The 57,671-nt window shown below is 33.1% G+C and carries 57 protein-coding genes (1 of these 57 only partly in view); 40 read left to right on the forward strand and 17 right to left on the reverse strand.

Annotation, left to right across the window (positions count from 1 at the left end; all coding sequences use genetic code 11):
* The 4 genes in view from ribD to ACFSR1_RS03820 are tightly spaced (at most 14 nt apart) and all read left to right on the forward strand, a layout consistent with a single transcriptional unit that may run on beyond the window.
* Positions 1-898, forward strand: partial view of a bifunctional diaminohydroxyphosphoribosylaminopyrimidine deaminase/5-amino-6-(5-phosphoribosylamino)uracil reductase RibD gene (ribD, locus tag ACFSR1_RS03805; protein ID WP_378289802.1) — the 3' portion only. It extends 146 nt beyond the left edge of the window; the window shows 898 of its 1,044 coding nt (coding positions 147-1,044); its start codon lies off the left edge, out of view; the stop codon is at positions 896-898.
* On the forward strand, positions 891-1,499 hold the full coding sequence (locus ACFSR1_RS03810) for an HAD family hydrolase (RefSeq protein ID WP_378289804.1): 609 nt from the start codon (positions 891-893) through the stop codon (positions 1,497-1,499). Before ribD ends, ACFSR1_RS03810 begins: the two co-directional genes overlap by 8 nt.
* Positions 1,496-2,365 carry an EamA family transporter gene (locus tag ACFSR1_RS03815; protein ID WP_378289806.1) on the forward strand — a complete coding sequence of 290 codons (870 nt, stop codon included), beginning with the start codon at positions 1,496-1,498 and terminating at the stop codon, positions 2,363-2,365. The genes ACFSR1_RS03810 and ACFSR1_RS03815 overlap by 4 nt, the downstream gene beginning before the upstream one ends.
* Positions 2,366-2,379: 14 nt before the next feature.
* Positions 2,380-2,994, forward strand: coding sequence for an IMPACT family protein (locus ACFSR1_RS03820; protein ID WP_378289808.1), 615 nt, complete (start codon positions 2,380-2,382; stop codon positions 2,992-2,994).
* Here the strand turns inward: ACFSR1_RS03820 and ACFSR1_RS03825 are convergent.
* Positions 2,983-3,396, reverse strand: a complete 414-nt coding sequence (locus ACFSR1_RS03825) for an acyl-CoA thioesterase (protein WP_378289810.1) — start codon at positions 3,394-3,396, stop codon at positions 2,983-2,985. The genes ACFSR1_RS03820 and ACFSR1_RS03825 overlap by 12 nt on opposite strands.
* 192 nt (positions 3,397-3,588) lie before the next feature.
* On the opposite strand from ACFSR1_RS03825, the gene dnaA reads away from it, so the two are divergent.
* The 3 genes from dnaA to ACFSR1_RS03840 all read left to right on the forward strand — a co-directional run bounded on the left by dnaA (position 3,589) and on the right by ACFSR1_RS03840 (position 6,415).
* On the forward strand, positions 3,589-5,016 hold the full coding sequence (gene dnaA / locus ACFSR1_RS03830; RefSeq protein ID WP_280936656.1) for a chromosomal replication initiator protein DnaA: 1,428 nt from the start codon (positions 3,589-3,591) through the stop codon (positions 5,014-5,016).
* 30 nt (positions 5,017-5,046) lie between these two features.
* Entirely contained in the window at positions 5,047-5,481 is a 435-nt protein-coding gene (locus ACFSR1_RS03835) for a low molecular weight protein-tyrosine-phosphatase (RefSeq protein WP_378289812.1), read from the forward strand.
* Between the two features lie 202 nt (positions 5,482-5,683).
* Entirely contained in the window at positions 5,684-6,415 is a 732-nt protein-coding gene (locus ACFSR1_RS03840) for an SAM-dependent methyltransferase (protein ID WP_378289814.1), read from the forward strand.
* Between the two features lie 11 nt (positions 6,416-6,426).
* Here ACFSR1_RS03840 and ACFSR1_RS03845 read toward each other — a convergent pair whose 3' ends face one another.
* The 4 genes from ACFSR1_RS03845 to dapF all read right to left on the reverse strand — a co-directional run bounded on the left by ACFSR1_RS03845 (position 6,427) and on the right by dapF (position 9,763).
* A complete protein-coding gene (locus tag ACFSR1_RS03845) occupies positions 6,427-7,071 on the reverse strand; it encodes a peptidoglycan-binding protein LysM (RefSeq protein ID WP_378289816.1) in 645 nt (214 codons plus the stop codon).
* 352 nt (positions 7,072-7,423) lie between these two features.
* Positions 7,424-8,467: an endolytic transglycosylase MltG gene (gene mltG, locus ACFSR1_RS03850; protein WP_378289818.1), complete on the reverse strand. Its 1,044-nt coding sequence runs from the start codon at positions 8,465-8,467 to the stop codon at positions 7,424-7,426.
* A complete protein-coding gene (locus ACFSR1_RS03855) occupies positions 8,457-8,984 on the reverse strand; it encodes a GNAT family N-acetyltransferase (RefSeq protein WP_378289820.1) in 528 nt (175 codons plus the stop codon). The genes mltG and ACFSR1_RS03855 overlap by 11 nt, the downstream gene beginning before the upstream one ends.
* A complete protein-coding gene (gene dapF, locus ACFSR1_RS03860) occupies positions 8,978-9,763 on the reverse strand; it encodes a diaminopimelate epimerase (RefSeq protein WP_378289822.1) in 786 nt (261 codons plus the stop codon). Before dapF ends, ACFSR1_RS03855 begins: the two co-directional genes overlap by 7 nt.
* 166 nt (positions 9,764-9,929) lie before the next feature.
* Between dapF and ACFSR1_RS03865 the strand changes: the two genes are divergently transcribed.
* The 4 genes from ACFSR1_RS03865 (at position 9,930) to trmD (ending at position 14,718) form a co-directional block, all read left to right on the forward strand.
* A complete protein-coding gene (locus ACFSR1_RS03865; RefSeq protein WP_378289824.1) occupies positions 9,930-11,348 on the forward strand; it encodes a trypsin-like peptidase domain-containing protein in 1,419 nt (472 codons plus the stop codon).
* 135 nt (positions 11,349-11,483) lie between these two features.
* On the forward strand, positions 11,484-12,932 hold the full coding sequence (locus ACFSR1_RS03870; RefSeq protein WP_378289825.1) for a glyceraldehyde-3-phosphate dehydrogenase: 1,449 nt from the start codon (positions 11,484-11,486) through the stop codon (positions 12,930-12,932).
* Positions 12,933-13,343: 411 nt separating this feature from the next.
* Positions 13,344-13,973, forward strand: a complete 630-nt coding sequence (locus ACFSR1_RS03875; RefSeq protein WP_378289827.1) for a tRNA (guanine-N1)-methyltransferase — start codon at positions 13,344-13,346, stop codon at positions 13,971-13,973.
* Between the two features lie 61 nt (positions 13,974-14,034).
* A complete protein-coding gene (trmD, locus tag ACFSR1_RS03880) occupies positions 14,035-14,718 on the forward strand; it encodes a tRNA (guanosine(37)-N1)-methyltransferase TrmD (RefSeq protein ID WP_378289829.1) in 684 nt (227 codons plus the stop codon).
* Between the two features lie 64 nt (positions 14,719-14,782).
* On the opposite strand, the gene ACFSR1_RS03885 is transcribed toward trmD, so the two are convergent.
* Together ACFSR1_RS03885 and ACFSR1_RS03890 are read right to left on the reverse strand one after the other, a co-directional pair.
* Entirely contained in the window at positions 14,783-15,247 is a 465-nt protein-coding gene (locus ACFSR1_RS03885; protein ID WP_378289831.1) for a GNAT family N-acetyltransferase, read from the reverse strand.
* Between the two features lie 11 nt (positions 15,248-15,258).
* Entirely contained in the window at positions 15,259-16,146 is an 888-nt protein-coding gene (locus tag ACFSR1_RS03890; protein ID WP_378289833.1) for a LysR family transcriptional regulator, read from the reverse strand.
* A 133-nt stretch (positions 16,147-16,279) separates the two neighbouring features.
* Here ACFSR1_RS03890 and ACFSR1_RS03895 point away from each other — a divergent pair, with 133 nt between their 5' ends.
* From ACFSR1_RS03895 to ACFSR1_RS03965, 15 genes are all read left to right on the forward strand, one after another.
* Positions 16,280-16,585, forward strand: coding sequence for an NIPSNAP family protein (locus ACFSR1_RS03895; protein WP_378289835.1), 306 nt, complete (start codon positions 16,280-16,282; stop codon positions 16,583-16,585).
* Positions 16,586-16,599: 14 nt separating this feature from the next.
* Positions 16,600-16,992: a rhodanese-like domain-containing protein gene (locus ACFSR1_RS03900; RefSeq protein ID WP_378289837.1), complete on the forward strand. Its 393-nt coding sequence runs from the start codon at positions 16,600-16,602 to the stop codon at positions 16,990-16,992.
* 16 nt (positions 16,993-17,008) lie between these two features.
* Complete coding sequence (locus ACFSR1_RS03905) at positions 17,009-17,344, forward strand: n-acetylglutamate synthase (RefSeq protein ID WP_378289839.1); 336 nt, start codon at positions 17,009-17,011, stop codon at positions 17,342-17,344.
* A gap of 8 nt (positions 17,345-17,352) precedes the next feature.
* Positions 17,353-18,477, forward strand: coding sequence for a trans-sulfuration enzyme family protein (locus ACFSR1_RS03910; RefSeq protein ID WP_378289841.1), 1,125 nt, complete (start codon positions 17,353-17,355; stop codon positions 18,475-18,477).
* Position 18,478: 1 nt separating this feature from the next.
* Positions 18,479-19,912 carry a pyridoxal phosphate-dependent decarboxylase family protein gene (locus ACFSR1_RS03915; RefSeq protein WP_378289843.1) on the forward strand — a complete coding sequence of 478 codons (1,434 nt, stop codon included), beginning with the start codon at positions 18,479-18,481 and terminating at the stop codon, positions 19,910-19,912.
* A 161-nt stretch (positions 19,913-20,073) separates the two neighbouring features.
* Entirely contained in the window at positions 20,074-21,624 is a 1,551-nt protein-coding gene (locus ACFSR1_RS03920) for an amidohydrolase family protein (protein WP_378289845.1), read from the forward strand.
* Positions 21,621-22,037: a GNAT family N-acetyltransferase gene (locus tag ACFSR1_RS03925; protein WP_378289847.1), complete on the forward strand. Its 417-nt coding sequence runs from the start codon at positions 21,621-21,623 to the stop codon at positions 22,035-22,037. Before ACFSR1_RS03920 ends, ACFSR1_RS03925 begins: the two co-directional genes overlap by 4 nt.
* Positions 22,038-22,081: 44 nt before the next feature.
* Complete coding sequence (locus ACFSR1_RS03930) at positions 22,082-22,927, forward strand: GNAT family N-acetyltransferase (protein ID WP_378289849.1); 846 nt, start codon at positions 22,082-22,084, stop codon at positions 22,925-22,927.
* 412 nt (positions 22,928-23,339) lie between these two features.
* Positions 23,340-23,690: a 50S ribosomal protein L19 gene (gene rplS, locus ACFSR1_RS03935; protein ID WP_378289851.1), complete on the forward strand. Its 351-nt coding sequence runs from the start codon at positions 23,340-23,342 to the stop codon at positions 23,688-23,690.
* A gap of 963 nt (positions 23,691-24,653) precedes the next feature.
* A complete protein-coding gene (locus tag ACFSR1_RS03940) occupies positions 24,654-26,882 on the forward strand; it encodes an NADP-dependent isocitrate dehydrogenase (protein ID WP_378289853.1) in 2,229 nt (742 codons plus the stop codon).
* A 218-nt stretch (positions 26,883-27,100) separates the two neighbouring features.
* Complete coding sequence (locus tag ACFSR1_RS03945) at positions 27,101-27,277, forward strand: hypothetical protein (RefSeq protein ID WP_378289854.1); 177 nt, start codon at positions 27,101-27,103, stop codon at positions 27,275-27,277.
* Between the two features lie 147 nt (positions 27,278-27,424).
* Positions 27,425-29,818 (forward strand): TonB-dependent receptor, encoded by a 2,394-nt coding sequence (locus ACFSR1_RS03950; RefSeq protein ID WP_378289856.1) that lies wholly within the window; start codon positions 27,425-27,427, stop codon positions 29,816-29,818.
* 4 nt (positions 29,819-29,822) lie between these two features.
* Positions 29,823-30,641, forward strand: a complete 819-nt coding sequence (locus ACFSR1_RS03955) for a DUF4249 family protein (RefSeq protein WP_378289858.1) — start codon at positions 29,823-29,825, stop codon at positions 30,639-30,641.
* 25 nt (positions 30,642-30,666) lie between these two features.
* On the forward strand, positions 30,667-31,479 hold the full coding sequence (gene murQ / locus ACFSR1_RS03960; protein WP_378289860.1) for an N-acetylmuramic acid 6-phosphate etherase: 813 nt from the start codon (positions 30,667-30,669) through the stop codon (positions 31,477-31,479).
* Entirely contained in the window at positions 31,469-31,702 is a 234-nt protein-coding gene (locus ACFSR1_RS03965; protein ID WP_378289862.1) for a DUF6095 family protein, read from the forward strand. The genes murQ and ACFSR1_RS03965 overlap by 11 nt, the downstream gene beginning before the upstream one ends.
* Positions 31,703-31,775: 73 nt before the next feature.
* Here the strand turns inward: ACFSR1_RS03965 and ACFSR1_RS03970 are convergent, their stop codons facing one another.
* The 4 genes from ACFSR1_RS03970 to ACFSR1_RS03985 all read right to left on the reverse strand — a co-directional run bounded on the left by ACFSR1_RS03970 (position 31,776) and on the right by ACFSR1_RS03985 (position 34,787).
* Complete coding sequence (locus ACFSR1_RS03970; protein ID WP_378289864.1) at positions 31,776-32,366, reverse strand: hypothetical protein; 591 nt, start codon at positions 32,364-32,366, stop codon at positions 31,776-31,778.
* A 333-nt stretch (positions 32,367-32,699) separates the two neighbouring features.
* Positions 32,700-33,020, reverse strand: a complete 321-nt coding sequence (locus ACFSR1_RS03975) for a hypothetical protein (RefSeq protein WP_378289866.1) — start codon at positions 33,018-33,020, stop codon at positions 32,700-32,702.
* 187 nt (positions 33,021-33,207) lie between these two features.
* Positions 33,208-34,254 carry a DUF6340 family protein gene (locus ACFSR1_RS03980; protein ID WP_378289868.1) on the reverse strand — a complete coding sequence of 349 codons (1,047 nt, stop codon included), beginning with the start codon at positions 34,252-34,254 and terminating at the stop codon, positions 33,208-33,210.
* Positions 34,255-34,367: 113 nt separating this feature from the next.
* Complete coding sequence (locus ACFSR1_RS03985) at positions 34,368-34,787, reverse strand: hypothetical protein (RefSeq protein WP_378289869.1); 420 nt, start codon at positions 34,785-34,787, stop codon at positions 34,368-34,370.
* A gap of 350 nt (positions 34,788-35,137) precedes the next feature.
* Here ACFSR1_RS03985 and ACFSR1_RS03990 point away from each other — a divergent pair, with 350 nt between their 5' ends.
* The 6 genes from ACFSR1_RS03990 to ACFSR1_RS04015 all read left to right on the forward strand — a co-directional run bounded on the left by ACFSR1_RS03990 (position 35,138) and on the right by ACFSR1_RS04015 (position 44,615).
* Positions 35,138-37,003 (forward strand): type VI secretion system Vgr family protein, encoded by a 1,866-nt coding sequence (locus ACFSR1_RS03990; protein WP_378289871.1) that lies wholly within the window; start codon positions 35,138-35,140, stop codon positions 37,001-37,003.
* Between the two features lie 6 nt (positions 37,004-37,009).
* A complete protein-coding gene (locus ACFSR1_RS03995; RefSeq protein ID WP_378289873.1) occupies positions 37,010-37,861 on the forward strand; it encodes a hypothetical protein in 852 nt (283 codons plus the stop codon).
* A gap of 5 nt (positions 37,862-37,866) precedes the next feature.
* Positions 37,867-42,699: a DUF6531 domain-containing protein gene (locus ACFSR1_RS04000; RefSeq protein ID WP_378289875.1), complete on the forward strand. Its 4,833-nt coding sequence runs from the start codon at positions 37,867-37,869 to the stop codon at positions 42,697-42,699.
* A gap of 12 nt (positions 42,700-42,711) precedes the next feature.
* Positions 42,712-43,185, forward strand: a complete 474-nt coding sequence (locus tag ACFSR1_RS04005; protein ID WP_378289877.1) for a DUF4274 domain-containing protein — start codon at positions 42,712-42,714, stop codon at positions 43,183-43,185.
* Positions 43,186-43,349: 164 nt separating this feature from the next.
* Positions 43,350-44,219 (forward strand): hypothetical protein, encoded by an 870-nt coding sequence (locus ACFSR1_RS04010; protein WP_378289879.1) that lies wholly within the window; start codon positions 43,350-43,352, stop codon positions 44,217-44,219.
* 213 nt (positions 44,220-44,432) lie between these two features.
* Positions 44,433-44,615, forward strand: coding sequence for a hypothetical protein (locus ACFSR1_RS04015; RefSeq protein ID WP_378289880.1), 183 nt, complete (start codon positions 44,433-44,435; stop codon positions 44,613-44,615).
* A 367-nt stretch (positions 44,616-44,982) separates the two neighbouring features.
* On the opposite strand, the gene ACFSR1_RS04020 is transcribed toward ACFSR1_RS04015, so the two are convergent.
* Positions 44,983-46,449 (reverse strand): leucine-rich repeat domain-containing protein, encoded by a 1,467-nt coding sequence (locus tag ACFSR1_RS04020; protein WP_378289882.1) that lies wholly within the window; start codon positions 46,447-46,449, stop codon positions 44,983-44,985.
* Positions 46,450-46,803: 354 nt separating this feature from the next.
* Here ACFSR1_RS04020 and ACFSR1_RS04025 point away from each other — a divergent pair, with 354 nt between their 5' ends.
* Both ACFSR1_RS04025 and ACFSR1_RS04030 read left to right on the forward strand, forming a co-directional pair.
* Positions 46,804-47,376: a conjugal transfer protein TraO gene (locus ACFSR1_RS04025; protein WP_378289884.1), complete on the forward strand. Its 573-nt coding sequence runs from the start codon at positions 46,804-46,806 to the stop codon at positions 47,374-47,376.
* A gap of 81 nt (positions 47,377-47,457) precedes the next feature.
* Positions 47,458-48,492 carry a hypothetical protein gene (locus ACFSR1_RS04030; RefSeq protein ID WP_378289886.1) on the forward strand — a complete coding sequence of 345 codons (1,035 nt, stop codon included), beginning with the start codon at positions 47,458-47,460 and terminating at the stop codon, positions 48,490-48,492.
* An 85-nt stretch (positions 48,493-48,577) separates the two neighbouring features.
* On the opposite strand, the gene ACFSR1_RS04035 is transcribed toward ACFSR1_RS04030, so the two are convergent.
* On the reverse strand, positions 48,578-49,183 hold the full coding sequence (locus ACFSR1_RS04035) for a LytR/AlgR family response regulator transcription factor (protein ID WP_378289888.1): 606 nt from the start codon (positions 49,181-49,183) through the stop codon (positions 48,578-48,580).
* Positions 49,184-49,396: 213 nt separating this feature from the next.
* Here ACFSR1_RS04035 and ACFSR1_RS04040 point away from each other — a divergent pair, with 213 nt between their 5' ends.
* The 5 genes from ACFSR1_RS04040 to ACFSR1_RS04060 all read left to right on the forward strand — a co-directional run bounded on the left by ACFSR1_RS04040 (position 49,397) and on the right by ACFSR1_RS04060 (position 52,412).
* Positions 49,397-51,070: a helix-turn-helix domain-containing protein gene (locus ACFSR1_RS04040; RefSeq protein WP_378289889.1), complete on the forward strand. Its 1,674-nt coding sequence runs from the start codon at positions 49,397-49,399 to the stop codon at positions 51,068-51,070.
* Positions 51,071-51,401: 331 nt separating this feature from the next.
* A complete protein-coding gene (locus ACFSR1_RS04045; protein WP_378289891.1) occupies positions 51,402-51,605 on the forward strand; it encodes a hypothetical protein in 204 nt (67 codons plus the stop codon).
* 82 nt (positions 51,606-51,687) lie between these two features.
* Positions 51,688-51,882 carry a hypothetical protein gene (locus tag ACFSR1_RS04050; protein ID WP_378289893.1) on the forward strand — a complete coding sequence of 65 codons (195 nt, stop codon included), beginning with the start codon at positions 51,688-51,690 and terminating at the stop codon, positions 51,880-51,882.
* A 44-nt stretch (positions 51,883-51,926) separates the two neighbouring features.
* Complete coding sequence (locus ACFSR1_RS04055; RefSeq protein WP_378289894.1) at positions 51,927-52,142, forward strand: hypothetical protein; 216 nt, start codon at positions 51,927-51,929, stop codon at positions 52,140-52,142.
* Positions 52,143-52,196: 54 nt separating this feature from the next.
* Positions 52,197-52,412 (forward strand): hypothetical protein, encoded by a 216-nt coding sequence (locus ACFSR1_RS04060; RefSeq protein ID WP_378289896.1) that lies wholly within the window; start codon positions 52,197-52,199, stop codon positions 52,410-52,412.
* A 5-nt stretch (positions 52,413-52,417) separates the two neighbouring features.
* Here the strand turns inward: ACFSR1_RS04060 and ACFSR1_RS04065 are convergent, their stop codons facing one another.
* The 4 genes from ACFSR1_RS04065 to ACFSR1_RS04080 form a co-directional block, all read right to left on the reverse strand.
* The gene (locus ACFSR1_RS04065) at positions 52,418-53,131 is read right to left on the reverse strand and encodes a LytR/AlgR family response regulator transcription factor (RefSeq protein ID WP_378289898.1); all 714 of its coding nucleotides are present in this window, start codon (positions 53,129-53,131) and stop codon (positions 52,418-52,420) included.
* A 14-nt stretch (positions 53,132-53,145) separates the two neighbouring features.
* On the reverse strand, positions 53,146-55,374 hold the full coding sequence (locus tag ACFSR1_RS04070) for a tetratricopeptide repeat-containing sensor histidine kinase (protein WP_378289900.1): 2,229 nt from the start codon (positions 55,372-55,374) through the stop codon (positions 53,146-53,148).
* 26 nt (positions 55,375-55,400) lie between these two features.
* Complete coding sequence (locus tag ACFSR1_RS04075) at positions 55,401-55,838, reverse strand: RrF2 family transcriptional regulator (protein ID WP_378289902.1); 438 nt, start codon at positions 55,836-55,838, stop codon at positions 55,401-55,403.
* A 218-nt stretch (positions 55,839-56,056) separates the two neighbouring features.
* Complete coding sequence (locus ACFSR1_RS04080; RefSeq protein WP_378289904.1) at positions 56,057-56,566, reverse strand: DinB family protein; 510 nt, start codon at positions 56,564-56,566, stop codon at positions 56,057-56,059.
* Positions 56,567-56,854: 288 nt separating this feature from the next.
* Here ACFSR1_RS04080 and ACFSR1_RS04085 point away from each other — a divergent pair, with 288 nt between their 5' ends.
* Complete coding sequence (locus ACFSR1_RS04085; protein WP_378289906.1) at positions 56,855-57,670, forward strand: hypothetical protein; 816 nt, start codon at positions 56,855-56,857, stop codon at positions 57,668-57,670.
* The last annotated feature ends 1 nt before the right edge of the window (position 57,671 follow it).

Raw genomic sequence — 57,671 nt, forward strand, 5'->3', positions numbered from 1 at the left:
TAATCACGCAGAAGTAAACGCCATCAATGCTGTCAAAGATAAATCACTACTAAAAGAAGCCACCCTATATGTTACTTTAGAGCCCTGTTCTCATTTTGGAAAAACACCTCCTTGTAGTGATCTTATCATAAAACACAACATACCAAATGTGGTTATAGGCACAATAGACACCCATAGTAAAGTTGCAGGAAAAGGTATCGAAAAACTTAAAAGTGCAGGATGTAAAGTCACCGTAGGTGTTTTGGAAAACGAATGCCAAAAACACCACAGACGATTCTTTACTTTTCATAATAAAAAAAGGCCTTATGTCATTTTAAAATGGGCTCAAACATTGGATGGATTTATCGCTCCTGAGAAAACCAGAGAAAGAGCACCCGTATGGATTACAAATCCATATTCCAGACAATTAGTTCATAAATGGCGTGCCGAAGAGCAAGCAATTTTGGTCGGAAATAAAACCGTTATAGCAGACAATCCAAAACTTACCATCAGAAATTGGTATGGTGACAATCCGATTAGAATTATCATAGATTTATCTAATAAAACCCCTAAAGGTTCTGCAATTTTGGATGAAGCTGCAAAAACGATAGTTATTACAACGAATGCCAATGGAAAGCAAAATAGCAATACTTTACGATACGAAACTATGAATTCAAAAACACATATAGTTGAAGAGGTATGTAATATTCTTTTTAAACATGAAATCCAATCTGTAATTATTGAAGGCGGCAGCTATACAATTCAATCTTTTATCGATGCTAATCTTTGGGATGAAGCACGTGTATTTATTGGCTCGAACAATTTCAAGAGTGGAGTTAAAGCCCCAATATTAAATGCGAATCTTATTTCTGAAGAAAAAATTATGGAAGATACGTTAAGAATATACAAGAATGATTAGAACTATTATTTTTGATTTTGGAGATGTATTCATCAACCTTGATAAACGAGCTACCCTAAAAGAACTCTCTAAACTTGGTATAGATTCATTAGACAAAGATTCAGAAATCATTAACGAATCTTATGAAACTGGAGAAATTAGCACTTTGGAGTTTATAAATTATTATCGAAAGCTATTACCAAACACTTCTGAAAAACAATTAATAGATGCCTGGAATGCTATTCTTAAGGATTTTCCGAAGCATCGCTTAGAATTCATTCAAAAATTAGCGAGTAGCAACACATACCAACTAATTTTATTAAGTAATACTAATGAATTACATATCAATTGGATTAAGGAGCATATCTCATTTTATTCGGATTTCAAATCCTGTTTCGATGCGTTTTATCTTTCACATGAAATCCACCTCAGAAAACCTAATGAAGATATTTTCCAATTTGTCTTGCAAACCCACAATTTAAAACCTTCAGAGACGCTTTTTATTGATGATACCACAGCCAATACCAATACTGCAAAAAAATTAGGTATCCATATCTGGAACAACAATCCAATAACTGAAGATATTACCGACTTATTTACCATAAAATCGAATTTATTTTGATATACCTGTTATTAAGCATATTAGCCTCAAGTTGGATCTTAATTACTTTCAAGTTATTTGCCAAATACAATGTCGATACTAAGCAAGCCATAATCTTTAATTATGTAGTTGCAGCTATTTCTGGTTTCGTTGCGTATACCGAACCTCTAGAAATTTCGGATATTACGAAGTTTAACTGGTTTTACGGTACAATAGTCTTAGGTTTTATCTTTATACTCATTTTTAATCTAATGGCAATCACTACACAAAAAAATGGTATATCGGTAGCGGCAGTGGCTACCAAAATGAGTGTTGCCATCCCCGTTGTGTTTGGAATCATTGTATACAAAGAAAGTACGGGATCTTTAAAAATGGTAGGCATCTTTATGGCTTTAATAGCTGTATATATGACTTCTATAAAAACCGCTGGGGGAATTTCAATAAAAAAAGAAAATTTGATTTATCCATTATTGGTGTTTATAGGAAGTGGAATTATTGACACAAGTCTAAAATTCATGGAAACCAATTATGTTGCAAAAATGGATATTCCGATTTTTTCTGCTACAATTTTTGGCTTTGCCGCTGTTTTTGGGATATTTACATTAGTTTACACAGCCATCAAAGGAGCATTGAGAATTACAATTAAAAATATTATTGCAGGAATTTGTCTTGGAATTCCTAATTATTTCTCTATTTACTTTTTAATTCAGGCATTGAGAAATGATCACTTGGATAGCTCTACGGTGTTTATCATAAATAACGTTGCCATATTATTAGTTTCCACCTTTGCAAGTATTCTTTTTTTTAAAGAAAAACTGATTCTAAAAAACTGGATAGGAATTATACTGGCGATAATAAGTATCTTACTGGTTACTTTTTCTATTTAATAACAAAAAAAAAATTGAACATAATAGATACATACAACACTATTGATCAACCGGGCAAAGAAGTCCTATTTAAAGATAAAAACAGTAAGTTTTTTGGGTATACTTTTCCCATTACTTCAGAAGAAGGAGTAAAAGAGATTATTGATTCCTTAAAAAAACAGCATCATTCCGCCAGGCATTGGTGCTATGCCTGGCAGCTGGGAACAGAAAATATAAGGTATCGCAGTAATGATGATGGTGAACCCTCTAATTCTGCCGGTCAGCCCATTTATGGACAGATCCAATCTTTTCAGGTAACAAATATCCTTGTAGTGGTCGTTCGCTATTTTGGTGGAGTTAAGCTTGGTGTTGGAGGATTAATTAATGCGTATAAGACAACAGCACAATTAGCGCTGGAATCTTCTAACATCACAGAAAAAACCATTGATATCAATTTTTGCATCACTTTTCAATATAAAAACATGAATAAAGTGATGCGAATCATTAAAGAGAAACAATTAACGATTGTAGATCAAAAATTAGAATTAGACTGTAAATTATTCATTTCTGCAAGAAAAAAGATAGCCAATGAAATAAATAATCTTTTCTCTGCGTTGTACGAAGTAGACATTAAACGATTAGAGAATTAATTCTTTTTCTATTATTTCTAATAAATATGTTGGACATAAAATCGGTTTTCTTGTTTTAGTATCAACAAACACTAAGGTTGTTGAAGCAATTGTTAATAAATCCTGATTTTGATTATATATTTTGTAGTCAAAAACGATTCTTGCTGTAGGAATTTTCTTAAGCAAAGTTTTAACAGTTAATTCATCGTCAAAGAAAGCAGATTTCTTAAATTTAAAATCTATTGTAAACACAGGAAGCATAACACCGCTTTCCTCCATAGATTTATAAGAAACACCTAATCGTGACAACCAGTCAATTCGGGCTAACTCCAAATATTGCGCATAATTGCCGTGATGTACGACTCCCATTTGATCGGTTTCAGAATATCTAACTTTTAACGAAGTTTCAGAAGTAATTGACATGTATTGGACTATAAAAAAGATAAAGAATGCAAAATTACATTTAATAAAGTATGCGAAAAAAATAATTAAAATTCAACCCCAAAATCGTTTTTTTTTTACATTTTTTGTTCACATATTTGTCAAGCAAAAAAAGAAGGAACTTTTTCAACAATTTTCCGTTAATAACCATAAAAAAGTAATCTAACCACTCTAATGAATATAACTGCGCAATCAGTTTGGGATAATTGCCTGTCTTTTATAGAAGATAACATTACCCCTCAAGCTTTTAAAACCTGGTTTGAACCTATTAAAGCTGTAAAGCTTACAGATAGCGCTTTAAGTATTCAAGTACCTAGTAAATTTTTCTACGAATGGCTAGAAGAACATTATGTTAACCTTCTAAAAGTATCTTTAACCAGAGAGTTAGGCGAAACTGCTAAGTTGGTTTATATCATTAAGATGGAAAATACATATGGTAATAAAAAACCATTTACCGAGAAAATACCAAGTTCTAACAGAACCGCAGTTAGTTCTCAGGAAGTTGATGTACCTATCAAAAGTAAAAATCCTGAACTTAAAAATCCATTTGTAATTCCAGGGATTAGAAATGTAAAAATAGAATCTCAGCTAAATCCGAGTTATAATTTTGAAAACTTCTTAGAAGGAGATTCTAATAGATTAGCTCGATCTGCAGGGATGGCTGTCGCTAATAAACCAGGAGGAACTTCTTTTAATCCATTACTAATATTTGGTGGTGTAGGATTAGGAAAAACCCATCTTGCACACGCTATTGGTGTTAATATAAAAGATAATTACCCAGAGAAAACGGTATTATATATTTCTGCCGAAAAATTTACTCAGCAATACATAGAATCGGTAAAAAAGAATAACAGAAACGACTTTATACATTTCTATCAAATTATTGATGTATTGATAGTTGATGATATTCAGTTACTATCCGGAAAAGCTGGAACGCAAGATGTTTTCTTCCACATATTTAACCATTTACATCAAAACGGAAAACAAGTAATCCTTACCAGTGATAAGGCCCCTGTAGATATGCAGGATATAGAACAACGATTACTTTCTCGTTTTAAATGGGGATTGTCTGCAGAATTACATCAACCGGACTTTGAAACCAGAATATCTATCATAAAAAACAAACTATATCGTGATGGCGTAGAAATGCCAGAAGACATTGTAGAGTTTTTAGCAAACAACATCAAAACGAATATTCGTGAATTAGAAGGTGCTATTATTTCGTTAATCGCACACTCTTCTTTCAACAAAAAAGACATTACAATTGATCTTGCTAAAGCAATTGTAGATAATTACGTTAAAAACACAAAACGAGAAGTATCTATTGACTATATCCAAAAAGTAGTTAGTGATTATTTCCAAATGGATGTAGAAACTCTTCAATCCAAAACTCGTAAACGCCATATTGTACAAGCACGTCAATTGGCCATGTTTTTTGCAAAGAAATTAACCAAAGCTTCATTGGCAAGCATTGGCACCCAAATAGGAAAAAGAGATCACGCAACTGTACTTCATGCTTGCAAAACTGTAGACAACCTATCCTCTACCGACAAACAATTTAGAAAGTATGTAGAAGATCTAGGAAAAAAACTTACCCTCTAATTCTTAATTTAGATGAAAATTAAAATTTTAATGGTTTGCCTCGGAAATATCTGCAGGTCACCATTAGCAGAAGGTATTTTAATGTCTAAGCTTGACTCTAAGAAGTTTCAAGTAGATTCTTGTGGAACTAGTAGCTACCATATAGGTGAAAAACCAGACAGGAGATCTATAGAAACAGCTAAAAAATATGGAATAGATATCTCTAACCAAAGAGCTGCTCAGTTTAAAATAAGTGATTTTGATACTTATGATTTTATTTATCCCATGGATAAAGCTAATTACTATGATATCATCAAGCTTGCTCGTAGCGAAAAAGAAAAAGAAAAAGTACGTCTTATTTTAAACGAACTATACCCTAATCAAGACTTAGATGTTCCAGATCCTTATTATGGTGGAGAACAAGGTTTTGAAGATGTTTATGAAATGCTTAATAAAGCCTGTGACCACTTAGTACAAAAGCTATAAATAGAGATTCCCCATAAAAAACAAAGTTTTTGTATATTTAGTAACAATTAACCTTGCTTAAATATAATACCCCGTGAAAAGAACTTTAATTTTTTACTCTTACTTATCAAATCATATAGATAAGCAATCAGAAACTAAAATCAATAAGATTATAACATCAAATCCTAATAGACTTAACCCTAAACCAGTTATCAAGTAAACTATGGAATCCAAACCCCTAGATCCAAAAGGAAAACTATATCTAATACCAACCAGATTGGGCGATGATGTACCTCTGGAAGTATTACCCATATCTATAAAAAAAGTTTTGGAGCAGGTAAATCATTATATAGTCGAAAATGAAAAACCTGCAAGAAGATTTATAAAAAAAGTAAGTCCAAGCAAATCTCAACGCTCACTTATTATCCATTCTGTTAATAAATACACCGATGCTTCAGAAATACCCAATTACCTAGCTCCATGTCTTAATGGAGAATCTATAGGACTGCTTTCTGATGCGGGATGTCCGGGAATTGCAGATCCGGGTGCCGAAGTAGTTCGATTAGCTCACGAAAAAGGAATCCAGGTAACACCTCTTGTAGGGCCGTCATCCATATTTCTTGCCATGATGAGTAGTGGAATGAATGGGCAGAATTTTTGTTTTAATGGGTATCTTCCTATCGATAAAGGAGAGAGGAAATCTACAATAAAATCCTTAGAAAAAAACTCTTTAGAGAAAAATCAGGCACAGATCTTTATTGAAACTCCTTACAGAAATGACAAAATGCTTGCGGATCTTACTTCTATTTTAAACCCTTCTACACGTTTATGCGTCGCTAGTGATATTACCCTAACTACAGAGTACATTGCTACTAAGACAATAGAAGAATGGAAAAACGAAGAAATTGAACTACACAAAAAACCAACAATCTTTATTATTCAACGCGATTATTGAAGTAAAGAAAATTAGAATTGAGCTTTTGCTTTTCTATTAGGTTTTACAAATGAAGTATCGAACCCAGCAAATCGTTTCATGTAGTATCTAACAGTTGTACCAAAAGCATCTGCAAATCCATCTACTCCACCACTACGTAAATATTTTTTAACTGCACCTGGTCCGGCAAGATGAGCAGCAGCCAATACACCTGATTCGGTAACAACAACACCGTTCATACGCTTTCCAACAAACCATTTAAGATCTCTTCTCAAAATCCATTTATTTCTGGAAAGATTAGCGTAAAAAGCTTTTTCTTGCAATTCGGGACTATTAAGAAACTTATTTCTGTTCTTTATTCCGATCATTGCCAAAGTACTCATACCAAATTGATATTTTCCTAAATACCCAAACTGATTTACAACTCCATAATCCCCTCTTGATTCCTTAAAAGCAACAGCTTCTTTAAATCCAACGTAAGATTTACCAAGTTCTGGATAGATAAAATAATCAGGAAGATCGTCTTCTATCTCATTAAAGTTAGGAGCGATGTAATAAAGATCTAAACCTTCAGTACTATACGAGCTTAAATCTGTGCGCTTTTTTGGTGTAAAACTTACTAACAAGATCCCCCCGATTGTAAGAATTACAAAAAGTCCAATTATCCTTTTTATCATATTAAAAATTTCTAAGTAGACATCAAAAAGACGTTCCCCACTACTTAAATTTTTGCGGTGCAAATATACAACTTTATTTTGAAGTAATAATAACCATATGTTAAATTAATTATAATGCTGAAAAACAGACACTTACATAAAAATAAACGTTAAAAAATCATAAAAACAGGCATAAAAAGTATTAAAACGTGTAGTTGAACGTCAAATCAATGGTTTTAGTCGATAAAAAATAAAGAGAGCAAGTGTAGCGTAATTCACAAAGTTTCAAACGATTTTGTTAATAAATTAATGACATTTTCACAAATAGTTAGAAAAACTAACCATTTTTTTCCTACAAAATTCAAAGTAATTACTATCGTTTTACTCCTTGTTTATTAATCCAATTTACGTACTGTTTTTTGTTCCTGTTATGTTGGGCCATCGTTTTGGCAAATTTGTGATACCCAAAGTTCTCTACATTAGCCACAAAGAAATAGTAATCGTGCTTTTCATAATTAAGAACCGCATCGATAGATGAAATATCGGGCATGGTTATAGGCCCAGGAGGTAAGCTATTATACTTATAAGTATTGTAGGGACTATCAAGCTCAAGATCCTTATATAAAACTCTCTTTATTACCACATCCCAATCATTTCTATGTTTTTTGATTGCAAAAATAACTGTTGGATCGGCATCTAACTTCCATCCGTTTTTATATCGATTCATATATACTCCAGCAACTCTAGGGCGCTCATCCACCTTTGCCGTCTCTTTTTGGACGATAGAAGCAACCGTAGTAACTTGTACAGGAGTTAAGCCAATACTCTTTGCTTTTTCTTTTCTATTATCGCTCCAGAAACGTTTATATTCTTTTAACATGCGTGCTCTAAATTGTTCTGCAGATGTATTCCAGAAAAACTCGTACTTATTAGGAACATACATTGCCAAAGCATTGTCAATCGTAAAACCATTTTCATTAATAAAAGATTCCTCCTTAAATGCCTGTATTAATGACAAACTGTCCGCTTCTATTTGTTGAGCAATCCTACCTGCAAGATTCTCTAATCTTTCTTGATTATTAAAACTGAGTTGAATTGGTGTATTTTTACTTCTCAAAAGGTCAACAAGCTCATTATTATTTAAACCCTTTTTAAGGATATACCTCCCAGCTTTTACCTTATTTGTATACCCTTTCTTATTAGCTATTTTATCAAAGTTTGACGGATTTTTTAATAAAGGATGTATAATCTTTCTTAATTCTGGGTATGTGGTTCCCGAAGGTATATAAACTGTAGCAGTCTCTGTTTCAAAATTTGTATTTGGAGAAAAAACTGCTTGATATACATAATAAGCAAACAATCCTCCCGCAATTAAACCTATCAAGGCTATAATCAATAAAATTCTTTTAATGTACATAGATAAGTTGATATAATAGTTCGTCCTTGTATTTACCGTCTACAAGATTCCATTCTTTTTTTATTCCTATTTTTTTAAACCCTTCTTTTTCAAATAATTTAATACTAGCTGTATTATCGAATGCTATATTAGCATACAATTGATGTAAGCGAAGATGTGTTCTACCATAATTTTTAACAAGAGATAATGCTTCTTTTCCATACCCTTTACCTCGATGTTCTTTTTCTGCAATGAGAATCCCCACTCCTACTCTATTATGGGTTGGGTTAAAATCAAACAAATCTATAAGTCCCAATGTGGCATCATCATAGGAACAGATTACAAGACGTAATTGTTTAACATCATAAATATCCTGATGTGCATTCTCTAGATATTGCTTAATCAAAAATCTTGAATATGGTGTTTGTGTAGTGCTCATTTCCCAGATTCTTTCATCATTTTCTATCAGATAAATAAAATCTAAGTCTTCGGGCTCCAGAGCACGCAAATAAATATGTTCACCTTTAAGAGTTAACATATAATTTCACCTTTAAACACTTGTTCTGCAGGCCCAATAAGGAATATATCTTCATATCCGTTTTTGGTTTCCTTAAAAGTGACCCTTAATTCACCTCCTGGAGTTTTTATGCTAACTTCCTCTTTATTGGTCATTTTTGTAGTGTACATGGATAATGCCACTGCGGTGACACCTGTTCCACATGATAGAGTTTCATCTTCAACACCTCTTTCATATGTACGAACTGCAAATAAACCTTCACCTTTTTTCTCGACAAAATTAACATTGCTTCCTGTTTCGAAATACGGCGCTCCATTTCTAATTTTCCTTCCGATATTTGTCACATCATAATGAATCAAATCATCAACCATAGTTACATGATGTGGAGAACCTGTATCCAAAAACAGATGCGAATCATACTTTTCTATCTCTGAAACATTCTGCATTTGTAAATAAACAAGACCATCTTTAATTTCGGCTTTATGCTTGCCGTCAATCGCCGTAAAGGTCGCTTTATCTCTAATAACTCCCAGAAACGCCGCAAAAGCCACAAGACATCTTCCTCCGTTACCACACATAGAACTTTCATTTCCATCTGAATTGAAATACACCATCGTAAAATCATCCTCTTCGTTTTGAGGGAGCTCTAATAACATTAAACCGTCTGCACCAATACCGAATTTCCTGTCACAAAGTCTTGCAAATAATTTGGTATTATTTTTGGATAACACTGCCTGTCTATTATCAATGATCACAAAATCATTACCGGTACCTTGGTATTTGTAAAAAGTAAGATTCATTGTTTTTTTCAATTATCGAAGAGCAAAGGTACAAAGAAAGTTATCATGTTGTCGTTGTTAATGGTGCGTTAAATATCAAAAAAAAACATACTATAATTGTAATTTTAGTAGTTGTAAAGAGTCTATAATATAGTACTAGTCAAATTAAACGAAAAAAGAAAAGAAGATGAAAAGATTTTTGAGCTTATTGGTTGTCGCTATTTTAGCAGGTGCAATGACATTAGGAATGTATAAGGCATTTTTAGAACCTGATGCTGTTGTTATCACCAAAAATGAATCAACACCACAAACAAGTATAATTCCGGCGGCATATAGCACTACGAATTTAAACACTGTAAATACCAATACCGATTTTACTATTGCAGCAGAAAAAACTGTAAATGCTGTAGTACACGTGAAACAGTACGGAATCACAAAGACTCCCAGAAATTTAATGGAATATTTTAGAAATGGAGGGACTACGGAAAGAAGAATTCAAGGTGCTGGATCTGGTGTAATTATAACAGAAGATGGTTATATCGTAACTAATAATCATGTAATAGATGGCGCCACAGATTTAGAAGTCACCTTAAATAATAATAAATCGTACAAAGCAGAGGTGGTAGGAACTGCTCCGCAATCAGACATAGCATTGATTAAAATAGAAACTGATGAAAAACTAACCTACATACCTTTTGGTGACTCTAATACTGCCAAAATAGGAGAATGGGTGTTGGCTGTAGGTAATCCTTTTAACTTAACTTCTACGGTAACAGCGGGAATCATTAGTGCTAAATCAAGAGATTTGAATGAATATGATGGAAATGTACAATCCTTTATACAAACAGATGCAGCTATCAATCCAGGAAACAGCGGTGGAGCTTTGGTAAATATCAACGGAGAGCTGATAGGAATTAATACTGCAATCACTTCGCAGACTGGCAGCTACGTTGGATATGCCTTTGCAGTACCATCAAACAACGCCCGTAAAATAGTAGAAGATATTCTAGAATTCGGTGACGTACAAAAAGGTATACTAGGTATTAGAGGAGGAACCATTAATCCAAAGGCGATGCAGGAATATGGAATATCAGTATCTCAAGGTGTCTTGATTGCAAGTGTAGAAGAAGATAGTGGAGCAAAAAAAGCAGGACTAAAAGAAGGGGATGTAATAAGAGAAATAGATGGATTACCAATACGTAAATTTGCTGATTTAACAGGTTATGTAAATAGCAAAAGTCCAAATGACATAATTAATGTAAAAATCTTACGAAAGGAAAGAGAGTTGAATCTACCAGTTACATTATCTAAATATATCATACAGCGATATAATATAGAGGATGTAGGTGTAGAAGTAGCAAATCCAGCTAAGGAAGTATTAAAGAAGTTTAACTTAGACCACGGTGTTGTTATCAGCAAAGCCTTAAGTCCTAGAATGCAACGCTACAATCTAGAAGGACTTATTATAAGTGAAATTGACGGAAAAAAAGTAAAGAATGTTTTACAGGTAAAACAAATTATAGAAAGTAAATATCCAGAAGAAGATATTACTATCAGTTTAATAGATAGAGATGGAGAAAAGCGTGAATTTGTTTTCCAAAATTAGACATAAAACCCTATAAAATCAATGATCCCATTGCTCACAAAAAGCAATGGGATTTTTTTATTGAAAAAACTTTACGAAAACGTTTGAAATTCATACTTTTGCGCGAAATTTCAAGATTGTAAAACACAACACATTATGAGTTCTAACGAAGTTTATGAGAAAGAACTTGCCTTTCAGGCAGACAGACGCCGTGCTACGGTGGCATTTATTAAAACTGTAAGTGATTTATGGTATGATAATTCTATAGAATTAGTACTGTTTCGTAACCAGTTAATTGATAAAAATGTAAGTGAAATTCTAAATTTACACGAGTACGCCGGTGAATTTGTTCAAAAACCAATTTCAATTTTTGACTCTGTAGAAATTGCACAAGCCATTAAATTAATGGATTTACCTCCTGCCAAATTGGACATTGGTAAACTTACCTATGAGTATCACCTTGCCGGTAATGAATTTGATTCGGCAACTAGTTTTGTAATGAACAAACTAAAGGATGCTAAGAAGTTTAAGAACATTTCTCCTAAGGATGTTGTTCTTTATGGTTTTGGACGTATTGGTCGTTTAGTAGCTAGAGAGCTCATGACTATTACCGGAAAAGGAAGTCAATTAAGATTAAGAGCTATTGTAACCAGAGGATCTATCACAGAGGAAATTTTAGAAAAAAGAGCTTCATTATTAAGAAACGATTCTGTTCACGGAGAATTTGCCGGTTTGGTAGAAACTGATATTGCAAACAGTTCTCTAATCATAAACGGAACTACAGTAAAAATAATTAGCGCCAATAATCCTGAAGATATCGATTATACTTCTTACGGAATCCATAGCGCCTTACTAATCGATAACACAGGTGCATTTAGAGACAAGGAAGCATTAAGTAGACATTTAATTGCCAAAGGAATTGATAAAGTCTTGCTTACTGCGCCAGGAAAAGGAGTTCCTAACATAGTTCATGGTGTCAATCACAAAGAACATGATCCCGATAAAGTAAATATCTTTTCTGCAGCATCCTGTACTACCAATGCAATTACTCCAATTTTACAAGCTGTAGATGAAAGCTTTGGAGTTAAAAATGGTCACCTAGAAACTATACACGCATATACTAACGATCAGAATTTAGTTGATAACATGCACAGCAAATACAGAAGAGGTCGCGCTGCTGCTTTAAATATGGTGATAACCGAAACAGGAGCAGGAAAAGCCGTTTCTAAGGCATTACCAAGTTTCGAAGGAAAATTAACCTCGAACGCTATTAGAGTACCAGTACCTAATGGATCTTTAGCTATTCTAAATCTAAATTTAGATAAAAAAGCTTCTAAAGAAAGTATGAATGCTATTATTAAAAAATATGCTTTAGAAGGAAATCTTGTTGAGCAAATCAAGTATTCTCTTGACAACGAATTAGTTTCAAGTGATATTGTTGGTTCATCAGCACCATCTATATATGATAGTAATGCAACAATTGTAGACAGTAAAGGTAACAATGCTGTTCTTTACGTTTGGTATGATAATGAATATGGATATAGCCATCAGGTAATCAGATTATCCAAGTATATAGCTAAAGTAAGACGTTATACTTACTATTAGAGAAAACTCATGTTTTTGATATTTTTAAAAAGTCGTTATAGTAAAATAACGACTTTTTTTAATTTCACTATTTGCAAAACATCCGAATACGCAGTTTACAAAATTTAGAATTTAAAAAAATGGATTAATCGAAAACATAACAAAAAGATATACAAATATTTATAGCAAACGGGCTCCTCTTCCTCTTTTAATTTCAAAATGTAGAGAACACCCATTACATCTTAACTTCATTAAATCTTTTAAATTACTCACAATATCGTATCTTTATTATCGTTAAAATTAATTAAAGACTAACGTAAAACAAGAACGAAACATTTTGATAAATGAGTAACTTCATTAAGCAAGTATAACGAAGTTTGTTTCATTTAATCCTAAGGTTTTAATCAACCATTAAAAAATTAAAATTCACACATGAAATTATCAAAGTACCTATTAGTTTTAATAGCTCTATTCCCCTTCTTTGAAACCATCCAGGCTCAGGCTCAGGCACAAGAACAGAATCTTACAGCAGAACAAGCGTTACAACAAGAAAATATTGAAACGCAATTTGATGTAGTGATTAAGAAATCCGGAAGATATCAAGAATACAAGGTTGTTAAACGTGTTTGGTTGGATAAGCTGAAAAGAAACACGATAGATTCTATTAAAACACTAGAATCTAAATTAAATAGTTCTAACCAAAAAATTACGGAACAACTTACTTCTATATCAAATTTGGAGGGATCATTAGCTAAAACAAATGAAGACCTTTCTGCCGTTACTGAAGAAAAAGACAATATGACTTTTTTAGGAATGTCCTTTACCAAGGGTAGCTACAAAACGATGATGTGGACGATTGTTGGAGCACTTCTAGCATTATTGGCTTTCTTTGTTTTTAAGTTCAAAAACAGTAATTCTGTCACTATTCAGGCCAAAAAAGCTTTAGCAGAAACAGAAGCCGAGTTTGAAGATCATAGACGCAGAGCGTTAGAAAGAGAGCAAAAAGTAATGCGTAAGCTTCAGGATGAAATCAATAAACAACGCAAAACCGGAGCTAAGTAATACCAATTCTCTGGATTTTTAGTGTATTGTTTTGCATCTTTGCAAATCTTAATAAATAAAGATGCGAATAGACATAATTACCGTTGTACCGGATATTTTAAAAAGCCCTTTTGAAGCTTCTATTATGAAGCGATCTATAGAAAAAGGACTTGTAGAAGTGCATTTACATAATCTTAGAGACTATACTACAGATAACTACAAGCAAGTAGACGACTACCAATTTGGTGGTGGCGCAGGTATGGTAATGATGGTAGAACCGATCGACAAGTGTATCTCCAAATTGAAATCTGAAAGATTCTATGACGAAGTTATCTATATGACTCCGGATGGTGAAACATTAAATCAAGGAATTGCAAATCAATTATCCCTAAAAGGCAATTTAATTATTCTGTGTGGACATTACAAAGGTGTTGACCAACGAGTTAGAGATCACTTTATCACCAAAGAAATATCGGTCGGAGATTATGTCCTCTCAGGAGGAGAATTAGGTGCTTTGATTCTATGTGATGCCGTTATCAGGTTAATTCCCGGTGTATTAGGCAATGAGACCTCAGCACTTACGGATTCTTTTCAGGATGACTTATTAGCTCCTCCAATTTACACAAGACCTGCTGACTATAAAGGCTGGAAAGTTCCAGAAGTACTCACCTCCGGAAATTTTCCGAAAATTGAAGCCTGGCGAGAAGAACAAGCATATCAAAGAACCAAAGAGCGCAGACCGGATTTGCTGGATGAAAACGATTAGTTCTAATTTCAAATAAAAAGAGGCAGACGAGCTCTTGGATAGTGCAATTAATTTTGATAAAAATCTAATCATTCTGCATAAAAAATCTCAATTTCTCTTTTGAAATTGCACCAATTCTATGATAAAACTTAGCTGCCCTTTCATTAAACTTAGGTGTTTGCCATTGCATCAGCTTACATCCTAATTTTTTTGATTCTTGACCAATCGAGACCATTATCTTCTCTCCGATACCGGATCCTCTGTATGATTCTTCCAGATACAAACAATCCATGTACATATATTCCTCGGTATCCCAGGTTGAATATTGCTTCATATAAGTTGCATAACCCACCAGTTCACCTTTGACTTCTACAACAAGACAAAATAGCTTCGGAATGTTGCTAAAGATTGCTTCTGAAAGCTTTTTCACTTTTCCCTTTTTTCTATACTCAGACTTTTCAAAGGCTGCATGCTTCTCACAAAGCCGAATAATTGAAGGGATATCGTTTTCTAAAGCTTTTCTTATATGGAATTTCGCTGCGTTTTTCAAATTCAATCATATTAATCAAGAGAAAAATCCTCTGTAAAGTTGGTAATGAAGTCATTTATATACTTCTTGTTTTGATCCGTTTTACGTAAAACAAGATAATGTTCTCGTTTGAGACTGTTAGCGCCAATTTGTTTAAAGATAACATTCTCTGGAATCTTAAAGGGAGTTAATACCCATTTTGGTAAGCACATAATGCCCATATTCGCTTCAATCATTTCAAGACATATTTCAGTATGTATTCCAGCTGTTATTTTTATTGGGTCAATACTATTTGGCTCCAAAAAATGTTTATAAACTGAAACTGTAGAAAGTGGGAAAGATTGAATAATTAAATGTTCATCCAAAAAATCAGAGGCTTCTATAAAGTTCTTTGAAGCCAACCTATGCTCCTTACTCATCAAAGCCATCACATCATCTTCATAAAATTTAATGGAAAGTAACTCTTTTGAATTTGAAGGAGAAGTTACTATTGCAATATCTATATCCTTTGATAATAATTTAGTGAATGACTGGTGCGTTGCATCAGTTAATTCAATGTCTATTTCGGGATAAAGCAGTCCCATTTTTTGAATAAACTTAGGAATTCCCTGATAAAAGGTAGAGCATTCCGTACTCAACTTTATCGTGCCCTTCTCAACCTCTTTTAACTGTTTTATCGTATTAAAACTTGATTCTATGGACTTCAAGATTTCGATAGACAACTTATACAACTCTTCTCCCTCCTCGCTAAGTTTCCATTTGTTTCTTGATCGATTAAAAATCTTGAAACCCAAACGCTCTTCTATAACGCGTAATTGATGACTTAATGCCGATTGTGTTAAAAACAGCTTCTCTGAAGAGTTGACAATATTACCCTCTTCGGCAATGGTTTTAATTAGTCTAAAGTATTTAATTTCCATATAACAAAGGTACATTTTTACCTAAAAGCATATCCTGAAAAGAATTCATATAGCCCATTAAAAACCTTCATATTAAATTCATTTAAGAGCGTCTTTTTGGTTTTACATTTGATTTCATAAAAAAAAGTCTTGAATGGTTACTTGCTACTTAGAATACAAAATTGACGTCTCAAAAAAAAAGGAATTTGAAGCTTACGCAAGAATATGGATTCCGTTAGTCAAAAGATTTGGAGGAGAACATCACGGGTATTTCTTGCCTCACGAAGGAGCCAATAACAAGGCTTATGCACTGTTTAGTTTTCCTTCACTAGCTCTTTACGAAAAGTACCGAATGGAGAGCCGATCGGATGCTGACTGCATAAAGGCTTACAAATATGCCGAAAAGACAAAGTGTATTAAAAGCTATATCAGAAGCTTTTTGAAACCAGTTTTACATTAAAAAACATAGAAACTATGAATAAACAAATTAAACATTACGAGAATAAATTAACTCATGAAATGGATCCTTCAGATTTATATGCAGGATTTGAGGCGGGTGAAAATTTAATAGCAGTTGATACCAGACAGGCATTTGGATATAAAAAAGAACACATTCCCACGGCTATCAACTTGCCTCACAGAGAAATGAACGAAAAGACCACAGCTCACTTAGACAAGTCTAAAATCTACGTTTGCTACTGTGATGGTATTGGTTGCAATGCCTCAACCAAAGGAGCCCTTAAAATGGCAAAACTTGGTTTCAAGGTCAAAGAATTAATAGGAGGTATTGAATGGTGGAAGTTTGACGGCTACGCAACGCAGGGTACCAAGGCAACATCAGGTTCTATGTTTGAGTGTGCCTGCTAGGCTTAAGAAAGCACCAATGAAAATAAATCTAAACGATAAAAAATTTAAGTCTATCGATAATTCGCCAAATGGCGAGGTAGACAGCCAAACAATATTTCACTATCGACAAAATGATGATCTCGTTTGGGCGACATACTGCGGAGGCAGAATCAAACTAGGCACTTTAATAGGAAAAACAAATAGAAACAAAATTGAATTGTTTTACCAACAGCTCAATCTGAATGATGAGTTTTTGACAGGGTGTTGCGATACGTTAATTTCCATAAAAAATGGAAAAATCCGATTAAACGAACATTGGCAGTGGACGTGTAAAGACTTTTCGAAAGGCACCTCTTTGCTCGAGGAAATATAATATAGACCATGAAAACAGAAACATTAGCTATAAAAACCTCAAAAGAGCAAAACGAAGGCATTCATCCTGTGAGTTCACCCTTATATCTATCCACCACATTCTTAAGAAATGAGGACGGTAGTTTTTCTGATGGTTTTAGATATTCAAGATTAGACAACCCCAACAGAAGAGATTTGGAACGTACCCTGGCTATTTTAGAAAAAGGAAAAGTAGCCGTTACATTTTCTTCAGGAATGGCCGCAGTGCATGCACTTTTTCAAAGTCTATCTACTGGTGATCATATCATATTACCAGATGACGTGTTTTTTAACGTAAAAATGCTGGCTAAAGATATTTTTCAAAGATGGGGACTCTCTTTTTCTTTGGTGGATGTGACCGATGAAGAAGCACTCATAAAAGTGATTACTGAAAAAACAAAACTTATCTGGTTGGAAACTCCCTCTAATCCACAAATGAAAATTACCAATATCAAAAAAATTACTGCTTTCGCACAAGCAAACAAGATTATGGTAGCCGTTGATAATACTTGGCCAACTCCGATCTTATCCAATCCTCTTGAGATGGGAGCAGATGTTGTAATGCACAGTACAACTAAATATTTTGGCGGTCATAGTGACGTAATGGGAGGCTGTCTTATTTTTAAAACACACAATAATATAAGTAACAAGTCACGGCAAATTCAGTTACTGAGTGGTGCAGTTCCTTCCCCCTTTGATTGTTGGCTTTTGAGTCGAGGCATAAAAACAATGCCCTTAAGAGTAAAGTCTCAATCGGCAAGCGCTCTTCGCATAGCTAAATATTTATGTAGTCATCCTAAAATTGAAAGCGTCTTCTATCCGGGCTTGCCAGAGCATCCGCACCACCACATCGCAAAAACTCAAATGAAAAATGGTTATGGATCAATGATAGCTGTTTTAATAAATGGCAGTGGAGACAATGCAATAACAGTTTCCAATAATTTGAAGCTATTTACCAAAGCAACAAGCCTTGGAGGAGTAGAAAGTTTAGTAGAGCATCGCAAATCAGTCGAGGGTATTAATAGCCTTACACCCAACAATTTACTTAGAATTTCGATAGGATTAGAACACGCTGATGATTTGATTGACGACTTAAATCAAGCGCTAAAAGACTGATATGAATCTCGACCAACCCATATCGCATTTCCGAACACAATTATATCAAGTAGCAGATATGGTGGCGGAGCTTTATACCGAAACTGAAAAACAAAAGGTATTCTCCAATCCTAACTCTCTTAAGGTCAAGGAAATTTTTAATGAGCCTATTCCTCTTACCGCCTCTTCGATTGAAGATTTATTGCACAAGATTAAAGAAGAAGTTTTTATAAACTCAACCAAACACTATAGTCCACATTTTTATCCATGGGTTACATCCTGCGCATCACAAGCTAGTATTCTCGGAGATTTTTTAGCGACAGCTTTAAACGTGAATGCCACTACTTGGATGAACTCCGCAGCGGCCAGTGAAGTTGAAAAGCAAGTAGTTCAATGGATTGGAGAGTTTATAGGCTACGACTCAAAAGCATCGGGTGTTTTGGTAAGTGGTGGTTCTACCGCAAATCTTACAGGATTAACCTTGGCCAGAAAACAAATGGCTGTACAAGACATCTCTCAAGTTGGATTAAAACACACACAACAGTTCACTGTATATGCTTCTGAACAAACTCATTTCTGCATAGATAAAAGTATAATTACGCTGGGTATTGGGAAACAATATTTGCGTAAGATTAAAACCCTGCACAATTACACCATTGATTTAATACAATTAGAGCATCAAATTAAAACGGACATCGCCAAAGGGTTTAAACCGATGTGTGTTGTGGGCAACGCGGGAACAGTCAATTCAGGAGCTATAGATCCCTTGGAATCTATTAGTTCAATTTGCAAAAAATATAATCTTTGGTTTCACATCGATGCCGCTTATGGTGGTTGCGCTGCAAACCTTCCAGATACGAGAGAATTATTTAAAGGATTTGAAAAAGCAGATTCTGTGGCAGTAGATTTGCATAAGTGGTTATTTGTTCCGTTCGAGGCAGGATGTGTTCTTGTAAAAGATAAAGAACATTTAAGGCAAACCTTCAAACTGGTACCAGAATATCAAAAGTTTGACTACGATGCTGAGGAAAAAGTAGATTTTTCTGAATACAGTTTTCAGCAATCCCGTAACTTTAAGGCTCTGAAGGTTTGGATGAATTTCAAGACATATGGCCAGACCAAATTGAAATCTGCCATTAAAGGTAGTATTACGGTGATGAATCATCTAACAAAAATAGTTGAAGAATCTTCTGATTTCGAACTTATCACACACGGTTTATCTATAGTATGTTTTAGGTACATTGGGAATTATAAAATTGAAAGTTTACAACAAATAAACGAGATCAATCTTAAGTTGGTTAAACTATCAGAAATTGATGGAAGAGTTTTTATTCGGGATACGAACTTGAATGGAATGATTGTCCTAAGAGCTTGCTGTACCAATTTTAGAAGAGAGAAAAAACACGTAGAATATTTAATCAAAATACTCCGAGATTTGGCTAAGAAAACGAAATAAATAAATTGATTTATATGAAAACCTATATAGTAGATTCTTTCACAAATATTGCTTTTAAAGGAAATCCCGCTGGGGTTTGTATTATTGACACTATGGTTGAAGGAAAATTAAGGATATAAACAAATAGCCCCAAAGACCTATAAAAACAACAAATTAGAAATATGAAACTAAACAAAAAGAAATTTATCAAATGGATTTTATCGCTCTTCGCTTTATTTCTACTTATCGCTATAGTTGGCCTTATCATGATAAACCAAGAAACCAAATCAATTTACGGTGGTGAAACAGAAGTAGTAGACCATCAACAATTTCAATTAAAACCCGAAAAGTTCATCGTTGAGAATGTAAACCTATTATCAGAAAATGGAGATAGCTTAATTAAAAATCAAAGTATTCTTATAGAAGATGGAATGATTAAAGCTATTGATACTCTCATATTGTCCTCAAGTGATGTCAATATAATCGACGGCACAGGAAAATACCTTATACCAGGCCTTATTGATGCACACGTGCACTTATTAGAAAGTAAGAATGACTTACTACTTTATGTTGCAAACGGTATTACACAGGTGCGAGAGATGATTGGTGCAGAACATCATCTTGAGTGGAGAAATCAAATAGAAAATGGTAGACTTGGTCCGAAATTATTTGTGGCTTCACCAAGACTAGGAACTTTTGGTACTATGGAGGGAAAGTTTATGGAATTCTCACAATGGTATCTTAATGTTACCAATTCTAAACAGGCAAAAAAAATGGTTCAAGAGTTATACGAAGATGGCTATGATGGTATAAAAGTGTATAGTCAACTTAACAAAGAGTGTTATGAAGCCGTTGTAAATAAAGCTAATGAATTGGGAATGCCTGTTATGGGCCATATAGCTTGGGATATAACAATAGATGATTTGTACAAAAATGGTCAAAAAGGAATTGCTCATTTTGAAGAGTTGGCCAATGCACTCAAACGTGAATTTAAGGAGAAAAACAATATTCCCACAACCTTTGAAAAGGAAGATGAGTTTCTTGAATTTCTGAAAGTACGAGGTGAAAGTTTAGCAAAAGACTTGAAAACAAACAATATTACTGTAACATCAACCCTATGGCTTGCACAATCTTTCGAACCACAGAAATTCGAGCTAGAGAACGTTCTTAAACAAGTACAACTTCAATATGAAAATCCTGGAATAAGTGAATGGTCTAAACACGTGCCCGATGGTATCGGTTGGCTACCCCTAGTAAATCGCTATAAAATTCGGGGAAAACTTAGTGAAGAAGGATTAGAGAAGGAAAAGAAATATTGGTATACCTATGGATTAGCATGTAAAATTTTAGGCCGTATTCTACATAAGAATGGTGTGAAGATTATGGCTGGAACCGATGCAAACTTACCACCAGTAGTGCCAGGATTCTCCTTACACAATGAATTAGAAGTACTAGAAAGTATTGATATGACGAATCCTGAAATTCTAAAATCTGCCACAGCTATTCCAGCATCTTTTTTAGGCACTAACACTGGTGTGATAAAAGTGGGTTATGAAGCAAATCTTGTGCTCCTTGATAAAAATCCTTTAGAAGATATAAGCAATACAAAAGCTATAAACACAGTAATTCTTCGAGGTAGCATCATAGAGAGAACCATGTTAGATGATATTTTAAATGCTGTTGAACAGGCAAACAACAATAGTAGAACAGTTGATATTGATAAATATCTATGACCGAAAAAGACCAAATAGAAATATCGAAGAGAAAAGCAAAATTAGATATTCCCTTAATCCATCAGTTTATAACAAATAGCTATTGGGTAAAAGGAAGAACAATAAAGCAGGTAAAAACTTCTATAAACAATTCAGAGTGTTTTGGCTTATATCTTAATGGTAAACAAATTGGCTTTGCGCGAGTCATCAGTGACAAGGTAGTATTTGCATACATTATGGATGTATTTGTGATTAATAATGAACGAGACAATGGCTACGCTTCTCAATTAATGAACCATATCCTAAATGATAAAAACTATAATCAAGTGCAACAATGGTGTCTTAAAACGAAAGATGCACATAATTTTTATAGCAAGTTTGGATTTAAAAATTTAGATAACGAACAGTGGTTCTTGCAACATATATTAGAATAGTAAGTATGTTATTGCATTATTTCACAGCAAAAATTAAAAACTAAATGGAAATTAAGACTTTAGAGGGGACTGATTTAAAAGAAATTTTAAACATATTTAATAAATCCTTTTCCGACTATTATATTCCTTTTAAGTTAACCAAAAAGCAATTAAGTCTAAAAATGTTAGCTGATAAAACTAACCTTAAATTATCAGTTGGTGCGTTTGAAAATGGAAATTTAATCTCTTTTATTTTACATGGTTTTGATACTATTAATAATCAAAAAGTAGCCTATAATGCTGGAACAGGAGTTATTCCTGAGAAGAGAGGCATTGGACTAACTAAAAAAATGTATCGGTTCGTTTTACCTCTTTTAATTGAAAAAGAAATCAACAAGGTAATCCTTGAGGTAATTGATAAAAATATTCAAGCAATAAAATCTTATGAAAAGACTGGGTTTAGAACTAAAAGAGAACTAGTCTGTTATCATGGAAACATCAAAATTATCGCTACAAATAAAGATTTAGAACTAAAGAAACTACAAAAATATGATTGGAACACGATGCGTGCATTTTGGGATATATTGCCTACTTGGCAGAATTCAATAAATGTACTGAACTCTTTTAAATCTACTAACATATTACTTGGTGGTTATATTAAAAATCAGTTAGTAGGCTATGTTATTTATAATGCAGATATCAAAAGAATACTGCAAATTGCAGTAGGTCAAAATTTCAGGAAAAAGCAAATTGCCTCAACACTTATTTCTGAATTAACAAAAAAATATGGAAATAAACTCTCCGTCATCAACGTCGATAAATCATCCAAAAGCACACTCGAATTTTTCAGTAAAATAGGACTAGAGAAAAACCTAGAGCAACTAGAAATGGAATTAAACCTAAATAAATAAGCGTTATAAATAAAATAATACAAAGTCTCTGATAAATAAAATATAGGAATAATAATTGAAGATATACCTAATAAAACTATTACCATCTTGGCTTAAACTAAAAAGGTTTCCAATTACTGAGAAAATTTTACATCTTAGGGTGGAGAGACTCGAACTCCCTGACCTAATTGGTACTAGATTCTGCGTCTAAAGTGTCTACGAATTACATTACGACCTTTTTTCAATATTTTAGGAACTGTTATTAGATAAAGTCCTAAGTCAAACATCTAATAAAAAAGAAACTTCATAAATAATAATCAAAAAAATAATTGCAAATAATGAAATAATAGCTATTTTTGCAGCCTGATTGAAACAACCTCTGGCGAGAATCGTGAATGTTGCTTCAACAAAACATAAGTAAACTATTTCAAAAATGGAAGATTTAGTAAAATTCGTACAAGACGAGTTTGTTGCAAAAAAAGATTTACCTGAATTTTCGGCAGGAGATACTATCACAGTATATTACGAAATTAAAGAAGGAAGCAAGACACGTACACAGTTCTTTAGAGGAGTAGTAATCCAAAGAAGAGGATCTGGTTCTAGTGAGACGTTCACGATCAGAAAAATGTCTGGAACAGTAGGTGTAGAACGTATTTTTCCGGTAAACTTACCAGCACTTCAGAAGATTGAAGTAAATAAAAGAGGTAAAGTTCGTAGAGCACGTATATTCTACTTCAGAGAACTTACTGGTAAAAAAGCACGTATCAAAGAAAAAAGAAGCTAATACTAACTTCTTATATTATAAAAAAGGTTGCCAAAGAGCAGCCTTTTTTTATGAACAAAAGTTCATAACTACGGTTCATAACCAGTTGATAACTAAAACTATACAAAAAATTGATCCATAGATTCATTTTTGTTATTTTTATAAAAGAAAATATATAATGATAATAGAGATGACACAAGGATTCCTGATTTATATTTTTTCTAAACACGTTCTTTGAACATTTACATAAACCATCTTAAGATTAGGATAAATATAAAACGAAAGTTATTTTTTTGAGTACATCGTTGAAATCACTTTAAGGGTTCTCTTTAAAATCATTTCAAAATGAAATTCAAAAGAAAAAATTAAGTTTTGACACCTTTTTAATTTTAAGTGGCATTAGACTATTCGGATGAAAAACTGAAAAATCACATTAGTGATTTAGAAACACAAGCGTTCGCAATAGTCACCCGAGTAGTATTTAAATTAACATTGTATTTTCTGTGAAAAATTTAAATCTACTCAAAAACAGAAATAACAATTTGGTATAAATTAACGAAAGTTATTATTTCATAGCGGGTAAAACAGCTAACAATATTATTATTTCTGACAAAAGCCATATCAAGGTATTCGTATTATGATATGGCTTTTTACTTTTTATAACCATTCCTTAATAAGATTCCTTTTTTCTACGAAAACCGTTTTTTCAAACCTTTCTTTTTTAAAGATTTCCAATTCAATTCCTTTAACGCAAAACTAACAATATACAGGTTGCATTTAGCTCTCTATATTTGTATCTTCGCGCTCGGAAAATCTTACAGCAAATAGTATTATAACGTACAAAGTGTTTCGTCTACATAAAAAGAACGGCTAATATTGTTTGTCCAAAAGAAGTTAAACGACTAAATATTTCCTTAACATAGAGTATAATACATAAGATATGACGCTAATCAGTCCAAAATATCTTATTAAAAATCAAAAAATATGGGAATTGAATCCTCAAAAATTGTTTACACAAAAACTGATGAAGCACCTGCATTAGCTACCTATTCTTTTTTACCAATTGTCAAAAAGTTTACAAAAGCTGCGAATATCGATATAGAAACAAAAGATATATCGCTAGCAGCGAGAATTCTTGCAATTTTCCCGGAAAACCTTTCTGATAAACAAAAGCAAGATGACGCATTAGCAGAGCTAGGTCAACTTGCACTTAAACCAGAGGCTAATATTATCAAGCTTCCTAATATTAGTGCTTCAATTCCTCAGTTAAAAGCTGCGATTGCAGAATTACAATTACAAGGTTATAATATTCCTAATTATCCTGAAGAACCAAAGGATGATACTGAAAAAGAAATCAAAAGTAAATACGACAAAATAAAAGGTAGTGCTGTTAATCCGGTTCTTAGAGAAGGAAACTCTGATCGTAGAGCTCCTAAACCGGTAAAACAATATGCAAGAAAGAACCCACATTCTATGGGAGCCTGGAGTAGCGATTCTAAAACTCACGTAGCTACTATGAGTAATGGAGATTTCCGTTCTAACGAAAAGTCTGTTACTGTAACTGAAGCCGGAGATGTAAAAATCGAATTTGTAGATACTAACGGAACTACTACAGTTTTAAAAGAAAAAACAGCCTTGCTTGAAGGAGAAATAATCGATGCTACGGTAATGAGTAAAAAAGCATTGATTTCTTTTCTGGAAGAACAAATCGCAGATGCCAAAGATAAAAACGTGTTATTTTCATTGCATATGAAAGCAACCATGATGAAGGTATCAGATCCTATTATCTTTGGTCACGCAGTTGAAGTATTCTTTAAAGATGTTTTTGAGAAGCACGGTGAGATACTTGATGAAATTGGAGTTGAAGTAAATAATGGATTTGGAGACCTTGTCAATAAATTGAAGAAAATTCCAGATGCTACCAAAAGAGCTGAGATCGAAGCAGATATTAAAGCGTGTTATGCAAACGGCCCAGAATTAGCGATGGTAAATTCTGATGAGGGTATTACGAATCTTCACGTTCCCAGTGACGTTATTATTGATGCATCAATGCCAGCTATGATCCGTACATCAGGTCAGATGTGGGATGCTAATGGTAATACACAAGATACTAAAGCAGTTATTCCGGATAGTAGTTATGCCGGTATCTACCAGGAAACCATTGATTTCTGCAAAAAACATGGAGCTTTTGACCCAACTACTATGGGAACTGTTCCCAATGTAGGCTTAATGGCCCAAAAAGCTGAAGAATATGGCTCTCATGATAAAACATTCGAAATTAAAGGAAATGGATCTGTACGTGTTGTAGATGCAGCAGGTACTGTTTTAATTGAACATGCTGTAGAAGACGGAGATATCTGGAGAATGTGTCAAACCAAAGATGCTCCCGTAAAAGATTGGGTAAAACTTGCGGTAAGCAGAGCTCGAGCTACTGGTACTCCAGCGGTATTCTGGTTAGATAAAAGCAGAGCACACGATGCAAGTTTAATCGAAAAAGTGAACAAATATTTACCAGAACATGACACGGCAGGACTTGATATTAGAATCATGTCTCCCGTAGAAGCTACTAGATTTTCTTTAGAAAGAATCAAAGACGGAAAAGATACCATTTCTGTAACAGGAAATGTATTACGTGACTATAATACAGACCTCTTCCCTATTCTTGAATTAGGAACCAGTGCAAAAATGCTTTCTATTGTTCCATTAATGAATGGTGGAGGCTTATTCGAAACTGGTGCAGGAGGATCCGCTCCTAAGCATGTGCAGCAGTTTAACAAAGAAGGTCACTTACGTTGGGATTCTCTTGGTGAATTTCTTGCATTGGCAGTTTCTTTAGAACACTTAGGAGAAACTAATAATAATTCTAAGGCCTTAGTAATAGCGGAAGCATTAGATAAGGCAACAGAAGAGTTCTTGGAAAATAAAAAATCACCATCGAGAAAAGTAAACGAGCTAGATAATAGAGGAAGTCACTTCTATTTGGCTTTGTACTGGGCGCAGGCATTAGCTGAGCAAACACAGGATGTTGATTTACAAACAGAATTTAAGTCAATTGCAGAGGAATTAGCTAGTAATGAAACTACGATTATTAATGAACTTAATGACGCACAAGGAAGTGCTGTAGATATGGGCGGTTATTACTGGCCAGATGTTACTAAGGTTGCTAACGCAATGAGACCTAGTGCAACATTGAATAAGATTATAGGAGCTTAATTAGATAACTTAACAAAGTTAAAAGCCTGTAAAACGTTTTGTTTTACAGGCTTTTTTTATCATAAAGAGCTTGCATCTTCTTTCCAACAATGTATAAGAATTAAACTTCAAAAGGATACGAAAAAAGTGATTTGAAATATCTGAAAATCCTTGCACCATAATTCGGCACAGAAATTGATAATTGTAAATACTATAAAGAAATAGCATCAAACCCCAAAATGAAAACCAAAGTTATTGTAGCAACCAAAAAAATAGATACTAACTATGTATTTTCAGAAAACAACCAAGTATATCTTAAACGCAAATCCGGTGTTAAACCCTCAAATAGTAATACTATATACTCCGAAGAATGGTATCCCATTAGCTTTTGCTGGGAGTCTCAATTAGACAACTAATCTTTTTATTTCAAAAGACTGATTTTAATAATTAAATAACATTTGTCTATCAAAATAGTCTGTAGATTTACAAAAGATGTTGGTGCTGTAACGTGTGCAATACTTTACAGTCTACTTATTAGTATACTTACTTGAAAAACCTATCTCTTGAAAAAGCATAACTCTCTAAGTTCATTACTGCTACTCCTATTTATCATATGTCACTCAGCACTATTAGCACAGGAAAAATTTACTATAAACGGTACCATAACAGAACAATCCAGTAACGAAACTTTAATCGGGGTTAATGTTCTTTTTCCTGAAGTTGGTAAAGGTGTGGTTACTAATGAATATGGATTTTATTCTATTACCTTACCAGAAGGAACGTATAAACTACAGGTTAGTTACTTAGGTTTTAAAGATATTATTCAGGAAATCACCCTTGATGAAGATAAGAAACTGAATTTTCAATTATTGGAAGCTTCAGAAATGCTAGAGGAAGTTGTGATTACTGAAAATGTGGAAAAAGTTAATATTAAGACTCCGCAAATGAGCCTTAACAAACTTTCAGCGGGAACTATCAAACAAATTCCCGTAGTTCTTGGAGAAGCTGATGTTATCAAATCCATCGTATTACTACCAGGTGTAACCAGTGGTGGCGAAGGCGCTTCGGGATTTAATGTACGAGGTGGTGCAGCAGATCAAAACCTAATTCTATTGGATGAAGCTACGATATTTAATTCTTCACACCTTTTCGGGTTCTTTTCGGTTTTTAATCCGGATGCTATCAAAGATATCAAACTCTACAAAGGAGGCATTCCTGCAAAATATGGAGGCCGTGTATCTTCTGTACTAGATATTTATCAAAAAGAAGGGAACAGTAAAGAATATCACCTTAGCGGGGGTCTTGGATTGGTATCCAGTAGATTATTGGCAGAAGGTCCGATTGTAAAAAACAAAGGAGCCTTTCTGGTTGGAGGTCGTGCATCGTATGCACATCTTTTTCTCCCGCTAGTAGATGATGGCAACGATAATGTCGCATATTTTTATGACCTCAATACCAAATTGAACTATAAAATTAATGAGAACAATAATATCTTCCTATCGGGGTATTTTGGTCGTGATGTTTTCTCCATTAGTGAAAGTTTTAGAAACACATACGGTAATACGGTCTTAAACCTGAGATGGAATCATTTATTCTCAGACAAACTATTCTCTAACCTATCCCTAATATATTCAGATTATTTTTATGGATTAGAACTTGATTTTGTAGGATTTGAATGGGATTCTGGCATTAGAAATTTCAACGTAAAATATGACTTAAAACATTACCTAAGCGATAATTTTCAGCTTAATTATGGTATTAATGACATCTACTATCGTTTCAATCCCGGTGAGATCAAACCAAATAGTGAAGATTCTGGAATCATAAGAGATAAGCTTATCGATAAATATGCCAATGAATTAGGGGTTTATATAGATGCTGAGCATAAAATTTCGAATAAACTATCCTTACAATATGGAATACGGCTAAGTAATTTTACCAGATTGGGTCAAGATGAATTAAACATTTATGAAAATGATAATCCTTTATTATTTAATGAGGAATTACAAATTTATGAAGCTGCAAACCCTATTGGAACTGAGAGAATCAGTAGAAGTGATCAAATAGAAAATTTTACGAACCTCGAACCAAGAGTAGCATTGGCGTATGCTTTTAACGATAATACTTCTATAAAAGCCAGTTATAATAGAATGGCGCAATACCTACATCTATTATCTAATACCAACTCTCCCACTCCATTAGACGTCTGGACTCCCAGTGGAAAGTATGTAAAGCCACAGTTGTTAAATCAATATGCTATAGGATATTTTAAAAGTATCAAAGATGACACTTATTCGATAGAAGCAGAAGTATTTTATAAAGACATCGAAAACAGAATTGATTATATAGATGGAGCGGAGCTTATCGCAAACGACGCTATAGAACAAGAGATCCTCAATGGAGAAGCCAGAGCCTATGGTTTAGAATTATTACTACGAAAGAATCAAGGTAAGTTTAAAGGATGGTTAGCCTACACGTTATCTAAATCTGAACAACGAACGCCAGGAAGAACACCAACAGAGATTGGTATTAATAATGGTGAATGGTATAATACACCTTATGACAAGACACACGATATTTCTTTTAATGGAAGTTATGAATTGAATGAAAAATGGAAATTCAATGCCAATTTCTTATTTCAAACTGGGCAACCTACTAATTACCCTACCGGACAATTTGAATACCAAGGATTAATTGTCCCTATTTATGATGGCTTACGTAATGATCAAAGGTTACCTGCCTATCATCGTATGGATATTTCGGCGACTTTAACACCTAGAAAAAACAAAAACAGAAAATGGCAAGGAGAATGGGTTTTTAGTATTTATAATCTGTATAATCGTAGAAACGCAGCCTCGATTACATTTAGCCAGAATACCGAAACTTTTGTAAATGAAGCTGTAAGAACTTCAATTTTTGGAATTGTGCCTGCTATTACTTATAATTTTAAATTTTAATACAATGAAAAAGCTATTGTATATCATAATCGGACTAATTATTTTCACTAGTTGTGAAGATGTTATTGATGTTGATGTTCCTAATGGAGTACCAAGATTAGTAATCGATGCTTCTTTTGAGATTTATTTAGATGAAGATCCTATTGATGCACTAGGCGGTGTACGCCTTACATTATCAGCTCCTTTTTTTGATGATGCAGTACCTACAGTTAGTGACGCAACCGTATTTGTAACGAATCTCTCGGATAACTCTGTAATTAATTTTATAGAATCTTCTGAACCGGGATTGTTTATTCCTGAAAACACTAATATCATCCCTGAGTTTGATATTGATTATGAACTTACTGTAATTTATGAAGGTGAAACTTATAAAGCCACAGCTCAACTTATTCCTACAGTAGCTATCGATAATGTCGAACAAGGAGACGGAACTCTATTTGAAGGAGATGAAACAGAGGTAATTATTTTCTTTACAGATGATGGGAATAGAGATGATTTTTATTTGTTTGATTTTGATTTTAATCTATACCTTCCTAGTGAAGATCGATTCTATCAGGGTGAAGCTTTTAACTTCTCCTATTTTTATGAAGACATGGTTGGCGGTGAGGAAGTCACTATCAAAATCCTTGGAATAGACCAACGATACTATAATTATTCTAATTTGCTAATCGAACAGAGCGATCAGCAAGGCGGTAATCCTTTTCAAACACCTCCTGCGCAAATACGTGGAAATATTATCAATACCACAAACCCGGATAATTTTGCATTAGGATACTTTAATCTATCCGAAGCTAACCGTTTTCAATTTACTATTGAAGAGTGATCAGGAAAATCAGTATTTTTGAAGCATGACGTTTACCAAAATAACAGAACAAGCTTCAAATTATAATCATCTCGAAAAGATGAATATCACTGAATTACTGACTAACATCAATAAAGAAGATAAAACAGTAGCTGAAGCTGTAGAAAAATCGATTCCCCAAATTGAAACATTGGTATCTCAAATTGTGGAAAAACTAAAAAATGGCGGCAGACTTTTCTATATGGGTGCCGGAACCAGTGGTCGGTTAGGTGTTGTAGATGCCAGCGAATGCCCTCCTACCTTTGGAGTCTCTCACGATTTAGTTATTGGCCTAATTGCTGGTGGTGATCTAGCCATAAGAAAAGCGGTAGAATTTGCAGAAGATAGTACAGAACAAGGTTGGAAAGACCTTGAAGCTTATAAAATTTCGGAAAAAGATGTTGTTATAGGCATAGCAGCTTCGGGAACAACTCCTTATGTTATAGGAGCTTTAAAAAAATGTAATGAATCTAATATCATCACAGGTTGTATCACTTGTAACGAAGGAAGTCCCTTGGCAACGACAGCACAATATCCTATTGTGGTGACTGTTGGCCCTGAATTTGTTACAGGGAGCTCACGTATGAAAGCAGGTACTGCTCAAAAATTAGTACTAAATATGATATCAACCGCTACTATGATCCAATTAGGAAGAGTAAAAGGCAATAAAATGGTCGATATGCAACTTAGCAATAACAAACTGGTGGATCGCGGTACTAGAATGATTATGGAAGAATTAAAAATCGAAAGAGAATTAGCTGCCCAATTATTAGAAAAATATGGTAGTGTTCGAGAAGCAATAAACAATTATGGAGCCTAGGAGAACAGATAAAGAATTACTTGGTAAAGGAGTACAACGTATGGCAATTGCGTTGATATTTATGTTTATTAGTCCGGTTATTATACATTCAGCGTTTAAAAATCAGGATCATCCATATTATATTCCTATTTTAATTTTAGGGTTATTAGGAGCTGCTTTTGCTATTTTCATGGCATTTAGAGGGTTAAAAACTATTATGGATTCTATTTTTGGAAAGAAATAGCTTTTTAGTTCTAAAAAATTAAAAATCAGGAATAATACTGCTACTACTCCTGATTTGTTAAGGTGGTCAAAATTTACTTTACCCAACCTACTACTCCTTCGTAAGCGAGTCCTGCATTAACTCCTTCCGAATAACTCTTTGTAAATAAATGATCAGAATTGGCTGTATCATAAAAACGATACAGTTTTACTGTACCATTACCAGAACTCTTCTGTATCAAAACGTACTTTCTGGTAACATTTTTCCACCCTTGTCTACGTAAATTCCAAAATTCCGTCCCGCTGGTAGTCATAATGAAATCTTTATTTTGCGGATGTATCATAAAATACAAAACATTGTATTTGTTTCTATCAAACCCGGTCGATGTACTGGAAACAGGAGTTGTAAACGCAACGCCCTCATAAGTACCTATTGCAGATCCTGTTCCACTTTGTGTTCTATAAGTATGCAAAGACAATGATCCTCCTGCGTAATACCTATATACTTTTTCATTCACAATACTTGCAGCAGCCTTAGGACCGTATTCTGAATTAGAAATGGAATCAGGAGTAACTAAAGACTCTTCTGAAACAAAATCGTCATTTTCTGCTTCACAGGAAGTTAATACTATCGAAACAGTTAAAAGCATCATTGAAATCCAACATAAAAATTTACTCGTTTTCATAATTTATAGGTTTTAAGAATTTATAAGATAAATGTCTTAAATCAAACATTAGAAAAATTACTAATATGGAGATTTGTAATGATTTTGTGGACGAAGGTTAATATCTAAAGGGAAGACGTTCTATATATATTATATTTATAGTAAGAATTTGCTTTTTAAGATACTAAATTTTATAGTAAAACCACTTCTATCTTATATATAAGACAGAAAGAAAAAAGAGCGATTTTATGTAAAACCGCTCTCTTTTATTAAAATATTCAAATGAATCATACTCCCTTAGCATTTCAGAAATACTGAAAAAATCTTGTAGAGTGTTTTTAAATATCCTAAATTTTAATTACCACTACCGGCATCTGCACAATCAGTCGGTAAAGCATCATACTCTGTAGAAAATGCATTCTCAGGGATACAATCAAAACCTCTATAGGATTCAATAGCTTCTCTTAGTACTACACAGGTAGTTGGATTTGGAGTAGCCTCATAAGATGTAACTGCAGTTTCAACAGCTAATCTAGAAGCAAGTGTTTGATTTTCACAAGCTACACTATCAATTGCATCCTGAGCATCATCACTACCGCAAGAGGTTATGAATATAACCGATCCTACTAATACTGCTTTCCCTAAGTTCTTCAAAAAATTGTTTTGAATTTTCATTGCTTTAATTTTAAAATAAATTGATAAATTGTTCATAAACCTAACGCTATAGTAACAAAATATTGTGCAACTGTTACCTTATTATTAATTAAGATATTATTGTTTGGTCTTATGCGCTTTATACAAAACCTATATTAGCACAAACTAAAATACTGATTTCCTTATCACTAATATTTATATAATAAAATTAATTTTCATTAACTATTCTCTGATTTTCTATCCGTTCTTTTAATTCATCAATATATCGCAAAGCATTTTTATTTTCATAATCGGTATATGCTGTTGTAGCCCATTCTATAGCTTTTGTATAGTCTCCTTTGATTTCATTGTAAAAAGCCATATTAAAGCATGCTTGTCCGGCTATTTCAGGATCAGGATTAGAGGTTTCTTTTTCCCATAACTCAGCTGCTCCTTCCCATTGCCCGGTTTCCACTTTTCGTTTTGCTATTTCAAAATTTGGTGTCGCTTTTACATAATAATCACGATATACTTTATCTTTATAAGGCAATAACCTTAAAGCATAATCGCTTCCAATTTTTTGGCTAATCTGTAAAACTGATTGCTTTCTGTTTGTTGCAGCTTCAATTGCTTTTATCGGATTAACACCCTTACCCTTAGACCTTGTTCTCTCGTTTACAGAAAGTTGATCACATACTTTTTTACGAATTGGGTCATAAATTCGCCACCCGGTCTTAATTCTTGTATCTATATTTACAATATGTTCAATTGCAGGAATTTCTATACCTAGTGGACCTTCTATCTTTGTATTTTCAACAGTATAGGTTGCTTTAGCATCTGTATCATATATTGCTAAACTAAAAATAGCATCTACATTATTTTTTTTGCATAAATCTTCTATTTGATCCCAACTTAAAGATGAAGGAAAAACACCTCCACCTGGGTTTTGGTCCAGTTTTACAGGTAATACAACGACTTCAGTAAACCTAGGATTTTGTAATAGTGCTGTTTTTAAAGCTACAATCGCTTGCTCTGCACCTTCTTTATCCAGCTTTTCACCTTCAATAGATAATATTTTATCTACCTGATCTAATCCGCTATTTTCGTCAGAAGGTATGCTCCTGTTAAGAATCCCAATTTTTTTTACGCTAGCATCAAGAGAAACTATAGGAGGTTTAATCACCTCTGTTTTTAATGATTTTTTGCTACCGCATCCGATTATTAAAATACAAAATAATGGTAGGACAAATATTTTATATGTGAACTTATGTTTCATGATTTTATGGTTTTTAGAATCTTAAAAAGATATATTACTAGTAGTAACTAAAAAACAGAAAGAGCGGTTTTCCCCAAAAACCACCCTTCCCTAGAGATATTTATATAAACCAATTAATTAGGTACGAATCCCCAAGAGTTACCATTAACTTGTGCTCCTACAGTTAGATTTCCGTTTTCAATTTCTATACCAGCCGCAGACCCATCAGTACTTACCGTTGCATATGAACCATTTCCGCTACCAATAAACCTTAATCCGGTTATTGAAGGAACTCCATTACTAAAACTAATAGAATATACAGTTCCCGAACCAGAAATTGTTGCAGTACCATCTACACCTGCAACAATATTCATCCCATCCGCCGATGTATAAGATAATTCGCCGTTATACGTGATTACTGTTTCTGCAGGAAGCGTGGCAAACTGTGCTACTGCACCATCATCATCATTGTCACCACAAGATACTATCATTAGGACAGATAATACCAATACTACTTTACTCAAGTTTTTTAAAAGATTGTTCTTAGTTTTCATTGCTTTTAATTTTAAAATAAATTGTTAAATCGAAAGTAAACTTAACAGACTTATTACCAAGCAAACCGCTACTGTGGACTTTTGTAAAGAATTTGTTGACCAAAAGCATATTTAAAAGGAACAGCGTTATTGCCCCTTGCGTTTGAATTAAGAACTAATAACGAATCCAGAAGAAACTTCTTACTTTATTATAAACTAGATATTTATAACGAGTGCTTTCTCTAAAACCACAAAATCTACTACAAACATCCTTATATCCTGACCATTCGTCCTCATTTTTCAATTTTATCCCCTTCCTGATATTAATTTAAGGGAGTAAATGGGATATTTCCTATATCAATTCAACTAATATGGCAACAGATACTCAAGTACAAATATTCATCGATGGTGCACCCATTCCGGCATTTCAAAGTTTATCGCTGCATCAGGAAATTGATGCACATCACAGTTTTGAATTAATATGTAGAAAAGATGTTCTAGAGACAGTAACAGACGACATCTCTGGCGAAAGTATTAATTTCTTGGGGGCAGTTTTTCTGCTAAAAATACAGTCCGTTAATGGTTTTTCTGACGATGAAATATTAGAATTTAAAGGAATCGTTACCACCATCAATACCATCAAGGGATTCTATCAAAAAACAGGAGACCTGGTGCATATTTTAGGAAAAAGTAGTAGCATCATTGCAGATGACGGACCACATTATACTTCTCATCAAGACATTAGTATATCTGAGATTTTGGAAAAAACATTTACAGGATATGATAAAGGAATTTTGGGACTTAAAATTTCTCCAAAAAAAGTAACTCCTGTTCATTATAGTGTGCAACAAGAAGAAAGTGCTTTTGAATATGCCAGTAGACTAGCCGCACAATATGGCGAATGGTTTTATTATAATGGCACCGAATTGGTATTTGGAAAACCCGAAACCAAAGAACCTGTAAAATTGCGGTATGGATATGATCTTCTGGAACTATCTATGAAACTAGAAGCGATTCCTAATAACTTTAAATATTTCACCAATGATTATTTAACGGATGGTTTACACGAAGTAAAGACAAAAGAATTGAATTCTAACACCAAAGGATTTATATCCTCTGTTAGCCAAAAAAGTGACAAGCTATTTAGAAAGGAAACCCAGGTTTTTGTGAGTGCTCATGATGATGCTCAAATGAAATCTAGAATTGATGATCAGATTTTACTTCAAAAACAAGCTAATGAAGTAAATCAGGTAAAAGTAACAGGAAAAAGTAGTAATCCCAGCCTCACAATAGGTAGCACCGTATTAATAGATGGAGAGGCCTCATCATACGGAGGTTACAGGATTACCAAAATAAAGCATAGTTGTACTGAAAATGGAAGATATGAAAACTCCTTTGAAGCAACTACTACAGAAACTGATGCATATCCAAAAACATCCATTAAAGCATTTCCGAAAGGTAAATCCCAAACTGCGGTTGTTGTAGACAATGTAGATCCAGAAGGAATGGGACGTGTAAAAATACAATATGCATGGCAAAAAGAAACAGGTGAAACCTCTCCATGGATTAGACAAGCTAGTCTCGCTGGTGGACCAGGACAAGGAATGTATTTTGTTCCGGAAAAAGGAGATGAAGTTATTGTTGATCACGAAGGAGGTAATGCAGAGACTCCCATTGTAAAAGGAAGCGTAACCAATGCTTCTTCTGTCCCGGAAAGTTTTAAGAGTGGTAACAATCACCTAAAAGCCATCAAAACACGAAGTGGTAATCAGGTTACTCTTAATGATGCAGATGGTAGTGTTACGATCGCAGACCCTAGTGGAAATACCATTGTGATGGGTGGTAACGGAGAAATTACGATTAATGCTCCCAATAAGATCACCTTCTCCTCTACTGATATTGTTATGGAAGCTAGTAATGATATTACAGTGAATGCTGCAAGTAATATTAATGCCAGTGCCGGTAGTAATTTTAGTGCTAATGCATCTAGTAATATGAACTTAGATGGAGGTAGTAATTTTAGTGCTAGTGGAGGTTCCAAAGCTTCTTTAAAAGGAAAAACAACTTCTATCAGTGGTAAGCGAATTTCTATTACTGCATCCGTAATGGCAAATATACAGGCTGGAGTGGCTATGACTATTGCAGCTACGGGTCTTGGGATAGTTGCTGCAGGTATGGCTAAAATATTTGGTGGAAAAGTAAAAGTAAATGGTGGACGCGTAGAAATAAACAATTAAATCGAAATGGAAAATAAAGTTTCTATTATAGAAAGTAAATTCTCTTTACCTGATAAAGAATATAGCAAAACATATTTTATTGAAATTCGGCAGGCGGTTAAATCAAAGCAAGAATTGAATGAGAATACTATAAACATAGAAGTCGATAAGAATTTTATTAAAAAAGATGATTTTGGATATCTATTTAGTATTGAAGTTCAAAAAAGGACCCAATCCGATACTAATGGATTTAGAGGAATGGAAGATTTTCTATCCAAACTACAACAAAAAATAATTGTATATACGGATGAAACAGGAGAAATAAAATCTATAGTTAATCATGATGAAATAAAAGAGCTTTGGGTTGATTCCCAAAAAGAATTTTTAAATATATATAGAAATGTTAAAGACATAAAAAACATCACCAAAAGGATAAATGAACTCTTGGATTCCCGAGAAGATTTTTTAAACCTATTTGAGCAATCAGAAATAGGAACCCTATTATTTCCGAAAATTTATTTTCCTGATTTAAGGGTTCACAAACAAATATTTCATCAAAAGTTTTACAGAGATTTTTTTGGTCCATTTTCCCTACCCCTATTAATAAAAACAGAACTTTTAGAGGAGAATAATAAGAAAAAGCATACAAGAGTTTTTAACGAAGGAATCATAGATGAACAGAAATTTCAGGAAGATGCAATCAAACTGTTTTTCAGAAGACTTTATACAACTTATAATCTTATTGTAGATTTTGATATTATCTACTCCGAACTGTATGATCTAAATGAAAAGAATGTGATAGATAGTGTATTTCAAATATTTGAAGTAAAAGTAGGAGAAGTTTATTCTTTTAATCAAATCGTTACAGTTAAATCTTAAAAATCATGGGAATAAAAAAATGTGTGCCCAAAAATATAATGCTCAAATGCGATAAAGGAGGAGCTCCATGCCCCTTAACTGTTATAAATCCTACCACCACCATACACGGTGTAGATATTGCCACAGAGGCGGATAAAGTTTTTGGTCAAAGTTTTACCGGTTTTGGCACTTGCTCTGTAACTGGATCCGCTTGTGCAGCTACAGTGACTAATTGGAAATATACTACGAAATCAAGTTTAGTCTGTTCTGGAAATAAATTACTAACTAATGAAAGTGAACTTCCTTGTGGTAAAGGTGGAATTATAACTATCGATCTTGATGCTCCTTCAAATGAAATAGACGAGCCAAATATCTTTGATAAGATGCAATCAAAGATGAACGGTGTGGTAGATAAAGTAACTGCTCCTCTTAAAGAACTTGAGGCAGCAGCAAGCGAGGCTGTATCTGACATTTCGGATAGTATTATGAAAGTAGGAGAAAATGCCATACAGTCTGGAAAAGACTTTATCAATACAGATGGACTAGGTAGAAGTACTATGATCGGAGATGCATTTGGAAAGTCCGTAGATCGTTTTGGAAATATGTTGCAAAAATCAAAGGAAGGTTTGGAGATGATAGGAGACCTTACTGGAACAAGAAATGAAATAGAGCTAGGAACAGATATCGTCGAAGGTGTAGGTAGGACAGGGTTAAGTATAGCGGATAAATTAGGTAAAGGGGTTACAGCTATATTTAATTATGGAAAAGAATATTGGGACGATTCTTCAGCTAGATTTGAAAAGGATAAGCAAATTGCTAAAGCTATGGGGACAGCTGCAGTAGATGGAGTTGAAAAAGGGTATTACGAAGCTAAGTTATTAGCAACAGATCTTATGGAAGATACACCAGGCACTATTAAAAGAAGACATGCCAGTGCTGTAAACTACACTACTAATAAAATGGAAGACATTGCCAATTTTAGTGATTGGTATATGAATGAAGCTAGCGATGATGAAAGAGCTGATGTAGTGGCAAATGGTACTATAAAGTTTATTGGTTCGGGAGTTGGCGGAGGAATTACAAAAGGAGTGTCTTCTGCTATTGGAGCAGCAACGAATAAGGTAATGGGTGCTGCTGGTCAAACAATAAAAGCAACAGTTAATCAAGCGAATAACACCTTAAGTCAAGCTTCTGGAACCATAAAAGGGATACAACAAGGCCTTAACAAAAAGAAAGGTGAAAATGGAGACGTAGTTACTCAAACCCCTGACAAACCAAAAACTCCTCCTAATGATAATGATTCTAGTTCACAACAGGCAAATCAAAATCAAAACAAAAATGGTACTGCATGTAAACCTGGTGATAAGCAAACTTGCAAAGATGACCCTGTAGACATCATAGCCGGGGTTATGTTTTATCCTGGACAAGATTTTGAAATCCCTGGAATCATTCCTTTTAAGTGGGAAAGAACTTGGTATTCAGATTCTAAATATAACGGAGCATTAGGTCATGGCTTTCATCATAGTTATGATATTCATTTAACCGAAAGGAATAACGATATCCTATTAATACTATCAGATGGTAGATCTGCTTTTTTTCCAATACTTACAGAAGAGATATCTACTAATTACAATAGAACAGAGAAACTAACTTTGTCCAAACTAAAAACCGGGAATTATGAACTTCTTGAGCATAAAACACAACTCACCTATCTTTTACAAGAAAAAGAAAACAACATCTATAGACTCACGAAAATCTCTAATATAGATGATATACATATCCTTTTTCAATATGAAAACAATGTTCTTTCAGAAATAGTTGATACAGCTGGTAGAATTATAGAAATACAATCTAATTCTAAAAATCACATTACCAAAATTGATATACAGCATAAAAACAATAAAAGACACTTAGTAAGTTATGAGTATAGTCAATCAGGTAATCTTATAGATATCATAGACCCTATAGGTAAATCATTGAAAATGAAGTACAAAAATCATTTGATGATTTCAAAAACGGACCGTAATGGGCAAACTTTCTACTGGGAATATGAAGGAATACACACAGGTGCTAAATGTATTCACACCTGGGGTGATGGTGGAATTCTAGAAGGTTTTATGGAATATTACAAAGATCACACAATCTATAGTAATGCTATTCATGGACAAAGCATTTATTATCATAAAAACGGATTATGTATTAAAGAAATAGATTCTTTAGGGGGTGAATTGGTCAAAGAATACAACGAGTTTGACGAGCTCATAAAATCTGTTGATGAAGAAGGTAATATAACTTTATTTGATTACGATGATCATGGAAATATGACATCCGTAAAATATGCTGATAACGCCATACACGAATATACATATGATGAAAAAGGTAAACTTCAGATCATAACAAGACCTCAAGGAGGATCCACTATTTATGCTTATAAGGAGGAGAAATTGGATACAATTATCCAACCTGATGGAATGATGACTACTTTCGAGTATACCAAAAATGGATTGATCTCTACAGTCTACGATAATATAGATAGTAAAACACAATTGTTCTATGATGATGATCATAATTTAATAAAAATGATTTTCCCAAATCAGGCAATCTATAAATGGGAATATAACGAATGGGGACAATCAATTAAGGCTATTAATCCTCATAATCATACACAAGAATTTGAATATGATATAAAGGGTAGAGTGACTACGGTAAAATTACCAGATCAAAACACAATTAAGCTACAATATAATGCTTATGAAGATGTAATAGAAGCTATCGATAAAGATCGAAATATTGCTTTTGAATATACTCCACTCGGAAGTCTTAAGACCAGAACTGAAAATGGCTCCAAAGTTTATTTTCAGTACAATTCGCAAGAAGAATTGATAGGGATTATTAATGAACATAAAGAATCTTATAAATTTAGTCGTAACACTAAAGGAGATATCATCAGAGAAGAAGGATTTGATGGATTAACTAGAAAGTTTATCCGAGACAGAGCTGGAAAAGTACTAAAAGTCGAAGGACCTAATAATAATCATAGTATCTATGAGTATGATAAGGGAGGTCGTATTTCTCGCATAGAACATCAAGACGGAACATGGGCAACCTATTCATACAATAAAGATGGTTTGTTAATCGAAGCTGTAAATCCAAATAGTCATGTGAAAATTAATCGCGATGAAGCAGGAAGAATTTTATCTGAAAATCAGGATGGATATACTGTGGTAAGCGAATACGGAGAATTAGGAATACGCACGGGTATTAAAAGTAGTCTGGGCGCTGACATCAACTTTGAACATTCTATCCTTGGTGAAGTTACCAAAATGAATGTAAAAACAAAACAAAACAATCCTTGGGAAGCTAATTATCAGTATAACAGCTTAGGGATGGAAACAGAGAGAGCTTTACCTGGAGGGATTATAAGTAGTTGGGATTACGGCGCATCGGGAAATCCTGAAAAACATAGAATCACTGCTAATGGCAGTGAACAGCAATGCAGATTGTATAGTTGGGATGTAAACTCTAAGCTACAACGAATCACTAATAATCTTACCAATAAAGCCACGCGATTTAGCTATGATGATTTTAATAGTTTAGCTTCTGCAGAATATGAAGATGGAAGTTATGATTACAAACTACCTGATGAAGTAGGTAATTTGTACAAAACAAAAGATAAAAAAGATCAAGAATACGGAAAAAGCGGTAAACTTTTACGATCAGGAGCTACCTATTATCATTATGACGAAGAAGGGAATTTAATAGAAAAAAATACTCCAAAAGGTAGCTGGAAATATAATTGGGAAGCTGTGGGAATGTTACAAAGTGTTACCAAACCAGATAAAACTACAATAGAATTTGAATACGATGCATTAGGTCGTCGTACTGCAAAAAAAATACTGTCTCCTCGAGCGGAGTCGAAAGATGGTGAAATTGTAAGATGGATTTGGGACGGAAACGTACCTCTACACGAATGGCAATATGATCTTAAAGACAGACCCAAAGCCATTGTAGATGAATTAGGAAACATCACCAAAGATAAAAAGGAACCTGTAGAGGATTTGATTACCTGGATCTTTGATCAAGGAACTTTTAGACCTGCTGCAAAAATCACTGTAGAGGACACCTATTCTATCATCACAGATTACCTAGGTACTCCTGTGGAAATGTATAACTCCAAAGGTGAAAAAACCTGGCATGCAGAATATGATATCTATGGAAAAGTTCGTAAACTTGTTATAGGTTCATTGAATGACTGCCCATTTAGATATCAAGGACAATATGAAGATATAGAAATAGGATTATATTATAATCGATTTAGATATTATGCACCGGATGAAGGAGTTTACATCTCTCAAGACCCGATTGGGTTGGCAGGGGAAATGCCTAATTTTTATACATATGTAAGAGATACTAATAGTATAATTGATGTATTTGGACTAAGTGAGGGTAGTGGTACTTTAGGAAAAAACATGGTTAAAGCCAATATGACTCACGGCTTAGACCCATTTGTTCGAGGTAATTTTCAAGCGCATCATGTTATCCCTCATGAAGTTTGGACTCGAAGTCAAGACTTTTTTAAGGATATCGGTTTAGGTGGCGCTAAGGATAAAGCTGCAAACGGAATTTTCTTACCTAAAAATGCTACTATAGCAGAACAATATGGCTTTGACAATTATCATAGAGGAAGTCACGAGGGTATAAATATTGATATGGAAAATAAGGTGAGTCAAATAAAGTCTGACTATGAATCTGGTATAATAAGCAAGACAAAGGCAAGAAAAAAAATAAGCGCCATACAAAAAGCAGAGAGAAATAGATTGAGTTCTAGAAAAGGGCTTAAACCTACTAGATGTAGTTAAAATAATTAGATTATGAAAGAAGCTGAATTAATTAGAATAATTGATCAAAAAATAATTACATATGCCAATAAAGTTTCTCCTATATCCTGGCATCAAATGGCAATTGATTGGAACTATGACGGAAGTAAAACTTTTTTAGAATGGCTAATTGACAATAATAATACCGAAAAAGCTACTGTTTTGATGATTTATTGGATGTCTAACCCTAAGAAAGGCTTTAAATTTCAAAATAAATTAGAAGAAAACTATATATCTGGTTTTTATAATAATGAAACAATTCTTTTTGATCCTAAAGATGATGATGGTATAGACTGGACGAAAGAATATCCTAATACAAGTGCCAATCATATTCCTAAAATAATGTTTCAGAAAATAAATGGAAAAAAAATTGAAAGTTCTGAAAATTATATAGAAGGTATCCCTGAAGATTTGTTTTATGAAATAGAGACTCTATATGATGAAAATGAAATTGATTATAATAACTAACTCTATTATGCCTCCATTACGCCCTCGCTACCGCCAGTCTGTGACTAGTGGCACGTATTAGTAAAAAAAGAGATCTAAAAGCCTAAAAAACAATGAAAAACCTAGATAGCACAGATTATAAAACATGAAACCCTTCTACAAGACTTAAAAACAGTATAACAGCAATGAAAACCTATTACAATGATACTCCCAGAAAAGTAGCTTTCGAAAATAAATCGATAGGTTTAAAAGATGCCATAGATTACTTTTCTGTATTATCGGATCATAAGAAGTCTTATATTGGGTTTGTTGATATCTACGATGATGTTATTCTATTTAAATGGTTGGAAAAAGACAAATGGCTGATTGATCACCCGATTGTACCAGATACTTTACACAGACAGCGATATGCCGCCAAAGAAGAATGTTTAGCTTTTGTAACGAAAATATTTGAAGAGTACGATATTTCAACTTTTAAAGATTTCGAAGATGTACCTATACAAGAATTCACCCTAGATGAAATCCTTGAATTTAAAGAAGAAGACACCTATCTTTTAAAAGAAGAAGAACCGCCAGTAAAAAAAGTAGATGCTCCTAAAAATCAAGTTTCAAAAGTAAAGAAAACCAAAAAAACTTCTTTCATCCTCGGAGATATATCCGTACCAAAACCAGAAACTAGAACCAAATCCGTTCCCAAAGTTCCTGCCAAAAAAAAGCAAAAAACATCTCCTCTACAGCAGTTTAAAACATCTTCAGAAAAATTAAAAAAAGCAAATCAACAACCTAGTATTGCGAAAACTCATGAAAAACTAACTACTAAAAAAACAAATACACCTAAATCAATCCAAGATAAGACTGAAGAAACCAACCTACTACAACTTGGGAAAACTTCAAAACCCAAAAAAACAGCTAAATCCACCATACAAATGGGAGAACAACTTGGTACTGATCAAAAATCAACAACCACTCCTACTCCACCAAAATCCAAAATCATCCAAACTAATCCAAAAAAAGACAAATCAAACAATGATGATGGTAGCCTTCTCAGTATTTGAACGCTCCTTTAATGTAAGATTCTCTAATGTTTATTCGAGATTATCATAAACATCCAACTTTCTTGGATTTTCTATAAAATAAATCCACTTGAAAAAGTAGTTTATCCACAAGTACAGGTAGAAGCTCCACTATCTCGACAATACCGTTTTTCTAAATAATATATTGGAGGTACTTATTACATCGTGTAATAAATAAACTTAAATTTTTACATTATGATTAACAAATTATCAAACTTAGGAGAAACTTTAACCAGAGAACAACAAAAAACAATTAATGGAGGGTTACTCTTACCATGCCATAATAATCGAGATTGTGTAGATCTTACTGCTAGTTATAATTATCAGTGTGTTTCTGTTCCTAGTTCACCATTTGGTAAACTATGCATTTTACGATAAAAAAATCGTTGTCATCTTAAATTGCTTCCGTAATGAAAACAAACATTTTTAAACTTAGAAGGAGTTAAAATACCCAGAAAAGAAGCTCAGAAAACTATGAATGGTGGTTATGATGGGTGTGATTGCGGAGTAATTACTAATATGTCATTTTTTTTGTTTACACAGAAATTGTGACTAGAGAAATACCATCCTGTTGTTTTTTATAGAAAATAACAAATTAAAATCCTCATTATACCAATAGGTGTTAATGAGGATTTTTTTTTATAATTGACTGATGATATCCAATTCGTATATTTAATAACAGTAAAAAATAGCGACTCTGTATATCTCAACAGCTATTTTGTATACGAGAATATTAAATATTATGCTACTCTATTACAGTAAGTTCGTATGCCGGCAAATAGGTTTTTACAGTACCAAACTCAGCATTGAATAGTCTAACACGATACGTTCTTCCTTCAGATAGCTCTGAGCTTACAACGAAAGGTGCAAACAATTCGAATGTCATATTGCGGAAACCATTAATAAATTGTTGAGTATCACTGCGAGTTACAAGAACTTGTCCCGGAACATCATCACGTACGGTGACCTCATTTTTATTTACTTCGTGTACTTCAAACCCTATTTCGCCAAAATCGAGATCAAAGGGGCCATCGCCATCAATAAAGACGGGATCTATAACCGCATCAATATCTATGTCAATAAAAAACGGAAGACCAACACTTACCTCAGATGGATTATTGGCATATCGAGAACTTACTCTTAACTCTTCGCACACACCATCTATTATGATCGTTGTTCCCATATCTTGCAAATTACAAACCTCCTCCGGAATTTCATTAAGTTGTAGGTTTCCAGAAATATCTAAAATATCTAAGTTAGTAAGAGTACCCAAAGACACAGGAATATCTACGATAGCGTTATTACGCAAATTAAGGTTTTTTAGATTTTGCAACTCACCAATTTGATTGCTTAAAGAAGTGATCCGATTGTTTTCCAAGTTTAAATCTGTAAGTTGAAGTAACATACCTATCCCATTTGGGATGGCGCCTTGGTCATCCGATGCATAACCAATACCATTATGAGACAGGTCTAATTTTTGAAGTGTACTGACCTCAAAAATGCTTAAATTAAACTCTTGTATACCAGGATTTCCTGAAATTCTTAATGTTGTTAATTTATTGAATACGTTAAAACCCTCAGGTATGATAGCAAGATTAGCATTATCAACCAACTCTATTGATTTCAATTCTTGTAAATTAAAAAAATCTATGGGAATACGATTCATTGATAAATTCATTAATGTCAATTTTTCTAATGAACTTAAGTTGCTTATCCCGTCTATATCTAAAACAGGAAAGAAATCTAAATAAAGGCTCTTCAAATTTGTTAGTGAATACAACCCCCCTAAAAAATCATCCATAGTAGTGACCGCTGCCTTTTCACCTGATAATGATAATTCTCTTAACTCTTTCAGATCAAATATCTCATTTGGAATATCTAAGAGGTCGTTATCTTTTAAATTTAGAACGGTTAGATCTTTTAATAGATTTATGTCCGGAGTTAATACAGTAATTCCTTTGTTTTCAATATCTAAACCAATCAATTTATCATTCTCTATTACAATCCCCTCCCAATTACCTAAATTATCTGTATTACCATCCCAGTTTAGAGTATGATCAGGATTATCTTCTATTATCTTTAGTAGCACATTGCTAACATTTTCAAAATCTTCTACAATCAAAGTGGTAATAAGATCTTCGTCTATCTCTTTGGTACAGGACACTATCAAACCTGTTAATAGTACAAAAACTCTAAAATTTAAATTCTTCATAAGTCCTTATCGTTTATTATACACTTTACTTATGCTACAAATATGTCTGAAAAATTGATCAATTTTTCTCAATTGTGGTCTAATGACGATATTATGTGGATGAATGGATATAAATTCTATATCAACCTAAGCCGATCTGCCTCTTACTTCATTTTTTATATAATCAATCGATGTTTATACTCTTAACGATGGATAACCAAACTAAAAAACGAAAAACCCACAAAACAATACGCTAGTCCATAAAATGCTCACCAAAATCCTCAAACCATTATTTTGCTTTGGAATAAGTACTTAATTCGTTATTGAACATTCTTTAAATTTTTTAATATAAAATTTAACTCAAAGGCATTATCAATGGATTATCTGATACAAACAAAAAAGAAACTACTTTATAAATTGCTGGTATTACCACTTGTATTTTTATGTTCTCATACGCTGTTAGCACAAAGTCATAGGATTGCATTGTCGTTAACAGGTGGTATTGTTCAGGATGGTTTTAGTGGAATGATTACCGGAGATTATAAAGTAAATGAGTTTGATTACTTTCAGTTTAATGTTCAAGGTAGTTTTTCAACTTTAGAACAAAATAATATCGATATTCCTGTAGATACGTATTCTTTTAATGCAGGTTTCTTCTTTGATATCCTACGTAACAATTCCAGAACCTTTGCATTGTCATTGGGTGCAGGTGGAACTATTGGTTTTGAAACAATTAATGAGGGTAATAAGAATATTGGGAGCAATCAAATACTGAATCTAAAAACCACTAATACAATTTATGGTGCGTACGCAGGTCTCGATGCTGATATCTTTATATCTCCTGTAATTGCTCTAAATATAAAATTAAATGAGGTTTATCATATCAATAGTGAAATTGGAGAGTTCACTCCCTATGCCGGATTAGGAGTCAAATTAATTATAAAATAATTTTTTTAGCACGCATAATCATCTATCACAAAATAGCAATTAGCATCAATAATATTTTAGGTTTAATATTAAATATCAAAAATGGAAACATTACATCGCATCAAATCACTTAAAAAAACTATTCTGATTATAGCATTTCTTTTATTAGGAAGTCTAACTATAACATTATATGCACAAACAAGTGCAAAATTACCAGAACCACTGATTACTGAATATACCGGAGTACTTTCTACTGCCGGTGCAAGGACAAAGGTAAATACTAAAGGGAAATGTACCATAAGAACAAAAGGGTACAGAACCTATGCTTTTTACTTTAGTGATGGCATTCCTTCTATTTCGGGTATTAAGTTTATGAAAAATGATGACACCTATACAGCTACAGCTATTTATAAAGGCAAAACTTTGGCTATTACAGTGGATGAAGAAGGAGACCTTGTTATTGGATCTACATCTGTCGGAGCCATTGCCTTTTCAGGAAGTAACACAGATGAATATGATGAAGATATGGATTCAGAAAGTACAAATGTAATCTCAGGAAATGGAGTACATTTAAGCACAGGAAATACAAATATTCGTGTTGAAAATGATGAAGCAAGTCTAAATATTGAAAACTCTGAAATACTAAGCAGTAATGGTAATTTATCCATAAACACGGGAAATAACGGTGTTGAAATAGCAAATGGAAGTGTAACTTTAGGAACCGGTCCTGTTGGTATTTCTACGAGTTCTCATACGAACAACCCAACAGGAAGTTGCATTCTAAATCACGATCATAACTATGGAGTATTACTACATTGTAATTCTACAGAAATCAGAAGTCTTCCTTCAAAAATAGTTGGAATTTATAGAGGAAAACTCATAAGCCAAGGAGTTGAAAATAGAAAAGGTATATGTACTATCGTAAAAACCGGATGCAAAACGTACCGCTTAGATTTTAGTAATGGTATACCTTCTATTCACGATATACAGTTTGGAAGAAAAAATGACTTTGATGAATATACTTCTGTTATAATTGAAGGTGAATATTCATCCGCTATTGAAGTTGATATGACATTTGACGATCTGGAAATAGATGGAGAAATACTTCGTGTATCCTTCGACGGAAAAAAGAATTAATGTATACGAATCAATAGATTTGTGTTTTGTGTGTTAGAAAGATTCATCAAACGAATAAAATAGTTTGATGAATCTTTATACTTAATTAAATCACTCGTATCTTTTTATATAATTCTTCCTTGTATGTTCTACCAATCGGAATATGATGTTTTTGGATTTCTATAGTTTGATCCTGTTCGTAGAACAGATCTATTTTATGCCAGTTAATAATATAAGATCGATGTGTCTGAATGAAAAAGTCACAGTCTAACGCCTTCAGTAAACTGGTTATAGAGTGGCGAACCGATAATTTTTTTCCATCTGTAGTGACAATCGAACAATAATTTTTTGAATCCGTATGAGCAAAGATGATGGTATCCATCGCTACCTTAATCAACTTATTTCCACATTTCACAAATAAATGGGAAGGTTGGTTATCCTCTTTCTGCTCTAACTCGGCTTCTTCTTGAAATACAGGAAATTGTATTGGATTTTTATATAGTGAATTGACTTTATTAGTCAACCCTAAGCCGGCTTGCTTTGATCGAATATAAAATCCAATAATAATCCCGTCAGATGTATGCCTGATAACTTGTTTTTGGACTTTGAGAGAATTGCCCAAATTACTCAAAGATGTATTCTTGACATCATTAAGATCTATCTTCATTTCTTCTAAATACGCGTGATCTAGTTCAATATTAGGTGTCTTCATGTGTAGCTTTTTTGATGTTCATCTTCTCAAATCTAGCTAACATTAACCCTATAATACAAAGCATTATTCCTCATATTTATAAATCTAATGTTGAAATTTATAAATTTCAACTCTTATAAATTCCACTGATTATTTCTCTTAATACCCATTAAATCTTTACATTCGTATTATGGTGTAAATTAACCGTATATAAGTTAAAAAAGTTCTCTACTGATGAAGATGAAATATCTATCAATAATTTCTTTAATCACTCTATTATTAACAAATCAATCCGTGGTTGCACAGGACAATTATGATGAACTAATAATGTTGGTAAGAAAAGAAAAAGTAGACTCTTTAAGAATAAAATTAATACAGACTCATCTCGACCGTGCCATTCGTAAATCTGATACATTGAATATTGCTAACGCATATTTCATATTATCTAACTTAGATCCAACAAAAAAAAATTCTTACTCAGATAGCATTATTGCTTTTACCAAAAACAAAAATTATTTTAAATTTCCCTCAGGTGGATATTTGGAAAAAGGTAATATTAATTTTGAACAAGGAGACTATGCAGAAGCACTAGGATTTTATGTTAAAGCTTCTGAAGCTGCAAAAAAGAGTGGAAATGATAGGCTACATCTTTCTGCTAAATTCAATATTGGGCTACTGAAAAACATGTCCGGTGATCGAGAAGGGGCACAAACTATTTTTGCTGAGTATGTTGAATTTTTAGAAGAAAATCCTAATTATATTAATAAGTATAATTACAATCCAGGATTATTTGCACTTGCAGACTCTTATATTCATACCAAAAATCTAAAACTTGCAGAAACAACAATCGACAAGGGGATTACGGCAACCTTAAAAACACGTGATTCTACTGTATATTCCTATATATTAGTCACCTCCGGAATACACCAATATTTACTAAAAAATTATCAAAAAGCAATTGATAGCCTACATAAAGGAAAAAGATTAATACAACAATTTGATTCTTTAGAGACAAGAATTGCAACCTGTGATTATTATATCGGACGCAGTTACAGAGTGCTGGGAGATCAAGAAAAAAGTATATACTATTTTAAAAAAACGGACACTATACTAAGAAAAACAAAAGATGTAATTCCTGAAATCATTAATGTATATGATTATTTAAGAACGTATGCTAAAACAAAAAATGACTATGAGTTACAATTAGAATATATTAATACCCAGCTAGAACTTGATAGTATTAGACACGCAAATCAAGTATACTTAACCAGAAATATTACTAAAAAATATGATGCTGCAGAACTAAAATCTGAAAAAGAAAGGCTTCTAAAACAATTTGAAAAAGATACTTTTTTAAAGGATAATACCATTAACTTTTTAATCATATTATCTATTATTTTGGTTTTAATTGCGGTTTATAGTTTCAGAAAAAATTATTTAAATAAAATACGGTTTCAAAAACTACTGGAACAACAAAAGAAACCTAAAACAAAACAACCAGAACTGATAAAAAATATTGATAATACGCTTGTAAAAAAAGAAGATATTGATATTCCAGATGAGGTTATACAAACCGTCTTACATAAGCTTCACGATTTTGAAGATAAAAATCAGTTTGCAAAAAAACATTATACGCTTAATTCTCTGGCAAAAGAATTAAATACCAATAGTGCTTATTTATCCAAAATTATTAATGTTTATAAAAACGTAAATTTTGCCAATTACTTAAACAACTTGAGAATTGACTTTGCCGTAGATCAGCTCAGCACTAATAAATCCCTACGATCCTATACGATACAAGCCATTGCTGAAGAGGTAGGTTTTAAAAATGCACAATCATTTTCTTCTGCATTTCATAAAAAAACCGGAATTTATCCTTCTTATTTCATCAAACATATAAATAACTGAAAAACAAATTGTTAAAAGTAATTTACTTCTTTAAATTTATAAATTTAAGGTGCCTTTTCGTGTACAGCTGATACTAAACTGGTAAATTTAGATGTTCATAAATTGAAAAAATAAACCAAATGAAAAAGGAGGGGCAAAAATTAAGTTTGGATAAAATTAAAATTGCAAAATTAAATAATCCAAAAATGATTAGAGGAGGTTCCATTCCCTCCCCCCGAACCTACAAAAACTTGTGATCCAGATAATACTCATACATCCACCAAAACTATTCCTATAGGAAATACCGCAAATTGTTTTTAACTAATTAAATTAAGTACTAATGGAAAATAAAATGAAAAAGAAATTAAGCCTGGATAAAATCAAAATTGCAAAACTAAATAATATTAGAGCAATCAGAGGGGGATCGATTATCATAATAGAAGATGATCCAGGAAATACATCAATTTTAAATGCACAGAGTATTGTGAATCGTTGTACAGATTCGACAAAAACCACTCCTATTGGAACTGGAAGTATTGACCCTAATGACATTTGACATTAGGTAATTGTTATCAATTTAATCTCAAAAAAGATTACTATTTATTAGCAACGTAACACATTCGATAGATTATCAGCCGATGAAAATTAAAAGCAAAAAAAAATTAAGTTTAGATAAAATCCGCATTGCAAAATTACAAAACCCAGAGAGTATTAAAGGAGGTGCAGAAACCGAATTCACAAATCCCGAAGTATGTGATACCACATGGAATTGCAATATTTCTACAAAAACTGTTGCAGTAGGTTATACTTCTGCCTGTTTTACTGGTATTTAAACAAAATTATTCTGGTACTAACCAGGATTTGTGAAATATAAAAAATGAAAAATAAACAAAGAAAAAAATTAAGTTTAGCTAAAATCAGCATTGCAAAATTGCAAAACTATCAAAGTATTATGGGTGGAGTAGGAACATATGGAGATCAATTGGATACGCGCCCCGAAATATGTGAATCACATCCATTGTTATGTGATCAAAGTATTTCTACGAAAACGGTTGGCTTAGGTCATACTGCTGCTTGCATCACAGGTGTTTAGATAAATTTAGTCGATTTGTTGTGAATAAATTATAGGTTTATTAAATTATGGAAAATGAAAAATAATCGAAGAAAAAAACTAAGTCTAGATAAAATTAAGGTTGCTCGATTAACCCATCTTGATAAATTTAAAGGAGGATCGCAAGACACGACAAGTCAACAAAGTAATGAGGATGATTATTGCACACAGTCACTAACATGTGAAACCGTAAAGGATTGTGTTTCGACTAAAACAACCCCTATTGGTGCTACTTCGGTTTGCTTAATATAAAAAAATCAGATTACCTTCAATCGCTTATATACACAATCCTTAAAAGTTCGACCAATAGGGATATGATGTCCTTGTATCTCTATGGTTTGATCATATTCGTGTAATGAATCTATTTTATTCCAGTTAATAATATAAGATCTGTGCGTTTGTACAAATTCTAAACCCTTTAACTTCTCACACAGTTTTAAAATAGAATATCTCACCGATAGTTTTTTATCATCTGTAGTCACGATAGAACAATAATTTTTTGAGTCCGTATGAGCAAAAAGAATGGTATCCATACTTACCTTCACCAATTTATTACCACTTTTAATGAATATATCTCCAGATTCATCAGTAGTAGCAACTACTGAAGTGATTTCTTGTTTACGAGCAAGAATTAGTGCTGCTTGCAGGTCATCTTTACTGATTGGTTTTGTTAAATAGGCTGCTGGGCTTATATCTGCTGCTCTACTAATTGTATCTTTAGTAGTATCAGAAGTAGCAAAAAACACTGGTATTTCGTATAATTTCTTAATTCTTCTTCCTAGTTCAATACCGGATTCTTTACCCTTAAGATGAATATCTAATATAACCGCATCTGGTCTTAAGGTTGCGATTTGTTCTTGTGCTTCAACAGGATCAGCTGAATTCCCTATACAAGAGTATCCTAATTCTTCTAAGGTGATTTTAATATCTTCTAAATGAAATAAGTCATCTTCTACTACATAAACATTCATGATCTGTGTGTTTTTTACGCTGACAAAGGTTTAGAAATTGCCCCTTCTTCTTTAGTCAACGATATGGTTATGGGGATGCTTAAGTCAAAACGCGTGCCAATTCTTTTTTCTGAAGAAACATGGATCGTTCCTTTATGCATTTTTATGAATCGATACACCAGGTTAAGTCCCAGTCCTGTTCCCTTTTCACCTTGTGTACCAATACTAGATTTTTTTTCTTCCAAAGCAAAAAGATGTGCTAACTGATCCTGAGACATCCCTACTCCCGTATCCGTTACTGAACATAAAAACGTGTTATCTTTATTAGTAAATTCTATGCGAATATTTCCTTCTTCTGTGTACTTTAAAGCATTACCAATTAAGTTTCTAAAAATGACATGAAAAGCTCCCTTATCAAATTGAATACTTAAATCTTCTTCATATTTTAAATCAATTTTAGTTTTCTTATAAATAGCTTGTTGTTTATATCCTGATATGATTTCATTTAATTGTTTACTTACTGATATCGTCTGAGGGTTCATTTTGTATCCATTCATTTGTTCTAACGACCAATTCAATAAATTATCTAACATATTAGATAAGCTTTCTGAGTTTTGTTCTAATGCCTGAGAAAGTTCTATTGTTTTTTCATGATTGCCTTTATCTATATGATACTTTAATATTTTACCGGATCGCTGAAACGGAATGATCATTCCTCTTAGATCGTGGGCAATGATAGAAAAAAGCCGATTTTTAACTTGATTTGTAGATGCTAATTCCTTTTGTTGTCTTCTCAACTTTTGGAACGCCCAAGCTCCAATTACTACTATAAATAACAAAACCCCAGTCGCTAACAAATATAAATTTTGCTGTGCTTTGGCTTGTTTTGCTATTCGCTGTTGTTGTTCTTTTTCTTGATTTAGAGTTACTATTGCCAGTTCTTTTTTTTGAGTATCGTACTTCTTTTCAAGATCCGCTACTTGGGTTTTCACCTCTTTACTTGCTATAGAATCCTTTATAAAATGAAATTTTTTGAGATGTACTAGTGCCTTATCTGATTTACCTGTATTTTCATAATAATCACTTTTATAGTAGTGAAGTGCTTTTTTAAATATTAATATTTTAGATGTATTGGTTTCTTGTTCTAATAGATCAATATACTTTTTGGCTCTAACATAATTTTGTTTTTTAAGATTGATTTTTGCCATTCCATCTATTGCCGAAATTAGCATCATATCATCTATCTTTTTTATTGCATTTGATTTTAAGATACTTTGGTAGGCCTCTTCAAAATAGATTTCTGCCTGATCATAATCCTCAAGATTTTCAAAATAAATTGTGGCTTTTGTGTGCAGCCCGTCTGCAATCATTCCGTTATTATTTAACTTTTTTGCTATAATTAGTGTAGAATCTACAGAGATAAGAGCTTCTTCTGGCAAATCAAATTTTCGCTGTGCATCTGCCATTCTTGAATATGTAAGCATGCGAATAAATTCGTTTTGAGTCTTATCTGATTCTTTGATAGCTTTTTTAAAGTATTTTATGGCTATATCATATTGTTCTAATCTTCGATACGTTGTAGCCAGCATACAATAATAGGTATCCAAATCAGATGGCTTACTATCTCGTTCTAAAACTTCAATAGCTTTCAAAAAACTATCGGCAGCTTTCTCATATTGCGACAATCTCATGGAATATGTCCCTCTATTTCCATAACATGATGGTAAAAAATCTTCAAGATTATTACGCTCAGCAAGAATTACAGTACTATCTGTATATTTTAAAGCTCTTTCATAGTCTGATTCTATATCAGCCAAATATGCATAAGTTTGATGATATAAAATCCAATGCTCACTTTCTGGATACTCTGTGAGTATTTTTCTTGTCTTTTTTAAAAGCCTTTCTGCTTTATCCTTTTCATTATGCAAAGCAAAGTTATAAGCTTTTTTACCATAAGCAGATGATAGTAACTCTGAATTATTAGTCTTTTTTGCAAGGGATATTCCTTTATCTAAGTAGTAAACTGAAGAATCAACATTTCTTTGATTCATAAACATATAACCTCTAGATATATGTATTTCGGCTTTACAGGTTTCATCCACTTTATCGATCATCTCCCTACAAAACTTAAAAGCCACCTCATAACTCTGGATGGTATCCATTGTTTTATGCCATTGCTCACAATACTCCTTTTCTGTTTGTGAATAACTGGGCAACGTAACTAAAAAAACAAATAGCAGATATAATGGTTTTTGTGTGGTCATAGTTGGTTATTTAGTTTTTAATATATCTATAATCGATTCAAATATGTTATTCCTTCTTCTAAACCATGAGCCAATTCATACAAACTTGTTTCTGTAAGCATCTTTTTTAACTCCTTTCTAACAAGTACCATTTTATCATGCACGGGACAAGGTTTACACGCATTACATTCTTTCAATCCTAACCCACAACCTCTATACATAGAATCACCATCAATTGCATATACAATTTCCTCAAGCATTATCCGGTCTATTTTTGCTGCTTCAATCAGAAATCCTCCCTTCGCTCCTTTTACAGAATCTAAAACCTCATTCTTTACTAGTCTTTGAAGTATTTTAGCAGTAAAAGCTTCTGGAGAGTCAATCTCATTAGCTATCGCTTTTAAATTAGTACACTTATTTTGTAATGATTGTTGTGCTATATAGATAGAAGCCTTTATACCATATTCACAAGCTTTAGAAAACATATCCTTTAATTAAACTATACTCAAATATATACATTAAATTCAATTCGGATAAATTCATCCTAGATAGAATAATACATATTACATCATATATTGTACATACATAAGAATATATGATACGAAAAGCAGAATAAACTAAATATCATCTAGTAAATAACATGACGAATACTCATCTATTAAGGTATTATTTGTCAAAATAAAATATAAAAAAGCTATTTGTATCAGATTCCTTCTCGCTTATTTACCGGAGTAGTAGGATTATAGCCAAATCCCGGAATTTTTAAGTCAATTCCTAATTGATTCAATATATATCCTATGGTTGCATAATGATGTATGGCATGGCTATTAGCATGTGCGAGAATGCTTTCTAAAGTATAATTTACAGTAACTTTTCCTTGTCCCATATTATCTGTTACATGAATTAAGTAATCTGTATTTGCATCTATGTAAGAAAGTAAAGTCCCTTGTAGTGTATGTATATGACTTTTTGCTGCTTCCTTATTAGTTGATAAAATCTCATCTCTTTTTCGAGCAGTAAGATCAATGTCATTAGTATCTATACCGCTGATGATACAATCAAAAAAATCTAATGTATGTCTAATATGTGATCCGATACTAGAGTAGTATGGTCCAATAGAATCATCACTGTAAGTTTTTGAATCTATTGCGTCTAATAAAGCAACAGCGTTATTAAGATTATCGTTAATTGAGGATATAATGAGTTCTTTCATAGATAATATGGACGTAATATACATAATAAACTTACATAACAACTTTGGTAAAACGTTAAATTTATTTTTTACTTATATAAGGATACAATACTAAACTTGGAACCTCGTTATCGATAAATCATTATGATGAATGACCATACACAACAGTAGGATATCTATCACTTTATTTATGGGTTAGCCATAAAAATTAAGATAAAATGCGTATTTCATCGATTAATGACAATTATTTTTGGATGTTACTCAGAAAATATTGTATACTTGTACTGTTCATTAAAAAGCCCCATAAAAATGAAAAGAATTTCACCAATATTATTTTTATTTTGTCTTGTTATACAGGCTAATGCCCAGAATATTTATGAAGATGCATTAACAGCAGCCAGTTATGCATATTCACATTCTAAAAAAGCACATGGAGCAAACAATGTGTTTCATACTCAGGAATATGCCGATAAAGCTATAGAAGCTTTTGAGAAAGTAGAAAGCCTTGCTGATAAATGTGGTTGCTCAGAAGCAAACGAAACAGCTTATGAAGCTAAAACAAGTATGGTGAGCTCCTTAGATCAAGATACGTATGAGCGTAGTAGATACTATGCAAAACAAGCTAAAGATCTTGGTCCTAAATTATTAGAACAATTAACAGATTGTCAAGCTAATAGTAGTAGTAGCGAGTCTTATATTGGAGACGTTGCAAGTGCAGAAGAAGAAGCAATTGCAATTGCTTCTGAAGAAGTAGCTCAAAAGCAAAAAGAGCTGGAGGAACAAAAACGTCAATTACAAATCGAACAGCAAAAGCTACAACAACAAATTGCAGAGCAGCAAAAAGCTCAAGCTCAATTTGAAGCACAACGTGCTGCAGAATTAAAAGAACAAACAGTAGTAAAAGCAAAAGCAGAGCAAGCATTACAGAAATTAGAAAGTGCTCTTCAGGAATTAAGTATAGCTTTTGATGATGAATCCATATTCGAATCTCAAAAAGATTATTTAAGAAGTGAAAATGACTTACAAAACGAAACACTAAACGATACAAAAAACTTCTATGTAAATAGAGCTAAAGAACTTACCAAAAGTGCTATGCAGCAATTCGCTGGATATACAGAAAATTAAT

The organism is Aquimarina rubra, from assembly GCF_042684305.1.
GTDB classification, from domain to species: Bacteria; Bacteroidota; Bacteroidia; order Flavobacteriales; family Flavobacteriaceae; genus Aquimarina; species Aquimarina rubra.

Excerpts from the sequence above, each read along its gene's own strand:
- ACFSR1_RS03810 (WP_378289804.1), top strand. The coding sequence starts at position 891 with ATGATTAGAACTATTATTTTTGATTTTGGAGATGTATTCATCAACCTT.
- ACFSR1_RS03825 (WP_378289810.1), bottom strand. The coding sequence starts at position 3,396 with ATGTCAATTACTTCTGAAACTTCGTTAAAAGTTAGATATTCTGAAACC.
- dnaA (WP_280936656.1), top strand. The coding sequence starts at position 3,589 with ATGAATATAACTGCGCAATCAGTTTGGGATAATTGCCTGTCTTTTATA.
- ACFSR1_RS03835 (WP_378289812.1), top strand. The coding sequence starts at position 5,047 with ATGGTTTGCCTCGGAAATATCTGCAGGTCACCATTAGCAGAAGGTATT.
- ACFSR1_RS03840 (WP_378289814.1), top strand. The coding sequence starts at position 5,684 with ATGGAATCCAAACCCCTAGATCCAAAAGGAAAACTATATCTAATACCA.
- ACFSR1_RS03845 (WP_378289816.1), bottom strand. The coding sequence starts at position 7,071 with ATGATAAAAAGGATAATTGGACTTTTTGTAATTCTTACAATCGGGGGG.
- mltG (WP_378289818.1), bottom strand. The coding sequence starts at position 8,467 with ATGTACATTAAAAGAATTTTATTGATTATAGCCTTGATAGGTTTAATT.
- ACFSR1_RS03855 (WP_378289820.1), bottom strand. The coding sequence starts at position 8,984 with ATGTTAACTCTTAAAGGTGAACATATTTATTTGCGTGCTCTGGAGCCC.
- dapF (WP_378289822.1), bottom strand. The coding sequence starts at position 9,763 with ATGAATCTTACTTTTTACAAATACCAAGGTACCGGTAATGATTTTGTG.
- ACFSR1_RS03865 (WP_378289824.1), top strand. The coding sequence starts at position 9,930 with ATGAAAAGATTTTTGAGCTTATTGGTTGTCGCTATTTTAGCAGGTGCA.
- ACFSR1_RS03870 (WP_378289825.1), top strand. The coding sequence starts at position 11,484 with ATGAGTTCTAACGAAGTTTATGAGAAAGAACTTGCCTTTCAGGCAGAC.
- ACFSR1_RS03875 (WP_378289827.1), top strand. The coding sequence starts at position 13,344 with ATGAAATTATCAAAGTACCTATTAGTTTTAATAGCTCTATTCCCCTTC.
- trmD (WP_378289829.1), top strand. The coding sequence starts at position 14,035 with ATGCGAATAGACATAATTACCGTTGTACCGGATATTTTAAAAAGCCCT.
- ACFSR1_RS03890 (WP_378289833.1), bottom strand. The coding sequence starts at position 16,146 with ATGGAAATTAAATACTTTAGACTAATTAAAACCATTGCCGAAGAGGGT.
- ACFSR1_RS03895 (WP_378289835.1), top strand. The coding sequence starts at position 16,280 with ATGGTTACTTGCTACTTAGAATACAAAATTGACGTCTCAAAAAAAAAG.
- ACFSR1_RS03900 (WP_378289837.1), top strand. The coding sequence starts at position 16,600 with ATGAATAAACAAATTAAACATTACGAGAATAAATTAACTCATGAAATG.
- ACFSR1_RS03905 (WP_378289839.1), top strand. The coding sequence starts at position 17,009 with ATGAAAATAAATCTAAACGATAAAAAATTTAAGTCTATCGATAATTCG.
- ACFSR1_RS03910 (WP_378289841.1), top strand. The coding sequence starts at position 17,353 with ATGAAAACAGAAACATTAGCTATAAAAACCTCAAAAGAGCAAAACGAA.
- ACFSR1_RS03915 (WP_378289843.1), top strand. The coding sequence starts at position 18,479 with ATGAATCTCGACCAACCCATATCGCATTTCCGAACACAATTATATCAA.
- ACFSR1_RS03920 (WP_378289845.1), top strand. The coding sequence starts at position 20,074 with ATGAAACTAAACAAAAAGAAATTTATCAAATGGATTTTATCGCTCTTC.
- ACFSR1_RS03925 (WP_378289847.1), top strand. The coding sequence starts at position 21,621 with ATGACCGAAAAAGACCAAATAGAAATATCGAAGAGAAAAGCAAAATTA.
- ACFSR1_RS03930 (WP_378289849.1), top strand. The coding sequence starts at position 22,082 with ATGGAAATTAAGACTTTAGAGGGGACTGATTTAAAAGAAATTTTAAAC.
- rplS (WP_378289851.1), top strand. The coding sequence starts at position 23,340 with ATGGAAGATTTAGTAAAATTCGTACAAGACGAGTTTGTTGCAAAAAAA.
- ACFSR1_RS03940 (WP_378289853.1), top strand. The coding sequence starts at position 24,654 with ATGGGAATTGAATCCTCAAAAATTGTTTACACAAAAACTGATGAAGCA.
- ACFSR1_RS03945 (WP_378289854.1), top strand. The coding sequence starts at position 27,101 with ATGAAAACCAAAGTTATTGTAGCAACCAAAAAAATAGATACTAACTAT.
- ACFSR1_RS03955 (WP_378289858.1), top strand. The coding sequence starts at position 29,823 with ATGAAAAAGCTATTGTATATCATAATCGGACTAATTATTTTCACTAGT.
- murQ (WP_378289860.1), top strand. The coding sequence starts at position 30,667 with ATGACGTTTACCAAAATAACAGAACAAGCTTCAAATTATAATCATCTC.
- ACFSR1_RS03965 (WP_378289862.1), top strand. The coding sequence starts at position 31,469 with ATGGAGCCTAGGAGAACAGATAAAGAATTACTTGGTAAAGGAGTACAA.
- ACFSR1_RS03970 (WP_378289864.1), bottom strand. The coding sequence starts at position 32,366 with ATGAAAACGAGTAAATTTTTATGTTGGATTTCAATGATGCTTTTAACT.
- ACFSR1_RS03975 (WP_378289866.1), bottom strand. The coding sequence starts at position 33,020 with ATGAAAATTCAAAACAATTTTTTGAAGAACTTAGGGAAAGCAGTATTA.
- ACFSR1_RS03980 (WP_378289868.1), bottom strand. The coding sequence starts at position 34,254 with ATGAAACATAAGTTCACATATAAAATATTTGTCCTACCATTATTTTGT.
- ACFSR1_RS03985 (WP_378289869.1), bottom strand. The coding sequence starts at position 34,787 with ATGAAAACTAAGAACAATCTTTTAAAAAACTTGAGTAAAGTAGTATTG.
- ACFSR1_RS03990 (WP_378289871.1), top strand. The coding sequence starts at position 35,138 with ATGGCAACAGATACTCAAGTACAAATATTCATCGATGGTGCACCCATT.
- ACFSR1_RS03995 (WP_378289873.1), top strand. The coding sequence starts at position 37,010 with ATGGAAAATAAAGTTTCTATTATAGAAAGTAAATTCTCTTTACCTGAT.
- ACFSR1_RS04000 (WP_378289875.1), top strand. The coding sequence starts at position 37,867 with ATGGGAATAAAAAAATGTGTGCCCAAAAATATAATGCTCAAATGCGAT.
- ACFSR1_RS04005 (WP_378289877.1), top strand. The coding sequence starts at position 42,712 with ATGAAAGAAGCTGAATTAATTAGAATAATTGATCAAAAAATAATTACA.
- ACFSR1_RS04010 (WP_378289879.1), top strand. The coding sequence starts at position 43,350 with ATGAAAACCTATTACAATGATACTCCCAGAAAAGTAGCTTTCGAAAAT.
- ACFSR1_RS04015 (WP_378289880.1), top strand. The coding sequence starts at position 44,433 with ATGATTAACAAATTATCAAACTTAGGAGAAACTTTAACCAGAGAACAA.
- ACFSR1_RS04020 (WP_378289882.1), bottom strand. The coding sequence starts at position 46,449 with ATGAAGAATTTAAATTTTAGAGTTTTTGTACTATTAACAGGTTTGATA.
- ACFSR1_RS04025 (WP_378289884.1), top strand. The coding sequence starts at position 46,804 with ATGGATTATCTGATACAAACAAAAAAGAAACTACTTTATAAATTGCTG.
- ACFSR1_RS04030 (WP_378289886.1), top strand. The coding sequence starts at position 47,458 with ATGGAAACATTACATCGCATCAAATCACTTAAAAAAACTATTCTGATT.
- ACFSR1_RS04035 (WP_378289888.1), bottom strand. The coding sequence starts at position 49,183 with ATGAAGACACCTAATATTGAACTAGATCACGCGTATTTAGAAGAAATG.
- ACFSR1_RS04040 (WP_378289889.1), top strand. The coding sequence starts at position 49,397 with ATGAAGATGAAATATCTATCAATAATTTCTTTAATCACTCTATTATTA.
- ACFSR1_RS04045 (WP_378289891.1), top strand. The coding sequence starts at position 51,402 with ATGAAAAAGAAATTAAGCCTGGATAAAATCAAAATTGCAAAACTAAAT.
- ACFSR1_RS04050 (WP_378289893.1), top strand. The coding sequence starts at position 51,688 with ATGAAAATTAAAAGCAAAAAAAAATTAAGTTTAGATAAAATCCGCATT.
- ACFSR1_RS04055 (WP_378289894.1), top strand. The coding sequence starts at position 51,927 with ATGAAAAATAAACAAAGAAAAAAATTAAGTTTAGCTAAAATCAGCATT.
- ACFSR1_RS04060 (WP_378289896.1), top strand. The coding sequence starts at position 52,197 with ATGAAAAATAATCGAAGAAAAAAACTAAGTCTAGATAAAATTAAGGTT.
- ACFSR1_RS04065 (WP_378289898.1), bottom strand. The coding sequence starts at position 53,131 with ATGAATGTTTATGTAGTAGAAGATGACTTATTTCATTTAGAAGATATT.
- ACFSR1_RS04070 (WP_378289900.1), bottom strand. The coding sequence starts at position 55,374 with ATGACCACACAAAAACCATTATATCTGCTATTTGTTTTTTTAGTTACG.
- ACFSR1_RS04075 (WP_378289902.1), bottom strand. The coding sequence starts at position 55,838 with ATGTTTTCTAAAGCTTGTGAATATGGTATAAAGGCTTCTATCTATATA.
- ACFSR1_RS04080 (WP_378289904.1), bottom strand. The coding sequence starts at position 56,566 with ATGAAAGAACTCATTATATCCTCAATTAACGATAATCTTAATAACGCT.
- ACFSR1_RS04085 (WP_378289906.1), top strand. The coding sequence starts at position 56,855 with ATGAAAAGAATTTCACCAATATTATTTTTATTTTGTCTTGTTATACAG.